This is a genomic window from Tessaracoccus lubricantis, from assembly GCF_039544535.1.
GTDB classification, from domain to species: Bacteria; Actinomycetota; Actinomycetes; order Propionibacteriales; family Propionibacteriaceae; genus Arachnia; species Arachnia lubricantis.
Genome location: NZ_BAABLV010000041.1, coordinates 114,207 through 170,463 on the forward strand (window position 1 = coordinate 114,207; position 56,257 = coordinate 170,463).

Here is a 56,257-nt window from a genome sequence, read left to right on the forward strand (position 1 = left end):
GCCCCTGGCCTGGCGGCCGGGGCGCCGGGCTTCGGCGCGGCCGACGGAAGCTTGGGGCCGGGCGTCGGACGCGGTGCGGCCTGGGGACGTGCGGGCGCGGGCGGCGCATCGGTCACCGCGGGTGCCGACGGGTCGGGCGCGCCGGGGGTGGCGACGGGGACGTCGGGGTGCGACTCGACGACGGGGGCCGGAGCCTCCGCCTTCGGTGCGGGCTTGGACTGCTTGGCCGGGGCCGCATCTCCGCCCTTGGCGGAGAACGCCTCCCGGACGCGGCGCACTACGGGCGCTTCCAACGTCGAGGACGGGCCGCGAACGTATTCACCGTTCTCGCCCAGCCAGGTCAGCAGTTCCTTGCTGGTCTTTCCAATTTCCTTGGCGATCTCGTGGACGCGAGGCTTTGCCACTACTCTCCTTCAGCGGCCCGACCTCCAAGGCGCGGACCTAGTTGTGTTTGGTCATCGTTGGGTACTCATCGAGTGGTCATCAGCTTCCAGCCCACCTTCTGGTTGTCGCCCTTCCGGGCGTGGAACGATGTGGCCGCGCACTGCGCAGGCCGCCCACCATCATAACGCGCCTGCCCCGCCGCTTCCACTTCGGGCGATGGCCTCACGCGCGGCCGGGTCGAGCTCGGCCCCCGGACCGAACGTCCGGCGGATGGCGTGGCGGCGTTCTGCCAACTCGAGGCACCGGGCATGCAGGTAGGCGCCCCGGCCCGGCAGGCGCGGCGCGGTGCCGTCGAGCACGGTGGTGTCTCGGCGCACGAGCCGGACGAGTGCATCCTGGTCGTCGACGGCGCGGCACCCGATGCAGGTGCGTTGGGGGGTCACGGCGCCCAGCCTAGTGCCACTTCGCAGCGCTCCCCCAGCCGGCGCACAGCCGCACCACAGCCGCGCGCGGGAGCGTGGGGGCAGCGGGCAACAGCGCCCGCCGCCACCACGAAGGGATCACCCATGAACAAGACCATCGCCGCAGTGTCCGCGGCAGCCATGGCGGCCGGCTTCGGCCTGGGCGCCGCCACGCTCGCCAACGCCGAGACGCCCACCCCCACCGCGTCGCCAACGGCCTCCGCCGACGACACGGCAGCCCCCTCACAACAGGATGACACCGGGCGCGGACGGGCCTGGGACGAGCGCGGCCCCGGCGGCCACCACCGCGGTGGCATGCACGGCATGGGCGGCTTGGGGGGCATGGACCTCTCGGCACTGGCGGAGAAGCTGGGGGTCGAGGAGGCCGCGCTGGCCGACGCGCTGGACGAGGCCATGGACGCCGTCCGCGACGGCGACTCCGGCACCCCCGAGGAACGCCAGGAAGCGCTTGCCGAGGCGCTGGCGTCGGAGCTCGGCATCGACCGGGCCACGGTCGACGACGCACTCGACGAGTTGCGCACGCAGTTCGAGGCCGAACGCGCCGCCGACGCACAGGAGGTGCTCGACCAGGCCGTCACCGACGGCACCCTGACGCAGACCGAGGCCGACGCCGTGCAGAAGGCCATCGAGGCAGGCATCGTCGGGGTCCGCGGCGGACACCGCTGAGGGCACCGCACCGCGCGCCGGGGGGTCATTCCCCCGGCGCGTACCAGCGTTCCGCGTCGAGGTACCAGCCCACCGCGATCTCGCGCCGACTCTCCATCCAGTCCTCGTCGGCCTCCTCCACGATGTCGTTGCGCTCGAACGGGTCCACGCTCACGTCGAAGACCTCGTCGCGGCGGTCGCCGAAGTGGTGGATCAGCTTGCGGTCGCCGTCGAGCACCGCCGTGCACCGACCGCGCACCCAGCAGCTCACCACGACCGGCCCCTGGGGTTCGCCGCTGTACAGCGACGGTCGGTAGTCGACGTCCGTGGCGAGGTCGAAGCCCAGTGCGTCGACCGCCGTGGGGAGGAGCGCCAACTGGTTCGCCGGCCCCTCGATGAGCTCGGGTCCCCGCTGCGGGTCGTGGATCATCATCGGGATCCGGATGCCCTCTTCGTAGATCGTGTTGTCGTGCTGGTAGAGCTGGTGCTCGCCGAAGCCCTCCCCGTGGTCGCCGGTGATCACGAACACGGTGTCCTCGTAGAGGCCCAGTTCCTTGAACATCTCGATGACGTTGCCGACGAACCGGTCCTGCACGTGCACGCTGTTGAGGTACTTGTTCAGCAGCGGCTGGTCGACGAAGTCGATGGGTTCGTAGCCCTGCAACTTGTAGTCGTGGTGGGCCGTGACCGTCAGCATGCTGAGCAGGAACGGCCCGTCCTGGGTGCTGAGCCAGCGACGCGCTGGCTCGAGCATGATGTCGTCCTCGTAGCCGAAGTAGTTGGCCTTGTTGAAGCCCGTCTTGTCCATCCGGTCCACCGGCGTGAACTTGTGGAAGCCGAGGTTGGCCACGGTGTCGCGGCGCCGCTCGAAGTGCTCCGTGGCCGACTGGAAGAAGGCAGTGTCGTAGCCCTGCTCGGCCAGCAGTTCGGGGATGCAGCGCTGCGGCAGCCCGTCCTCGCTCGCCTCGCTGTTGTCGCTGTCCGGGGGCGGCGCCATGCCGCAGTGGATCGACACCAGGGACTTCGACGTGTGCGGCAGCACTGTGTAGCCCCGCTCGGGCCGCACGCTCTGCTCGGCCAGGGCGTCGAGCACCGGCGTCACGGGCTGCCTGGTCTCCGGGAGCGTGGACGTGGCGCGCTGCGACTCGAGCGTGATGATCACCAGGTTGCGCGGCTCCACGCCGGCGCGTGGCACGAGGCGCGTGCGGTCCGGGTCGGGCAGCGGGCCCTCGGACGCCAGGGCCTCGGGATAGGCCGCCGCCTCGCGCAGCGGCGAGACGGCCAGCTGCACCGCGGGCGCCAGGGAGAAGGCGGCGGACGCCGTCGGGGCGGTCCACGTGGCCGCCAGGAGGAGGATGACCACCCCGGCCAGCCCCAGTCGTCGCACGGCCGGGCCCGCCTCACGCCTGAAGAGTCGCTCGAACGGCCGCCCCAGCAGGAACGGGGCCACCAGCGCCCAGGCGACGACGCCGCTCAGCAACGCGATGAACGACGGCGTGACCTGCGAGCCGAGCAGGCCCGACATCGCCTCGGCCTCGCGCACCGCGAGGGAGATCTGCGAGAGCGTCAGGGGGTTGCCGGTGCGCATCGCGTAGGCGTGGTTGAGCACCATGAAGGCACCGACGACAGCGGTGGCGAGTTGGGCCAGCAGGACGACGACCGTTCGTCGCCGGGACTTGCGCACGTACAGCAGCACGACCGCCCACAGGAGGCACCAGAACAGGCCGAACGCGATGTCGGAGGAGGTCTTGGCAGCCGTCTCGGCGAGGCCGGCACGGGGGAAGAACCGGTCGATGCGGACAATCTTGAGCCAGACGCCGAGCACGGCGAAGGGAACCACGAGGACGGCCAGCCGTCCCCATGGCTTCCGTTCGCCTGATGAACGGGACGTGAACGCACGGTGAACAGTCATAGGTTCCGCCATGCTACTTCCCGCCGCCCCCTGCCCCAAAGGCCCGTTACCGGAGCGTGACGGGGCAGAGCCTCAGTAGCGGAAGATGGCCCGCACCGCCGGGGCTGCCTCGTCCGCGGTGACGGCGAGGGCGCCGGAGTTGCGCAGGGTGTGCACGATGACGGCGTCCACCTCGTCGGTCACCAGGCGCGGCTGTCCGTCCGGTGCCGTCGTCGGCCGACGCAGCAGGAGGGTGTCGACGCGCCCCTCCTCCGCGGCCCTGGCGATGTAGGCCACGTCATCGGAGGCCTTGCCGGTGCCGACGAGCTCGTTGTAGCGGTCCGTCAGCGCGGCGTCGTCCTTGCGCAGGGCCTGCTCGGCGATGGGCCAGGCCCTCTCGTGCAGTTCCTCGGCGCTCAGGTGCTCGACGTTGCCGGTGACCATGTCGTCGACGATGTTCTTGCGCGTGCTGATCGCGCGGAACGTCGCCCCGTGCTCGGCGACCCCGGCCAGCACCAACGGCCTGTCGGCTCCCCTGCCCAGCACGTCGTCGACGCCGATGGCCACGCCACGGAACAGCCGCTCGAGCTCTGCCGCCGCGACGTCACGGTCGCCGCCGTGGCCGTGGAAGTTCGCGAAGTCGCCGCCGCGGCTCTGGGCCGAGCTCTGCAACTGGGTCTCGTGGCCATGGGTGGGCACCTCGTCGACGCCCGTCGGGGTGTCGTCGCGGAAGGCCAGTTCGCCGATCGAGTTGCGGGTGCCCTCGAACAGCCGCACGCTGTTGGCCGCGAGCGCCAGGAGGTCGAACGAGCCGCCGACTGCCGACAACGCGCCGGCGAGCGGGGCGAGGCGCGGATGGTCGGCGACACACGCCTCCTCGGGCAGCGACATGGGCAGCCGGAAGGTGCGCAGCAGGCCGGGAGCGGCGTACACCGCCAGGCCGTCTGACTGGCTCAGCCAGAAGGTGCGGTCCTCGACCAGTCGGTGCAGGGCCGCCAGCACCTCCTCGGCCCCTCCCCTGCGCTGGAGTTCGGACTCGGCGAGCTTGACGAGGTTCTGGTACTGGGAGCGCGCGGCGAGCGTCTCCCGACCGGTGCGCTGGGTGGGCAACAGGATGGTCACCCATGGCCCCTGGTTGGTGGTCGCCTGGGCGAGGAAGTCCTCGTCGACGATGTCGAGGTTGGGCAGTTTCCGTTCGGTCATGGGCCTTGCCTTTCGTTGGGGTCCGGTTTCCGTGGAACCTCCACACTACTCAGCAGGCAAGGCGATGGGGAGGGCCATGGCCCCACTGCCTGGACGGGTCAGGGCTTGCAGCCCCACGGCTGGAGGCCGCGCTGGTCGTACAGCCGGTTGGCAACCGTGATCTGCTCCTCGCGGGTGGCCTGGTGCGGGTACGCGGCGAAGTCGGTGCCGCCGACGCTGCGCCAGGTCTGCAGGTTGAACTGGAGGCCGCCGTAGTAGCCGTTGCCGGTGTTGATGTTCCAGCGGTTGGTGGACTCGCATCGGGCGATGCGGTCCCACATCGAGGCACGGCGCAGGTCCAGGCCCTCACCGGAGGACGAGGACGTGGCCACCGGCACCACCTTGGTACCGACGGTGGTGACCTGCGTGACGGGCTCCTTGACCACCTCCGTGGAGGCGAGCTGGGAGGACTTCAGCACGCCGTCCTCGTAGACGTTGGTGTAGGTCTCGAGGTTCTCCCCGGGCACGCCCTTGGTGGTGACCTTCTCGTCGCCCTTCAGCATGTCGTCGGACTTGACCGTGGTCTTGTCGAAAGCCACCGCGACGGTCTTCGTCGAGGGCTTCACGTCGACCCGGACGAAGACGATCTCCATGCCGTCCTCGAGTTGGGTCTCGGCAGCAGGGCTCAGCTTGTCATCGGCATCCGGCGTGATGCCCGCCTCGGCGAGCGCGTCGGCGACGGTGCCGGCCAGGCGCTTCGGGGTGGTCGCCCCGCCCGCCGTGAGCGTGTAGTCCTTGGCGGTGACGATGTCGAGCGAGAGCCCCTCGCGGCTGATGGCGGCCGAGCGCGATGCCGACAGCTTGGAGTCGGCCGCGTCGAGGCGCAGCATCTTCAACGCGTCGCCCACGTTCTTCGCCGTGGTCCACAGCTCGCGCTCCTCGCCGTCGATCGACACGTTGAGCGGGCGGGCGTAGGCCACGCTGATCTCGAGGCCGTCGACCACCGGGGTGTCGGCGGCGGGCAGCACGACGTCGTGCGGGCCGGGCTCGATGCCCTCGAGTTCGAGCACCTGCGCGACGGTGTTCTCACGCACTGCGATGGTGCGGGAGACGCCGTCGACGACCATGGTGACATCGCTCTTGTCCAGCGCGCTGGCCACTCCCACGCCACCAACCAGCGCCAATGCGCTGACGCCTGCGATGACCGGGGTCCAGATCTTCTTCGCCATCTGCTCGAACAGTCCTCTGATCGGGGTGCGCTGGGATTCCAGCGAGAACAGACTAACCCCCGCCTGAGAAGATTCCAAAAGAATTCTAAGAATCTCTCAGTCGGGGGCGACCTGGGATGGCTGGCGGAGCGGCCGCCTACGCCGTCACGTCGGGCTGGATGTCGATGCGCCACCCGGTCAGGCGCGCGGCCAGCCGGGCGTTCTGTCCCTCGCGGCCGATCGCCAGCGAGAGCTGGTAGTCCGGCACGATCGCGCGGCACGCGCGCGCCTGCTCGTCGACCACCGTCACCGACAGCACCTTGGCCGGCGACAGCGCGGCGGCCACGAACTCCGTGGGGTCGTCGGAGTAGTCGACGATGTCGATCTTCTCCTCCCCCAGCTCGTTGGTCACGGCGCGCACGCGCTGGCCCATGGGGCCGATGAACGCACCCTTGGCCGACACGTTCGGGTCCAGCGAGCGCACCGCGATCTTCGTGCGGTGGCCCGCCTCGCGCGCCACCTCACAGATCTCGACGACCCCCTGGCCGATCTCCGGCACCTCGAGGGCGAACAGCTTGCGCACCAGGTTGGGGTGCGTGCGCGACACGATCACCTGCGGGCCGCGCAGCTCGCGGCGGACGCTGACCACGTAGACGCGCAGCCGTCGGCCGTGGCCGTAGTCCTCGCCGGGCACCTGCTCGGCCAGCGGCATGAGCGCCTCGAACTTGTCCTGGTCCCCCTTGCTGATCAGCACGCGCACGGCCTTGGAGTCGCGGTCCTGCTGCACCACGCCGACGATGACGTCGCCCTCGGTGGCGGCGAAGTGGCCGAACTTCTGGTCGTCCTCCGCCTCCCGGATCCGCTGGAAGATGACCTGGCGGGCGGTGGCGGCGGCGATGCGGCCGAAGTCCTCCGGAGTGTCGTCGAAGTAGCCGATGATCTCGTCGTCGTCGTTGAACTCCGGGGCGAGCACCGCGGCCTTGCCGGTCTTGCGGTTGATCTCCACCTTGACGCCGCGCAGGGCGTTGGGGGTCTTGTTGTACGCGTTGAGGAGCGCGTCCTCGAGCGTCTTGAGCAGGTACTCGCGGTCGATGCCACGCTCGCGCTCGATCAGCGTCAGTGATGCCAGGTCGACATCCATGTCAGTTCTCCTCGTCCTCGTCGCCGTCCACCGGGCGGTTCATCTCCACCTGGACGACGGCCTTGTTGATGTCCGCGAACGGCACCGTGCGCTCCGCGCCGTCGACGTCGACGGTGACCCCGTCGTCGTCGGCGTCCGTGATGCGGCCGGTGAGTTCGGCGTCCGCCAGCCACAGCTTCACCAGGCGGGTGGCGTTGCGGCGGAAGTGCTTGGGTTCGGTCAGCGGCTTGCCCACGCCCCGGGAGCTCACCTCGAGCGTGTACGGGTGGTCACCGACAGCCGGGTCCTCGTCGAGCGCGGCGGACACCGCCGACGAGGCGGCGGCGATGTCGTCGAGCAGCGGGCCGCGACCCTGCGGGCCGTCACCGTCGACGGTGAGCCGGAGCACGGAACGCTTCCCCATGCGGGTGACATCGAGGCTGTCGAGTTCCAACCCGTGCTGGGCCAGGATTGGCTCGATGACAGCCACCAACTTGGCTTCTTGCATGTGCGTCTCCGTATCCGGTTGTGAGCCTGATTGTGAGGCCCAGCATACCCACCCACTACGCTGGCCGCATGCCCATCAGCCGCCGCACCGCCCTGGCCCTGCTCGCGCTCTCGGCGACCGGCTGCACGGCGAGCCCGGTGGTCACGGGTGGCCCTGAGGGCCGTGCCCCCCTTCCCGAGCCGGAGCCCGAGCCCACGCGCTCGGCCACGGCCAGCGCGGCGCACCAGGCGACGGCGGGCCTCCGTGCGCTGGTCGCCTCGCTCGTCGACTCCCCGCAATGGGAGGCCCAGCCCTGGGCCGTGGCGGCGCTGGCACAGTGCGACGCCCACGTGGCGAGGCTGGCGGTACCCGACCCGCTGTCCGACTCCGAGCAGGACGTGTTCGAGGTCACGGTCGGCGTGGTCGCGACCCCCAGCGACGCCGTGGCCGCCGCCAACCGCCTCGACGCCGCCATCGCCGACACCGCCCGGGCCCTCATGGCGGCGGCAGGAGACGCCGAGCACGGCGACCTCCGGCTCTGTTACACCTCGATCGCGACGGCGGTGCGGGGGCTCACGGAGCGCTCGGTGGCACCGGTCCCGGGCGATGCCGCCCCACGCCGCCTCCAGCCCACCACGCTGGACGCCTCGCTGCCGATCCTGCTGGGGCATGTGTGGGCGCTGATCTACGGGCTGGGCGTCGGCCTCGGCCGGCTCAGCGGCGACGACGCCCTGCACCCGGTCGGCCTGGCGCGGCTCAACGCGGCCCGCGAGCTGCGCAACGAGCTGCGCGCCCGGCTCGGCGACCAGGTGCCGGAGCAGCCGGCCGCCTTCGAGCTGCCGACACCCATGGACAGCCGCGCCACCATCCGCGAGGCCTGGGGGCACCTGGAGCTGCAGGTGCTGGAGGGCTTCGCCCGGCTGGTGGCCGCTGACCCCGACCCTGCATGGGCCGACGGCATGGCCGCCCAGGTGGCGCCGGTGCAGGAGACCGGCACGGCGCTCACCTGGTGGCCGGGCTGGGTGGCCTAGACGAGGGCGAGCACCTCGTCGACGATGCTGTCCACCGCCACCTCGCGCTTCTCGCCGGTGGCACGGATCCGCAGCTCGACGAGTCCGTTGGCCAGACCGCGGCCCACCACCACGATGATCGGCATGCCGAGCACCTCGGAGTCGGCGAACTTGACGCCGGGGCTGGCCTTGCGGTCGTCGTAGAGGACGTCGAGGCCCCTGCCGTCGAGTTCGCCCGCGATGCGCTCCGCCTCCTCGAACACTTCGGCCTCCTTGCCCGTGGCGATCACGTGCACCTGGAACGGCGCGAGGGCGAGCGGCCAGTTGAGGCCCTTGTCGTCACTGGTGGCCTCGGCGACGGCGGCCACCGCACGCGAGACCCCCACGCCGTAGGAGCCCATGGTGACGGTGACGAGCTTGCCGCTGTGGTCCAGCACCTTCAGGCCCAACGCCTCGGCGTACTTGCGGCCGAGCTGGAAGATGTGGCCCATCTCGATGCCGCGGGCCAGCGTGAGGGGGCCCGAGCCGTCCGGCGCCGGGTCGCCCTCCCGCACGTCACCGACGTCGAGGATGCCGTCGGCGGTGAAGTCGCGGCCGGCCGTGACGCCGGTGAGGTGCTGGTCCTTGACGTTGGCACCGGTGACCCAGTGCGTGCCGGTGACCACGCGCGGGTCCACCAGGTACTCGATCTTCGTCGAGGATTCCTTGCCGAGCACGCGGGTGCCGTCGAGCGACACCGGGGACATGAAGCCCACCACCAGCTGCGGGTACTGCTTGAAGTCCTCCTCGGAGAACGGCTCCGCGACCGAGGGCTCCAGCGCAGCCTCAAGGCGCTTGGCGTCCACCTCGCGGTCGCCCGGGAGGCCGACGGCCAGCGGCCGCTTCCCGCCCTCGGGGTCGGTCACCATGAACAGGACGTTCTTGAGGGTGTCGGCACCGCTCCAGGTGCGGCCCGGCAGGTCGCGGTTGAGCAGTTCGACCACGGCGCCGATGCTGCCCGCACCGGGCGTGTCGAACACGGCCATCGCGGGCGCCTCGTCGACGGGCAGCTCCGCCGGGGCGGCGAAGCGCACGGCCTCGACGTTGGCCGCGTAACCGCCCGGTGAGCGGACGAAGGTGTCCTCACCGTTGGCGGCCACCGCCAGGAACTCCTCGGAGCGCGAGCCGCCCATGGCGCCGGCCATCGCGGAGACGATCACGTACTCGAGGCCGAGGCGCTCGAAGATGCGCTGGTACGCGGTGCGGTGCAGTTGGTAGCTGGCCTCGAGCCCCTCGTCGTCGACGTCGAAGGAGTAGGAGTCCTTCATGATGAACTCGCGGCCGCGCAGCAGCCCGGCGCGGGGCCGCGCCTCGTCGCGGTACTTCGTCTGGATCTGGTACAGCGACAGCGGCAGGTCCTTGTACGAGCTGTACAGGTCCTTGACCATCAGCGTGAACATCTCCTCGTGCGTGGGGCCGAGCAGCATGTCGGTGCCCTTGCGGTCGGAGACGCGGAAGAGGTTGTCCCCGTAGTCGGTCCAGCGGCCGGTGGCCTCGTAGGGCTCACGGGGCAGCAGCGCAGGGAAGCGCACCTCCTGCGCACCGATGGCGTCCATCTCCTCGCGGATGATGGCCTCGACCTTCTCCAGCACCTTCAGGCCCAGCGGCAGCCACGAGTAGATGCCTGGCGCCGCCCGGCGGATGTAGCCGGCGCGGACCAGCCAGCGGTGGCTGGGCACCTCGGCATCCGCGGGGTCGTCGCGGAGCGTGCGGACGAACAGGGAGGAGAGCTTGGAAATCACGGGCCGAGTCTACCCATCGACGCGGACCTGCGGATTCCAGCCCGGGATGACTCCGTGACCGGGCACGATGTCCCCGTGAGCACGCTTTCCGCAGGACCCCGCAGCACCGTCACCCGCCTGGTCGTGGGCAGCGCCCTCATGCTGTTCATGGAACTGGCGCTCATCCGCTGGCTGGGCTCGAACGTGGTGCACCTCTCGTACTTCTCGAACTTCGTCCTGCTCGGCTCGTTCCTGGGCATCGGCGCGGGATTCCTCATCTCGCGCAAGGAGTGGTCGATCGTGCCGTGGACGCCGCCCCTGCTCGCGGTCCTGGTGTTCGTGGTGTGGGCCTTCCCCGTGACGATCGACCGCACCGGTGACGGGATCATCTACTTCACCTCGCTGTCGGCCCAGGGGCCGCCGGCGTGGCTCGCCCTCCCGGTGATCTTCCTGCTGGTGGCGGCGATCCTCGCGGGCCCCGGCGAGGTCGTGGGGCGCTGCTTCGCTGAACTGGAGAACCTCAACGCCTACCGGTGGGACCTCGTCGGCTCGATCCTCGGCATCTCGCTGTTCACGCTGCTGTCCTTCCTGCGCGCGCCGTCGGTGGTGTGGGGCGTGCTGGTGGCGGTGGCGCTGGTCTGGCTGGCGTGGGGCCGACACCGGCTGGTGGCCGTGGTGGCGGGCGTCGCCATCGTCGGGTCGCTGCTGGCGGAGACGGTCACGCCGGGCGTGACGTGGTCGCCGTACTACAAGGTCACGCAGCGCGACGTGGGCCGCTCCTCGGACGGCAACCCGCTGCACCTGATCACCGTCAACGGCATCCCCCACCAGTTGATGGGGTCGGCCGAGTACAAGCTCAACGAGGCCGAGCTGCTCTACCGCACGCCCTACGAGCGGATGGCCGCGCCCACGCCCGGGCGGGTGCTGATCATCGGTGCCGGCTCCGGCTCCGACGTGGCGATCGCGCTGCAGCAGGGCGCCGAGAGCGTCGACGCCGTCGACATCGACCCGCGCATATGGAGATCGGCGCCGAGCTGAACCCAGACCAGCCGTACTCCGATCCCAAGGTCCGCCGGATCGTCAACGACGGGCGCGCATTCCTGGAGAGCACTGACGAGAAGTACGACCTCATCCTGTTCGCGCTGCCCGACAGCCTCGCGCTCGTCAGCGGCGCCTCCCAGATCCGGCTCGAGTCGTTCCTGTTCACCGAGGAGGCCCTGGCCTCGGCGCGCGAGCGCCTGACCGACGACGGCGTGTTCTCGATGTACAACTACTACCGCGAGGACTGGCTGATCGACCGGCTGGGCGGGATCGCACAGGAGGCCTTCGGCCACGCGCCCTGCGTCGACCTGCTCGGCGGCGGGCAGGCCGTCGTCACCGTCGCGAAGGACCCCTCGGCGCAGGCCTGCGGGACCGACAACCACGTCGTGCCGGCAGACCGCATCGAGCCGCCCACGGACAACGCGCCGTTCCTCTACTACCGGGGCGACGGCATCCCCGCCACGTACCTGTGGGTCCTCGCCGGGATCCTGCTGGCCTCCGCCCTCACCGTGCGCGCGCTCGGTGGGCCGCTACGCCAGATGCGTCCCTACGCCGACCTCTTCTGCATGGGCGTGGCGTTCATGCTGCTGGAGACCAAGTACATCGCCACGTTCGCCCTGCTGTTCGGCACCACCTGGCTGGTCAACGCGCTCGTGTTCGGCGGCGTGCTGCTGATCGTGCTCGCCGCAGTGGAGGTGACCCGACGGTGGCGCACCCCACCCATCACCTGGCTGTTCGCCGGCATCGGGCTGTCGATCGCACTCGCCTACGTCGTCCAGCCCGCGTGGCTGCTCGCGCTGCCGTACGTGCCGCGGCTGATCGTGGCCGTCGCCCTCGCCTTCGTCCCCATCTTCCTGGCCAACGTGGCCTTCGCGAAGCGTTTCGCCGCAGCGGACAACGCACGGGCCGCGTTCGGGCTGAACCTGCTCGGCGCGCTGGTGGGCGGCTGCCTGGAGTACGCAGCGCTGCTCACCGGTTACGGCAACCTGCTGATCCTGGTGCTGCTCATCTACCTGCTGGCGTTCGTGCTGGCGCCCCGGCGCGGCGGCCACATCGTGGCTCAGTAGTGCACGGTGGCCAGCGCGCCCACCTCGACGAAGCCCAGGTGCTCGTAGGAGCGGATCGCCGCGGTGTTGAAGTCGTTGACGTAGAGGCTGATCAGCGGGTAGCGCTCCATCACGAGGTGGAACATCCCCGCCATCGCCGGCACGCTGAGGCCACGGCCACGCAGGTGCGGGGCCACCCACACGCCCTGCAACTGGGCCTGGTCCCCCAGCTTCGGGCCGAGGTCGGCCTTGAAGATCACGGTGCCCTTGTCGTCGACGATGCCGTAGGCGTCGCCCTGCTTGAGCCGGTCCTTCACGAACCCCTCGTAGCCGCCGCCGTACTTGAAGGGTGAGCTGCCGATCTCGTCGGTGTACATGTGCACCGAGGCGTCGAGGTAGCTCGGGTAGTCGTCGAGCGTGAGCTGGCGCACCCGGCGGTCGGGTGGCACCTCCGGCAGGTGGTCGAGCAACATCAGCGGCTGGCGCTTGCGGATGTTGGAGATGCCTCCCCACGCGCCGCGGTAGCGCTCCGCGAGGCCCACGAAGAGGCCCAGGACGGAGATGGCGGGTCCGAGGATAGACGTGCACCGACGGATGGGCCCCAGCCGGTCGACGTACGCGGGCAGGGCCTCGGGGTCGAAGCCGGCAATGAACAGCGTGCCGCCGTCGAGCAGGACCGAGGTGAGTTCGCCATCGCGCTCGTACCCGTAGACCTGGCCCAGCCGCCTGCGGTCCAGGCCGTGCGTGGCCAGGCGGGAGGCCAGGAAGAGGTTCTCCACCGAGCTCCTGGCCAGGAAGTGGGCGACCCGTTCGCGGTCGCCCGCCCCCATCGTCGTCAGCCCTGAATTCATGGGCGAAACTCTAGGGCCATCGGGGAGCCCGCAGAGCGGAGGTCAGGAAACGGAGACCTCGGGGGCGCCGACCTCACCCATCTCGGCGGCGATGCGGCGCGCCTCGAACAGGAGGGTCTCGACGATCTCCTCCTCGGGGACGGTCTTGATGACCTCGCCCTTGACGAAGATCTGGCCCTTGCCGTTGCCGGAGGCCACGCCGAGGTCCGCCTCTCGGGCCTCGCCGGGGCCATTGACGATGCAGCCCATGACGGCGACGCGCAGCGGGGCCTGCATCCCCTCGAGGCCCTTGGTGACCTGCTCGGCGAGCGTGTAGACGTCCACCTGCGCGCGGCCGCACGAGGGGCAGGAGACGATGTCGAGCTTGCGGGGCCGCAGGTTGAGCGACTCCAGGATCTTGAGGCCGACCTTGACCTCCTCCGCGGGCGGGGCCGACAGGGACACGCGGATGGTGTCGCCGATGCCCTGGCTGAGCAGCGCGCCGAACGCGACGGAACTCTTGATCGTGCCCTGGAACGCAGGGCCGGCCTCGGTGACGCCCAGGTGCAGCGGGTACTGGCACTTCTCCGACAGCAGCTCGTAGGCGCGCACCATCACGACGGGGTCGTTGTGCTTGACCGAGATCTTGAAGTCGTGGAAGCCCACCTCCTCGAACAGCGACGCCTCCCACAGGGCGGACTCGACGAGCGCCTCGGCGGTGGGCGCGCCGTACTTGGCGAGCAACCGCTTGTCCAGCGAGCCGGCGTTGACGCCGATGCGCAGGCTCACGCCCGCGTCGGAGGCCGCCTTGGCGATCTCGGCCACCTTGTCGTCGAACTGCTTGATGTTGCCGGGGTTGACGCGCACCGCGGCGCAGCCGGCGTCGATTGCCGCGAAGACGTAGCGCGGCTGGAAGTGGATGTCGGCGATCACGGGGATCTGCGACTTCATGGCGATGATCGGCAGCGCGTCGGCGTCGTCCTGGCTGGGGACGGCGACGCGGACGATGTCGCAGCCGGTGGCGGTCAGTTCCGCGATCTGCTGCAGGGTGGCGTTGATGTCCGTCGTCTTGGTGGTGGTCATCGACTGCACGCTGATGGGGGCGTCGCCGCCGACGAAGACCTTCCCGACCCGGATCTTGCGGGTGGGGCGACGGGGTGCGAGCACCGGCGCGGGCGCTGCGGGCATACCAAGGTTCACGGACATGTGCGACAGCCTACTCTGCTCGTCAGAAAAGTCGGATCGGGGAGATGACGTCGGCGGCGATGAGCACGAGGCCGCCGAGGAGGAGGAACCCGCCCACGAAGTACGTGATCGGCAGGCCCTTCGCGGTGTCGACGGGACCCGGGTCCGGCCTTCCCGCACCGCGCGCGACCAGGCGGCGGAGCCACTCGTAGATGGCCCCGGCGATGTGGCCGCCGTCGAGCGGCAGCAGCGGGACGAGGTTCAGCAGTGCGACGAACAGGTTCACCGCACCCAGCAGCGACAGGTACGACGCCACCTTGTCGGCGGTGCCCAGCTGGTCCGTGGTGGTGATCTCCCCCGCCACCCGGGAGGCGCCCAGGATCGACACCGGCGAGTTGACGTCCCGGGGCTGGCCGGTCACCAGGTCGACCGCGACGTTCCAGATGCGCGCCGGGAAGCTCACCAGTGCCACGGCCGACTGCCTGGTCATCTCCCACATCTGGCCCACGGTGGCCACGGGCCCCGCCTTGGTCAGCTGCTGCGTCGGCGACACGCCGAAGAAGCCGGCCTCGACGACCTTCGTCGGGTCCAGCCGGTCGGGCACGTGGTTGAGCACGGTGTTGACCGTCGGCAGCGTCACCCGGCTGCCGTCGCGTTCGACGACCAGGGTGGCCGGCCCGTCGGCGTTGGCGCGCACGAGGTCGCCCATCTGGCCCCAGCTGGTCAGGGTCACGCCGTTGAAGGACACGAGGGTGTCGCCCACCCGCACGCCCGCCTCGACGGCGGGGGTGGCCGGGTCGGCGTCGGTGCAGGTGCGGTCCTGGCGCTCGGCCGAGACCACGCACTGCCACATCTGCCCGACGGTGAGCGTGGGCTGGTAGGTGCCGTGGAACACGTTGATGCCGAGGAAGATGAGGAAGGCCAGCAGCACGTTCATCGCCGGGCCGCCCAGCATGATGATGATCTTCTGCCACGTCTTCTTCTGGAAGAAGAGCTTGCCGTCGTCCTCGGGGCGGATCTGGTCCCATTCGAAGACGCGGGCCTGGTCTGCCAGGCGGGTGAGCCAAGTCTGCCTGGCGCCGATGCGCTTCGGCGGGTACATGCCCACGAGCCGGACGTAACCGCCCAACGGGAAGGCCTTGACGCCGTACTGGGTCTCCCCGCGGCGGGTGGACCACAGCGTCTTGCCGAAGCCCACGAAGTACTGCGTGACCTTGACGCCGAACAGCTTGGCCGGCACGAGGTGCCCGACCTCGTGCAGCGCGATCGAGACCATGATCAGCGCGAAGAACAGCACCCCGAAGAGCACCGACAGGACCACGCTCATGCGGCGGCCCCGGCCAGTTCGGTGGCGCGGGCCCGGCCCCACCGGTCCGCGGCGAGCACGGCGTCGAGCGTCAACTCGGCATCGGCGACGTGCCCGTCGGCCAGGTGTTCGTCGAGGCACTCCCCCACGATGCGGGTGATGTCGAGGAAGCCGATGCGCCCCTCCCAGAACGCCTCGACGCACGCCTCGTTGGCGGCGTTGTAGACGGCCGGCGCGGTGCCGGCGGCGCGTCCGGCGCGGCGGGCGAGCTGCACCGCGGGGAAGGTGTCGTCGTCGAGGGGTTCGAACGTCCAGGTGCTGGCGGTGGTCCAGTCGCAGGGGCGGGCGGCGCCCTCGAGCCGCTGGGGCCACGTCAGCGCGATGCCGATCGGCATCCGCATGTCGGGCGGCGAGGCCTGCGCGATGGTGGAGCCGTCGTGGAACTCGACCATGGAATGCACCATCGACTGCGGGTGCACGGTGACGGTGATGTCGTCGTAGTCGACGTCGTACAGCAGGGCCGCCTCGATGAGCTCGAGGCCCTTGTTGACGAGCGTGGCCGAGTTGATGGTGATCACGCGGCCCATGTCCCAGGTGGGATGCGCCATCGCCTGCTGCGGCGTGACGTCGACGAGTTCCTCGCGCGTGCGGCCACGGAACGGCCCGCCGGAGGCGGTGAGGATGAGGCGGCGCACCTCGTCGGCACGGCCGGAACGCAGCGCCTGCGCGAAGGCGGAGTGTTCGGAGTCGACGGGCACGATCTGGCCGGGCCGGGCCGCCTCGGTCACCAGGTGGCCGCCGATGACCAGCGACTCCTTGTTGGCCAGCGCCAGCGTGCTGCCCGCAGCCAGCGCGGCCAACGTGGGCTCAAGCCCGGCGGCCCCGGTGATCGCGTTGAGCACCACGTCGGCGCCCACGCCGGCCAGCTGCGTGGATGCCTGGGGGCCCAGCAGCAGCCGCGGGAGGTGGTACTCGCCCTGCGCCCAGCCGCGTTCGTTCGCGGCGGCGTACAGCGCGCGCTGGAGGTCACGCGCCGCGCTGGCCCTGGCCAGCGCCACCGTCTCGGGTTCGAAGTCGATGACCTGCTGGGCGAGCAGGTCGACGTTGCCCCCCGAGGCCGAGAGCCCGACGACCCGGAACTGGTCACGCCGGGAGGCGATCACGTCGAGTGTCTGGGTACCGATCGAGCCGGTGCTGCCGAGGAGAACGATGCTGCGCACCCCACGAGTATCCCACTGTCGACAACAGCCACCGCCGCATAGGATCGGCTCCATGTCTGTGGTCCCAGTCCCCCCGCCCGGCACCCCCGTCCCGTTCGCGATCACGAAATGGGCGGCCGTGAACAAGCGCCGCGTCGATGCACTGGTGTGGCAGGGCCGGCACGGCAGCATCACGGCCCGCCTCGTCGCCGACGACGTCAAGCCGTTGTACGCGAAGTGGAGTCCCCATGACCTCGAGCCGGAGGCGGAGCGGCTGAGCTGGCTGTCGAGCCGCTTCCCCAGCCCCCGCATGGCCGACTACGAGGAGCTCGATGACGGCTGGCTCATCGTCACCGTCGGGCTGCCCGGACGCTCCGCCGTCGAGTGGCCGGAGCGTCCCGAACTGGCCGCGCACGGGCTGGCGGAAGCACTGGCGCAGCTGCATTCGCTGGACGCCACCGACACCCTGTTCGACGAGCCGGCGTGGGTGGGCGACCAGCGCGACGTCCACGACCTGTCGATCGTCCACGGCGCCGCGACCGTGCCCAACGTGCTGGTCTCCGACGACGGCGGCTTCGTCGGCATGGTCGGCGTGGGGCAGCTGGGCGTGGCGGACCGCTGGGCCGACCTCGCCGTCGCCTCGCGGTCGCTGGAGCACCACTTCGGCCCGGGCGCCGCGGACGAGTTCTGGGCCGCGTACGGCGAAGCGCCGGACCCCGAGCGGATCCGGCGCTATCGCGACGCGTACCTCGCGGCGTGAGTCAGGCGTCGAGCCCTGCGACGATCAGACCGCACCCGGCACCGACGACCCCGATGACCAGGCTCGCCACGCCCAGCCACAGGAGGACGATCATCCGGCTCGGCTTCTGCGGATCCTTGCCCAGCACCGAGAGGAAGAAGCCGGCCGACATGAGCACTGCGGCGTAGAGCACGCCGTCGCCGAGCGCCCTGGACCAGGCGGGCACGCGGTCGTCTGCCAGCAACAACCGGATCACGAGCCCGAGGATGATGAGGACGCCCGCATGCGCGTGACCCGCGCGGAAGAACGACTTCTGCAGCCCGTTGGCCGGCACGCCGCCGCTGAACACGCGCAGGAGGAAGGTGCCGCCGAAGGCGACCGTGACCACGATGAGAAGGATGACTCCGGAACTGACGAGGGTGGACGATGACATGGTTCTCCTTCGGGAGTGTGGGTCTCAGTGCTCGACGGTTGGTCCGACGAGCATGCGAAGCGCCGATTCGGCGACGACGAGCGGGTCCTCGGACTCGCTGAGGAAGCCCGTCTGGACAAGCCCGCCGCTGCGCAACAGTGCCGCGAGGCCATGTGCCATCGCCCAACCGGCCAAGGCCGTTGCGTCCCCCTCCCCGTTGTGGCGTGAGGCACCGGTGCGCAGCAACTCGAGGGACCGGCTGGCCGCCTGTGCCAACTGGGGGTCCTCCGTGTCGAGCAGCGTGGGGGTGAACATGACCTCGAACGCCGCCGGTTGCGCAGCGGCGAACGCGACGTAGGCCAGGCCCGCGCCCAGGAACCCGTCGTCTCGCGCCTGCTCGATGCGGTCGGCCAGTTCCGTGAAGCCATCGGCCGCGATGGCCGTGATGAGGGCCTTCTTCGAGCTGAAATGGTGCCGCGGCGCGGCATGGGACACGTTGAGTTCGGCTGCGACCGCGCGGAGGCTGAGCGCCTCGACGCCCTGCTCCGTGATGATGGCGGTGGCCCGCTCCAGGATCGCGCGGCGCAGGTTTCCGTGGTGGTAGGTGTCTGACACACCCCTATCTTTACACCGGCAAGTTGTCAGTGGCAAGTTTGCTCGCGCAAAACAACGGGGGCCGGTCGGAACCGGCCCCCGTCGAGGGTCTGCTGGGTGGATCAGACCAGGCCGAAGGCCTGCATCGCCTTGGCGACCTTCTCGAAGCCCGCGATGTTGGCGCCCACGACGTAGTCGCCGGGGGCGTCGTAGGAGTCGGCGGTCTCCGCGCAGATCTCGTGGATGTTCTGCATGATCGCGGTGAGGCGCTCCTCGGTGTACTCGAAGTCCCACGAGTCACGCGAGGCGTTCTGCTGCATCTCCAGCGCGGAGGTGGCCACGCCACCGGCGTTGGCCGCCTTGCCGGGGGCGTAGAGCACGCCGGCATCCTGCAGCGCGTGGATCGCGTCGGGCGTGGTGGGCATGTTGGCGCCCTCGGCCACGACCTTGACCCCGTTCTTGATCAGGCACGCGGCCTGCTCCAGGTTGAGCTCGTTCTGCGTGGCGCACGGCAGGGCCACGTCGACGGGCACGTCCCAGATGCAGCCGCCGGCGTTGCCGAGCTTCGCCGAAGGGCGACGGTCGACGTAGTCGGAGACGCGGCCCCGCTCGATCTCCTTGACCTGCTTCAGCAGGTCGAGGTCAACGCCGGCCTCGTCGACGACGAAGCCGCTGGAGTCGGAGAAGCCCACGACGGTGGCACCGAGCTGCGCGGCCTTCTCTGCCGCGTAGATGGCCACGTTGCCCGAGCCGGAGACGACGACGCGCTTGCCGTCGAAGCTCTCGCCCTTGGTCTTGAGCATCTCGTTGGCGAACACGACGGTGCCGTAGCCGGTGGCCTCGGTGCGCACGAGCGAGCCGCCCCACGCGATGCCCTTGCCGGTCAGCACGCCGGACTCGTAGCGGTTGGTGATGCGCTTGTACTGGCCGAACATGAAGCCGATCTCGCGGCCACCCACACCGATGTCGCCGGCGGGCACGTCGGTGTACTCGCCCAGGTGGCGGTACAGCTCCGTCATGAAGGACTGGCAGAACCGCATGACCTCGCCCTCGGACTTGCCGCGGGGGTCGAAGTCGGAGCCGCCCTTGCCGCCGCCGATGGGCAGGCCGGTCAGCGAGTTCTTGAAGATCTGCTCGAAGCCGAGGAACTTGATGACGCCGAGGTAGACGCTGGGGTGGAACCGCAGGCCACCCTTGTAGGGGCCGAGTGCGGAGTTGAACTCGACGCGGAAGCCGCGGTTGACCTGGACCTCGCCGTTGTCGTCCTGCCACGGCACGCGGAAGATGATCTGCCGCTCGGGCTCACAGATGCGCTCGAGCATCTTGGACTCGACGTACTCCGGATGCCGCTTGACCACTGGCTCCAGGGACTCGAAGACCTCCCGCACTGCCTGGTGGAATTCAGCCTCCCCAGGGTTGCGCGCCACGACGCTCTGGAAGATGCCCTCCAGCTTCGATTCCATCGGTTCTCCTTTTGCCTGTTTCGGACACTGGCGCGTCGATACTACGACCACATGCCCTGAGTTGCGTCATCGGACCATCTGACGATCACGCCGGGTGGTCGCTCACTGGTTGGCGGCTGCCAGCTGGCCGCAGGCGCCGTCGATCTCCTGTCCGCGGGTGTCGCGGAGCGTGACGGGGACGCCGCGCCTCTCCAGCGTGTCGATGAAGGCCTTCTCGTCGGCCTTCCGCGAGGCCGTCCACTTCGACCCCGGGGTCGGGTTGAGGGGGATGAGGTTGACGTGCACCCATCCCCAGTCGCCGCGCTTCTTGAGCACCTTCGCCAGCAACTCCGCCCGCTCGACCTGGTCGTTGATGTCGCGCATCATGGCGTACTCGATCGAGACGCGCCGCTTGGTCACCCGCGCGTACTCCCACGCGGCGTCGACGACCTCCGCCACCTTCCACCGCGTGTTGATCGGCACGATCTCGTCGCGCAGTTCATCGTCGGGGGCGTGCAGCGACACCGCCAGCGTCAGGGGCAGGCCCTCGTCGGTGAGCTTCTGGATGGCCGGCACCAAGCCGACGGTGGACACGGTGATGCCACGGGCGCTCATGCCGAACCCGTTGGGCCCCGGTGCCAGGAACGTGCGGATCGAACCCATCACGGCCTTGTAGTTGGCCAGCGGCTCACCCATGCCCATGAACACGATGTTGTTGAGCCTGCCGGTGGTGCCGGGCACCAGCCCGGCGGCCAACTGCTGGTCGGCGGCGAGGACCTGGGCGGTGATCTCCGCTTGGGAGAGGTTGCGCTTCAGGCCGCCCTGCCCGGTCGCGCAGAACGGACAGGCCATGCCGCACCCTGCCTGCGACGAGATGCACAGCGTGGTGCGCTGCGGGTAGCGCATGAGCACCGACTCGAGCAGCGATCCGTCGTGCAGCCGCCACAGGGTCTTGACGGTGGCGCCATCGTCGGTGCTGCGGCGGGTCACCTCCGTCAACAGCTGGGGGAACAGCTGCTCCCCCAGCTCCTGGCGGATGCCCGCCGGGATGTCGGAGAACTGGTTGACGTCGGTCTCGAGCCGGTCGAACACGTGCCGCGAGATCTGGTCTGCCCGGAACCTGGGCAGGCCCAGCTTCTGGGTGGCCTCGACACGCTCCTCGGGCGAGAGGTCGAACCAGTGCGTGGGCGGCTTGCCCCTGCGGGGGGCTTCGAACACGAGCGGCAGGGTCTTGACGGTCATGGATGCCTTCCTGGGGCTGGACGGGGGGCGGCGCTCAGGCGCCGAGGGCGAGGTGCAGCACGAGCCAGCCCACCGGCACGGCCACGAGCATGGAATCGAGACGATCCATGATGCCACCGTGGCCCGGCAGGAAGTTGGACATGTCCTTGATGCCGGCATCGCGCTTGATGAGCGACTCGACGAGGTCACCGGTGGTGGCGGCCATGGAGCCGAGCACGCCCAGGAGGACGCCCACCCACCAGGGGGCACCCAGGAGGTAGACCGCGCAGGCCACGCCCACGGCCGCGGCGAACACCACGCCACCGCCGGTGCCCTCCCACGTCTTGCTGGGGCTGATGGCCGGCGCCATCTTGTGCCGGCCGAACAACACCCCGGTGGCATAGGCCCCGGTGTCCGATGCCACGACGACGGCGATGACGCTCAGCATGCGCAGGTTGCCGTCGGAGGCACCCATCAGCAGTGGGATGAACACTCCCAACAGCGGCACGTAGGCGATCAGCAGTGCGCTGGCCGCGACGTCACGGATGAAGCCCTCGGCGCCCCGCACCAGTCGGCCCACCAGGGCCGCGATGGTCATGGAGCCCAGGCAGATCACCACGAAGGTGGTGGGCTCGATGCCCACGTCCCGCGTCGACACGAGGTATCCGCCCAGCACGCTGATCACGGTGCCGATGGCCACGGGCAGCCACACGGCCCGCATGCCCTTGCGGCTCAGGGCCCGCTTGATCTCGACGACGCCCAGCCCCAGGGCCGTGGCCGCGATGGCGATGAACAGCCACGGCAGCCAGATGAGGCCGACGGCGATGCCGGCGAACAGGGCCACGCCGACGCCGATGGCGGCCGGGAGGTCCCGGCCCGCCCTCGACTGCTTCTTCGGCTCGGCCTCGGTTGCCATCAGACCTCGAGGAGCTCGGCTTCCTTGTTCTTCAGGAGTTCGTCGATGCTGTCGACGAACTTCTTCGTGGTGGCGTCGAGGGCCTTCTCGGCGCGGGACAGGTCGTCCTCGCCGATCTCGCCGTCCTTCTCGAGCTTCTTCAGCGCGTCGATGGAGTGACGACGCAGGTTGCGCACCGCGATGCGGGCCTCCTCCGCCTTGTGCTTGGCCATCTTGATGTACTCCTTGCGCCGCTCCTCCGTGAGGTGCGGCATCACGACGCGCACGGCGTTGCCGTCGTTGCTCGGGTTGACGCCGAGGTCCGCGTCACGGATGGCCTTCTCGATGGCGCCCAGCGCGCTGCGGTCGAACGGGGCGATCAGCATCGAGCGGGGGTCGGGCGAGGTGAACGTCGCCAGCTGCTGCAGCGGGGTGGGGGCGCCGTAGTAGTCCGCCAGGAGCTTGTTGAACATGGCGGGGTGCGCGCGGCCGGTACGGATGGTCGAGAGGTCCTCGCGGGCGAAGTCCACCGCCTGCTGCATCTTCGTTGAGGCCTCTTGCTGGATCTCGGCGATCATGTCTTGCTCCTTTGCTGTGGATTGGGGGGTTAGCGCGACACCAGGGTGCCGATGTGGTCACCGGCGACGGCGCGGGCGATGTTGCCCTTGGTGGAGAGGTTGAAGAACACCATGTCGAGCCCGTTGTCGCGGGCCAGCGAGATGGCGGTGGCGTCTGCCACCTTCAGGTTCTTGGTCAGGAAGTCGTCGTAGGTCAGGCTCTCGAACTTGGTGGCGTCCGGGTTGGTCTTGGGGTCCGAGTCGTAGACGCCGTCGACGCCCTGCTTGCCCATCAGGAGCACCTCCGCGCCGATCTCCAGTGCCCGCTGCGCGGCGACGGTGTCGGTGGAGAAGTACGGCATGCCGGAGCCGGCGCCGAAGATCACCAGGCGGCCCTTCTCGAGGTGCCGCTCCGCCCGGCGCGGGATGTAGGGTTCGGCGACCTGGGCCATGCTGATGGCGGACTGGACGCGCGTCTCGATGCCGGCCTTCTCGCAGAAGTCCTGCAGCGCGATGGAGTTCATCACGGTGCCGAGCATGCCCATGTAGTCGGCCCGGTCGCGCGCCATGCCGTTGTGCGACAACTCGGCACCCCGGAAGTAGTTGCCTCCCCCCACGACGACCGCGACCTGCGTGCCGGAGCGCACCACGTCGGCGATCTCACGGGCGATGTCCGCCACCACCGTGACGTCGACGCCGAGTTTGCCTCCGCCGAACACCTCACCGGACAGCTTCAGCAATACTCGCGAATATCCCACTTGTTACTCCTGGGGTGTTGGGGGCTGGACATGCGACGTGCGCCGCGACCACTGGGGTCGCGGCGCACGTAACTCTACTTCACTGGGGGCAGGCAGGTGCGCTCAGGCACCCACTGCGAAGCGGGCGAAACGCACGATGGTGGTGTTGCCCTCCTGCAGCGCGGCGCCCACGGACTTCTTGTCCTCCCACACGGCGGCCTGGTCGACGAGGACGACGTCCTTGAAGAAGCCGTTGACACGGCCTTCGACGATCTTCGGCAGGGCACCCTCGGGCTTGCCCTCCTCGCGCGCGGTCGCCTCGGCGATGCGGCGCTCGTTCTCGACCAGGTCTGCCGGCACCTCGTCGCGCGAAGCCCAACGGGGGTTCATCGCGGCGACCTGCAGTGCCGCCTGGTGGGCCAGTGCCTTGTCACCGGTGTACTCGACGAGCACGCCGACCTGCGGGGGCAGGTCAGCGGCGCGACGGTGGAGGTAGACGTGGCTGTCACCGGAGTACTGCGCGACGTTGGCCAGCGAGATGTTCTCGCCGATCTTGGCGCCCAGCTCCTGGACGGCGTCGGCGACCTTCGCGCCCGAGGCGAGCTCGGCGGCGTTGGCGGCCTCCACGTCGGTGGCACCGGTCTTGATGACGGCGTCGAGGATCTGGTCTGCCAGCTCGACGAACTCGGCGTTCTTGGCGACGAAGTCGGTCTCGGCGGCGAACTGGATCAGTGCGCCGTCGCGGCCGGCGACGATGCCGTTGGTGGCTTCGCGGTCAGCACGCTTGGCCTGCTTGGCGAGGCCGTGGATGCGGAGGGCCTCGACGGCCTTCTCGAAGTCGCCGTCAGTCTCGGTGAGGGCCTTCTTCGCGTCCATCATGCCCGCGCCCGTGGCGTCGCGGAGCTTCTTCACATCAGCGGCAGTGATTGCCATGTGTGGGGTTTCCCGTCTACTCGATCGATTGGAATCAGTTGGCGTCGGTGGTGTCGGCCTCGGCGGCCGGGGTGGCCTCCTCGGCGGCCTCTTCCGCGACAGGAGCGGCGTCGGCGGCAGCCTCGTCGGCAGCCGGGGCCTCGGCCTGCTCGGCCCCGAGGAGCTCGCGCTCCCAGTCGGGCATGGGCTCGGCCTCGGTCTCACCCTCGCCGGAACGGCCGGAGGAGCGCTCGATGAGGCCCTCGGCGACGGCGTCGGCGATGATGCGGGTCAGCAGGGCGACGGAGCGGATCGCGTCGTCGTTGCCGGGGACGGCGTAGTCGACCTCGTCGGGGTCACAGTTGGTGTCGAGGATGCCGACGATCGGGATGTTCAGCTTGCGGGCCTCGTCGACGGCGAGGTGCTCCTTCTTGGTGTCGACGATCCACACGGCCTGCGGGGTGCGGACCATGTCACGGATGCCGCCGAGGGTCTTGTCGAGCTTGGTGCGCTCGCGGTCGAGCTGCAGGAGCTCCTTCTTGGTGAGGCCCGAGCCGACGGTGTCGGTCAGGTCCATGCCCTCGAGCTCCTTGAGGCGCGAGATGCGCTTCGAGACGGTGCCGAAGTTGGTCAGCATGCCGCCGAGCCAACGCTGGTTGACGAACGGCATGCCGACGCGGGTGGCCTGCTCGGCGATGGCCTCCTGGGCCTGCTTCTTGGTGCCGACGAACAGCACCTGGCCGCCGCGGGCGACGGTGGACTTGACGAACTTGTACGCCTTGTCGATGTAGCTCAGCGACAGCTGGAGGTCGATGATGTAGATGCCGTTGCGCTCGGTGAAGATGAACCGCTTCATCTTGGGGTTCCAACGACGGGTCTGGTGACCGAAGTGAACGCCCGACTCGAGCAACTGACGGGTAGTGACGACTGCCATGGTCGTACCTTTCTGCGGCAGGGCGCTGCCCCACCTGAATCTGGTGGGCGCGGGGCCCACGGGTGGTTGAGGTGACCTCCGGGGAGGCCTTGTCCTGATGCGCCCGGTGCCCGCACCCCCGTCTGCGACGGAGGACCACGCGACCACCGGCGGTTTCCCCGCTCAGCGCATGCGATGTCAACCCATGAGGGTTGCGGGGCCAATGTTAGCCAGCGGCGTGGCCCGGTGCCAAACAGGCGTGGTTGTCCACAGCCCCCGCAACCCGTGGTGATCCGTGGCGTCGGGTGGCCACAGTGTTGGCGTGCGAACCGTAGCTGCCCTCATCCTCTCCCTGCTCCTCGCCGTGCCATCCCCCACGGCGCTGGCCGACGACCTCATCCTCACCGCCCCGGTGGAGGGCCGCGTGCTGCGCGGCTTCGACGACGTGGGCCGCTACGCCGCCGGCCACCGCGGGGTCGACCTGGCCGGCGGCGACGGCGCGGCGGTCCTGGCGGCTGCGGCGGGCACCGTCCGCTTCGCCGGGTCCGTCGCCGGGCGCCCCACGGTCTCGGTCGACCACGGCAACGGCTGGCGCACCACCTACCAACCCGTCCGCGCCGCGGTGGGCACGGGTGACCTCGTGGGGGCGGGCGAGCGGATCGGCAGCCTCGTGGCCGGACACTGCGACGCGGGGCCCTGCCTGCACTGGGGCCTGACCGACGGTGAACGCTACGCCGATCCCACCGCCTTCATGGCGGTCCCGGTGGTGCGGCTGCTCCCGCGCGGCTCGGTACCGCTCAGCCCGCCGTCGATCGGCGCCGCGCCGGCGGCGGGCCGGCTGGGCGGCCCACCGGTCGCCGGCCAGGTGACCTCCCGCTACGGGATGCGCCGACACCCCGTGACGGGCGTGTACAAGCTGCACGACGGCGTCGACTTCGGCGCGGCCTGCGGCACCCCCGTCACCCTCCCGCGGGGTGGCACCGTGACGTCGGCGGGGTACCACGGCGGCTACGGGTACCGGGTGATCGTGGACCACGGCGGTGGCCTGGTGACCGCCTACGCCCACCTCCCCCGGGTCGGCGTGAGCGTCGGGCAACGGCTCAGCGCAGGCCAGGTCGTCGGCGTCGTGGGCTCCAGCGGGCTCTCCACCGGGTGCCACCTCCACTGGATGGCCTGGCAGGGCGGGCGGCTCCTTGACCCCCTCACCCTCCTGGAGGGCTCCTGACCGCTACCGTGGGCACCATGACGCAGCAGCTCCTGCCCGATTGGGTCCGTTTCTACCAGCCGGGCGTACCTGCCCACATCGAACTGCCCACCGAGTCGCTCACCGACATGTGCGAACGATCCTGCCGCGAGGCGGGTGACAAGGTGGCCACCGAGTTCTTCGGCGGCCGGATGACCTACCGCCAGTTGGGTGAGCGCATCGAGCACGCCGCGGAGGGGCTGCGACGCCTCGGGGTGGGTGCCGGCGACCGCGTGGCCATCCTGCTGCCGAACTGCCCGCAGCACCTGGTGGCGTTCTACGCCGTCCTGCGGCTGGGCGCGGTGGTGTGCGAGCACAACCCGCTCTCGACGGAGCGCGAACTCGAGGAGGTCTTCGTCGACCACGGCGCGAAGGTGGCCATCGCGCTCGACAGGCTGCTGCCGAAGCTGCGCACCCTGTCCACCGCGCCCACCGTCGTCACGGTCAACCTGCTCGACGAGTTCCCCACCGCCAAGCGGCTCCTCCTGGGGCTGCCGATGCCGGCCCTGCGGGCCAAGCGCGCACAACTCACCGACGGCGCCACCGGGGACGTGACCTGGAAGCAGCTGCTGGCCGGGCCGAAGCTGGACCCGACACACCCGCGCCCCACCGTCGACGACCTGGGCGCCATCCAGTACACCTCAGGCACCACCGGCGTGCCGAAGGGCGTGATGCTGACGCACCTCAACATGTACGCCAACGCGCTCATGGGGGTGGCCTGGATGCACGGGGCCCAGACCGGGCGCGAGGTCAGCTACGCGATGCTGCCGATGTTCCACGCCTTCGGGATGGTCCTCTACGTCACGTTCGGCGTCTACAAGCAGGCCCGCCAGGTGCTGTTCCCCCGCCCGGACGTCGACATGGCGCTGGCGGAGATGCGGAAGAACCCGCCGTCGATCTACTGTGCCGTGCCGCCCATCTACGAGAAGACCGCCAGGGGCGCCAAGGAGAAGGGCATCGACCTGTCCGGGGCGAAGTGGTGCATCTCGGGCGCCATGACGTTGCCCGACGAGACCGTGGCCCTGTGGGAATCTGTCTCCGGCGGGCTGCTGGTGGAGGGCTACGGCCTCACGGAGTGTGCACCCATCGCCATGGGCAACCCCTTCAACGAGACCCGCAAGACCGGCACGATCGGCATCCCGTTCCCCTCGACGCTGCGACGCGTGGTGGACGAGGACGGCCGCGACGTCGGCGTGGGCGAACCCGGCGAACTGTGGATCAAGGGGCCGCAGGTGTTCCAGGGCTACTGGAACAGGCCCGAGGCCACCGCCGAGGCCAAGACGCCAGACGGCTGGCTGCGCACCGGCGACGTCGTGACGTTGGACGAGGACGGGTTCGCCACGATCGTCGACCGGCTCAAGGAGATCATCATCACGGGCGGCTTCAACGTGTCGCCGAGCGAGGTCGAGCGGGTGCTGCGTGAGCACCCGGCGATCGAGGACGTGGCCGTGGTGGGCATCAGGCAGGACCGCGGTGACGAGCAGGTCACCGCTGCCGTGGTCGCCAACGCACCACTCGACGAGGCCGAGGTCCGGGCGTGGGCGAAGGAGCGCCTGTCCGGCTACAAGGTGCCCCGCCGTGTGGTGGTGGTCGACGAACTGCCCACCTCGATGATCGGGAAGGTGCTGCGCGGCAAGGTCCGCGAGCAGATCGCCCCGCTCCTCTGACGGCCCGGCGCGCCGGGCGGCGGTTCAGGCCCTGGGATGGGCCTGCCGGAAGGCCTCGCGCAGGCGTTCCGAGGTGACGTGCGTGTAGACCTGCGTGGTGGCCACCGAGGCATGGCCCAGCATCTCCTGCACGCTGCGCAGGTCCGCGCCGCCCTCCAGCAGGTGCGTGGCCATGGCGTGGCGCAGCCCGTGCGGGCTGGTCTCGGCACCGGGGCCGGCTGCGGCGGTCGCGTCGTGCACGACGCGGCGGGCCACCCGCGGGTCGAGCGCCCCGCCGCGGGCGCCCAGGAACACCGTGTCCGGGCTCGACGGCGTGCTCACCGCGCCCCGCACCCGCAGCCAGTCCTCCAACGCCCTCAGCGCGGGCACGCCGAGCGGCACGGTGCGTTGCTTGCCGCCCTTGCCGAGCACGCTCACCGAGCGCCGGTCGCGGTCGACGTCGCGCAACTGCAGCGAGCACGCCTCGGAGACCCGCAGCCCGCTGGAGTACAGCACCTCGACCAGCGCGAGGTCGCGCAGCGCGATGGGGTCGCCCTCCTCCCCCGCCCGGGACTCGGCTGCGGCAAGCGTCTCCGCCACCGCGCCAGCGGGCAGCACCTTCGGCAGCCGCCGTTGGCGCTTGGGTGCCTTGAGCCGCACGGCCGGGTCCGACGCGACGAGTCCCTCACGCGCCGCCCATGCGAAGAAGCCGCGCACGCACGCCACCCGCCGCTGCACCGTCGAGGCGGCGGCACCCTCGTCGCGCATGGCCCCCAGCCAGGAACGCAGCGTCGACAGCGTGACCCGTCCCGGCGCGATGCCGCAGGACGCGGCGAGCTCCCTCAGGTCGGTGCCGTAGGCGCGCACGGTGTGGGCGCTCAGACCGCGCTCCGCGGCGAGGTGCGCGGCGTAGTCCTCCAGCAGCGCCAGCCAGCCCTGGGGAAGTTCCATGCCTGCCATCCTCCCCGAAGAAGCAGGCGCGCGGCAGCGACACCCCGTGCGGCATACTTGTGCGTCGAACCCGATCCGAAGGAGCACCATGGCTGAGGCCGATCTCACCCAGGGCGGCAAGGTCCTGCCCATCACCCGTTGGGGAACGCCGGTGATGCACGCGCAGACCGAACCCGTGACCGAGTTCGGCGAGGAACTGCACGGGTTGATCCGCAACATGTGGGCAACCATGCGTGCCGCAGAGGGTGTGGGCCTGGCCGCCACTCAGGTGGGCGTCGGAGTGTCGGTGTTCGTCTACGAGTGCCCCGATGCCGATGACCGCATCCAGCGCGGCGTGGTCTGCAACCCCGTCGTGACCCTGCCCGAGGGCAAGGACCGCAACCTGGACGCGGCCGAGGAGGGCTGCCTGTCCTACCCCGGCGGCTACCAGAGCGTCGCCCGCCCAGATCTGGCCACCTGCACCGGCCAGGACGCCTACGGCAACGAGATCACCGTCAAGGGCACCGGGCTGCTGGCCCGCTGCCTGCAGCACGAGACCGACCACCTGGGCGGCACGGTCTTCGGCGACCGCCTCTCCGCCAGGGCTCGGCGCCAGCTCGACAAGAAGGTCGAAGAACTCGCGTGGCGCTACCCCGACGACTGGCCCGTGTCGCCGAAGCGTTCCGCCGCCCCCACCCCGCAGGAAGAGGACTGAGCTCAGCCCCCGGAGGGGCCGTCGTCGATCCGGTCGGGCAGCTCGGAGCAGAGCACCACGACGGTGTCGAGTGCCTTCCAGTCGGCGGCCCGCAGCTGCTCGCGCAGCGCATCGAGTTCTAGGAGGCCCGGGTGGTTCTCCCGCCGGGGCACCACGAAGACCTCCGAGTGGAAGACGTGCCCCATGTCACGCACCCGCACGGCCGCCTCGTCGACCCACGGCTGGGCCAGGGCCGTCGAGCGCATCGCGTGGATGACGGGGTGTGCCTCCTGTGACGCGATGGGAGTGGCCCGCGCGTCCAGCAGTGCGTTCATGGCCCCCCGCAGGTTGGTCACGCCGTCCTTGACGATGCTGGCCGACACGAGGATGGCCGCCGCCGAGTCCGCCCACCACCAGCCCATGCCGATGCCGGCGACGCCCGCGACCGTCGCCACGGCGGTGGACCAGTCGGCCTTCAGCATGTCGGCGTCGGCCGACAGCAACTGGTCGTGCAGTTCCTCGGCCAGCTTCATCTTCATGCGGCCGAGGATCATGGCCGGGGCCACGGTCATCAGCATCACGGCCATCATCGCCCAGCCCGACCAGAACGTGTACCCACCCAGCGTCATGACGCCCACCGGGGGCTTCTCCACCAGCACGAGGGCACTGACGCCGTTGTAGAGCAACGAGAGTCCGAACACCAGCAACGCGACGGCGGCCACCAGGTGCCCGGCCGACATCGCGCGGTGGTGGCCGTAGGGGTGCTTGGCCGAGCGGCTCTTGCTCGCGCGCCACACCCCGATGAGGAACGCGATGGGCGGCAGCTGCGCCAGCAGGTCCTCGATGAAGGCGGTGCGCATCGCCTGCGACTGGCCGGCCACCAGGCCGACGGCGGTGATGAGCACCGACATCACGACCAGCGAGACCCACTGCAGGCGGACGGCCTTGTGCAGCGCCTCCGACTTCTCGGGCGGCAGCGCGGAGTAGCCCCGGCCCCTCACGGCTTGAGGCCTTCCTCGATGAAGTACCGCTCCACGCTCGACAGCAGCGCGTTCTCGCCCATGCGGGTGGCGAGGACGAGCTTGACCTGCTTGCCGTCAGGACCGGTCGTGGTGCCGTAGGGCCGCGTGAGCGCCGCGTGCGTGGTCCACGGCACCGTGGCGGCCAACCCTCCGACGACCATGTCCAGCTCGCCGAGCTTGATCTTCTCCATGAGTTCGCTCTCCGCGCCCTCGACCCATTCGACCTCGGCCCCGATCGACTCGGCCCAACCGGTGACGATGTCGGCCTCGGGCCCGGTGACCTCGCCTTCGTCGGAGACCTCGACGTGCGGCGGGTGGGCCGACACGCCGACGGTGAGCCCACCGTCGATGGCACGCACCAGCGTGTCCTCGGGGTCGCGCGGGTACTCCGGCTCGCTGCAGCCGGCCACGAGCACCACCAGCCCTGCCGAAACCAGTCTGAGAACCACGTTCATGCCGGTGAGTCTGCCAGCCCCACGGGTTCGCCGGACATACCCCAGGGGTTGGGCCAGCTGAGGAGGTTCACGCCCCATTGACGTGGGGTTGGCCTGCAGTTCACCCGCGGTGCCTAGGTTCGAGCCCGACTCCCGTACCGAAAGGACCAGAGGTGAACAAGACCATGGCTGCCCTGGCCATCGCCGGCCTGCTCGCCGTGGGGACCGCAGTCCCCGCGCAGGCCGACACCCGCGCCCCGGAACCCGGCTTCCGCGTGCTCCCCTACCTGCAGGCACCCGCCGCCACGACCATGACGTTCAACTGGATCAGCGAACTCGACACCCCCGGCACGCTGACGGTCACCGGCCCCGGCGTCGACGCCGCCCAGCACACCAGCACGCCGGTGTACCTCCCACTGATGGAGTACAGCCAGAGGGAACTCGACCAGGAGATCCCCGGCCTGGCGAAGGGTTCGTGGCTGAAGTCCAACAGCAACTACAAGCACTCCGTCACGGTCACCGGCCTGCAGCCGGGCGCCAAGTACGACTACACCGTCGTCCAGGACGGTCGCGAGCACGCCCAGAGCTTCCGCACGGCGCCGACCGCCGACGCGTGGGACAAGATCACCATCGCGGCGTTCTCGGACAGCGAGACCGAGCCCTACGGCCGGGTCGAGCACCGCGAGTGGGAGCAGAGCTTCACCAACCGCTACACCGACGGCTCGGAGGAACGCCCGGGTGAGGGCTCACTGTGGCACCAGAAGTTCGGCTCCACCACGCGCTACGGCGAGTTCACGCTGCGCTACCCCCTCAACCAGGACCAGGCCATGCAGTACAACCTGGCCGAGATCGCCAAGTACGACCCCGACCTGTTCATCATCGCCGGCGACCTCACCCAGGGCTCGGGCTACCAGCCCGCCTGGGACGAGTTCTTCGGCTACGTCGCGGGCGAGCACGGCACCATCGCCGGCCGCACGCCACTGCTGACGGCGCTGGGCAACTGGGAGACCTACGCCGCGCTCAACGGCGGTTACGGCTCCGACGCCGACCGCACCCCCGCGGTCATCTCCCGCAACCGCTACCTGCAGTACTTCGACCAGCCCGGCAACCCGGAGGATCCGGCGGCGAAGGGCTCCTACTACCGCACCGACCACGGCCCGGTCACCGTGCTCACGCTCGATTCCACCAACGGCCGCCCCGACGAGAACACGAGGACCGGCACGCTGTCGGGCCAGCCGTTCACCGGCGACGACCGCGGCCTGAACGCCGAGACCATGTCGACCGACACCCAAGGGGAGTTCACCTACGAGTCCTACGTCGACGGCTACCTCAGCCTGTTCCCCGGCTCGACGGAGGCCGACGTCGACCTGCCGAACTTCGACCCCGCGTCCCGGCAGTGGGCCTGGGCCGAGGAACAACTGGCCGACGCGCGCGCCAAGGGGCAGATCATCATCGTGCAGTTCCACCACGCCGCCTACTCGATCGGCGTCCATGGCGTGCCGCCGAACTTCACCCCCGCCGACAACCAGTCGGGCGTCGCCATGCGCCAGTACACCCCGATGTTCGAGGAGTACGGGGTCTCGATGGTGCTGTCCGGCCACGACGAGATGTTCGAGCGCTCGTGGGTCGACGAGGACGGCGACGGGAAGGGCTTCCACTCCTACGACATCGGCGTGGCTGCCGACGGCCTGCGCGGTGAGCTGATGAAGCGCGACGACGAGGGCAACCTCGTGCCCGTGTCCTTCAACACCCACACGCAGTGGAGCGCCATCCGCAACGCGCCCGAGACGTGGGAGAGCGACGCCAACGGCGTGCCGCAGCTCGTCGACGGCGGCCTGCACTACGGCCACCTGCTCATCGAGGTCGTCAACCTCGGCGGCGGCAAGGCGCAGGTCACCGGCACCCCGGTGTACCTGTTCCCCGTGTTCGACTCGGAGTACCAGCTCCAGCGCGTGGAGCGACGCGTCTACGACGACGTCATCTCGTTCGAGGTCGACGTGCCCGCCGCCGAGGAGCCGGAGCAGCCCGGCGCAGCACCCGCCAAGCCGGGGCAGTTCGTCCGCTCCGCCCCGTACACCCTGGCCGGCGAGCACGCGCTCAACGGCCGTCAGTGGCGCACCACCTGCGAGCCGTACTCCCAGACTGAGCGTTGCCGCACCGAGATCCTCGCGACCACCGTCGCCATCGAGGGTGGGGCCTTCGTACGCCGCACCGGCTGGGCGTTCAACAACCTGACGTACCTGCCGTCCATGACCCGCGCGGCGTGGGGTGCCAACCCCCTGGCCAACGCCGGCGAGTGGACCGCGGAGACCGACGGTCGTCGGTGGCGCACCGAGTGCGACACCCCCGCCACCGGCGGTGACGGCTGCCGCACCTACGCCGAGGCGACGATCTACACGGCCACGCCCAGGCCGGCCGGTGGCTACGTCTTCTCGCAGGACGACGAGTTCGTCTTCAACAACATCGTGATGTTCCAGCCGAACCAGTAGCCCGAGCCTCCCGTCAGCCCCGCTGGCGGAGGCTGTGGGCGAGGATCGCCGCAGCAGTGGCCACGTTGAGCGAATCGACCCGGTCGGTCATCGGGATGCGCACGTGGGCCCCTGCTGCGGCGAGCCATTCCCGGCTCAGGCCCGCGCCCTCCGTCCCCAGGAGCAGCGCGACCTTCTCCGGCGCCTCGAAGGCGTCCACGTCCACGGCGCGGGGCGAGATGGTCGAGGCCACGACGGTGAAGCCGGCCTCCCGGAGCCGCGCAAGGTCCGCGGCGCCCCCCATGCGGCGCCACGGCAGTTCGAGCGAGGCCCCCATGGAGGACTTGATCGCCCGGCGGTAGAGCGGGTCGGCGCTGCCCGGCGAGACGAGCACGCCGTCCCAGCCCAGGCCGGCCGCGACCCGCATGATCGCGCCGATGTTGGCGTGGTCGACGATCTCCTCGCAGACGAGCAGCCGGCGCGCGCCCAGCAGGGCCTCCCACGTCGCCTCAGCGGGGCGGTCGAACGAGCCGAGCGCCCCGCGGTGGACGTGGAAGCCGCTGACCTCCTCGATCATCGCCTCGGTGCCGACGTAGACGGGGACGTCGGGAAACCGGGTCAGCAGCGGCAGCACGCCGTCGAGCCAGCGGGGCTGCAGCAGGAGGGACCGAGGTGGGGCGCCTGCGGCGAACGCGCGTTCGATGATCTTGAGGCCCTCGGCGATGAAGCGATCCTCGGAGCGCCGCAGCTGCGCGTCCCTCAGGCCGACGAAGTCGGCGAGGCGCGGGTCTGCGGGGTCGCTCACGTCGATGATCACCGGCCAAGGCTATAGCCTTGCTCATCATGGACCCGTTCGTGCTGCTCGATGACGCCCATGCCGGGCGTGCGCGGCTGCTGACGGGCCTCGCAGCGGTCGACACGGTGACGCTGGGCACCATCGACGACGTCCTCGACGCCGGCTGGGCCGCCGGGCTGCACGCCTTCGCCTGGCTGCCCTACGACCTGGGAGAGGCGGAACTGGGGATCGCCCCCGCCGCGCCGGGCGCGCTGTTCTGGTTCCGGGAGCGCATCGTCGTCGACCCCGACGACTTCCTCCCGGACACCCACGGCTGGCTCACGGACGTGCGCCACGACCTGGACCCGGCGAGCTTCGCTGAGCGCATCGACGCGGTCCGGGAGGCCATCGCCGCCGGGGAGACCTACCAGGTCAACCACACCCACCGCGTGCTGTCGCGCGTGGTCGGCGACCCGCGCGCCGTGTACCGCCGACTACGGCGCCGCCAGCCCGTCGCCTACGGCCTGCTGGCGTACCTGCCGGCCCCGGCCGCGCCGTGGACCCTCAGCCTGTCCCCCGAGCTGTTCCTCGCCGTCGACGACGGGTTCGCGGTGACCAAGCCGATGAAGGGCACCGCCCCCGTCACCCACGACCCGCTGGCCCTCAGCCAGGACCCGAAGAACCGGGCCGAGAACCTGATGATCGTCGACCTGCTGCGCAACGACCTCAGCCGGGTGGCCGTGCCGGGCAGCGTCGACGTGCCCAAGCTCTTCGAGGTCGAGCGGGTGGGCCGGCTGTGGCAGATGACCAGTACCGTGCGGGCGGAGCTGGCGCGCGGCACCACGCCCGGACAGCTGCTGGCCGCCACGTTCCCCTGCGGCTCGATCACCGGTGCCCCCAAGATCGCCTCGATGCGCCTCATCCGCTCCCTCGAGCGCGACCGCCGCGGCCTCTACACCGGCAGCCTCGGCGTCATCGAGCCCGACGACGGCCCGCTGGGCTGGCGCATGACGCTCAGCATCGCCATCCGCACCCTGGAGGTCGACGGCGACACCGCCCGGTTGGGCATCGGTTCGGGCGTCGTCGCCGACAGCACCGCAGCGGCCGAATGGGCGGAATGCGGGGCGAAGGCCGCCTTCGCCAGCGGGCTCGGCCCCACCGTCCACCTGCGGGAGGCCATCCGCGTGGTCGACGGCGTGGCCCCGCTCTCCGAGCGCCACCAGGCGCGCCTGTCACGCTCGGCGGCGGCACTGGGCTTCCCGCCCGTGGACGGCGTGGTGGAGCGCGCCGTGCGGGACGTGCCCGGCAGCGGGAGCTGGCGGCTCGGCATCGACGTGGCGCCGGACGGCACCGTCGACGTCACCCGGGCGGAGCTGGAGCCCACCCGTGAGCCGGTCCGGCTCATCCTGGCGGGCGAGCCATGGGATCCGTCGGCGCTGGCCCGCCACAAGACCACCGACCGCGCGCACTTCGACCGCGCGGCCCAGGAGGCAGCGGCAGAGGGGGCCTTCGACGCCATCGGCCACGACGCCTCGGGCCGCGTCCTGGAGGGGGCCCGCACCAGCGTGTTCGCGCTGCTCGACGGCCGGTGGGTCACTCCCCCGCTGCACCTGGGCATCCTCGACGGCGTGCAGCGCGCGGCGGTCCTGGCCGAGCCCGCGCTGCTGGGCGCCGAACGGGTCGACGAGGAGGAGTTCACCGTCGAGAAACTGCGCGGTGCCAGCCGCATCGTCGTGACCAACGCCCTGCGGGGCGTCCTCGAAGCCACCCTGGAGACCACCCGATGAAGTTGAAGCTCGACCTGACGATGATCGCCATCCTGGGCAGCCTGGCTCTCGGCCTGCTGCTGCCCCTGGACGGCGGGGCCGCAGAGGTGCTCGACGTCGTGACGAAGGTGGCCATCTTCCTGCTGTTCTTCGGCTACGGCGCCCGCCTCTCGACGGAGGAGACGCTCGCCGGCGTGCGGCACTGGAAGCTGCACCTGACGATCCTGGCCATCACGTTCGTGATGTACCCGCTGTTGGCGTTGCCGCTCCTCGGCGTGCCGGAGGGCTGGATGTCGGAGTCGATCAGGATCGGCCTGCTCTTCCTGTGCCTGGTGCCCTCGACGGTGCAGTCGTCGATCGCCTTCACCTCGCTGGCCGGTGGCAACATCCCGGCGGCCATGGTCTCCGCGACCGCCTCCAACGTGCTGGGCGTGGTGCTCACGCCGCTGCTGACCATGCTGTTCATCCGGTCCTCGGGCGGCGGGTCGATCGGGATGCAACAGATCTACGACGTCATGATCCAGTTGCTGCTGCCGTTCGTGCTGGGCCAGTTGTCCCGCTTCTTCACCGCCGGGTTCATGGGCCGCCACCGCAAGGGCCTCAAGTACGTGGACCAGGGCGTGATCGTGCTCATCGTCTACGGCGCGTTCTCGGACCTGCGGGCCTCGGGCGTGTGGCGCACGCTCGACTGGGTGGACGTCGCCTGGGTGGTGCCGGTGACCATGGCGCTGTTGGCCTTCACGTTCTGGTTCACGTGGCGGCTGCCCCACTGGCTGGGCTTCAACCGGCCCGACAGCATCGCGGTGATGTTCTGCGGCACGAAGAAGTCCCTAGCCACCGGCGTGCCGATGGCCATGGTGCTGTTCCCCGCCACCACCGTCGGCGTCATCGTGATCCCGCTGATGCTCTACCACCAGGTGCAGCTGCTCGTCAGCTCCGTCCTGGCCAACCGCCTCGCGGAGGGCCGCGACCATGCGTGACCTCGCAGCTCTCGGCGACGACGAGGTATTCGTCGAGGAGACCCTCACCGGGGCGCTCGGCAGCACGGCGCTGAAGGCCATGGAGTTCGACGGCTGCACGTTCACCGGCGCGTCCATGCACCAGGGGCGGCTGTTCGGCGCGAGCTTCACCGAGTGCCGGTTCGTCGACTGCGACCTGTCCCTGGCGGACCTGACCAACACCTCGTTCGTGTCCTGCACCTTCGAGCGCAGCAAGTTCGTCGGCGTCGCCTGGGGCAAGCTCGGCCCGTCAGGCTTGGGCCAGCCGTACTTCACCGAATGCAAGCTCGACCTCGGCAGCTTCCAGCTGGCCACCGCCGAGCGCTGGGTGTTCGAGCGGTGCTCGCTGGCCGACGTCGACTTCACCTCGTGCAAGCTGGGCCGCAGCCGGTTCACCGACTGCGACCTCACGGGCGCCCGCTTCGCCGACGCCGACCTGCGCGACGCGAACCTGAAGGGCAGCCACGGCTACCACATCGACTTGGGCACGTGCCGCACCAAGGGGCTGCGCCTGACGCCGGACGACGACGCGCTCGCCCTCCTGCGCCAGTTCGGCGTGCAGTTCGACTGACCCGACCGCCCCAGGTCAGCCGGCGGTGTGCAGGATGCGCCCCGCGCCCACCACCAGTTCCCGGCGCGGCACGCGCACCAGCGCGTCCATCTCGTGCTCGGCGTCCACCAGCACGACATCAGCCGGCGCGCCGACCACCAGGTCGTGCACCTCGCGGCCGACGAACCGAGCGGCGCTTCGGGTGGCCAGGTCCATGACCCGTTGGAGGTCCTCGTCGCGGACGATGGACGCCGACCGGGCGTACTGCCAGGCGATCCCGAGGGTGTCGCCGGTGCCGTAGGGCGACCACAGGTCCCGGATGCCGTCGGTGCCGAAGGCGAACGGCACCCCGGCATCGTCGAACTCATGCAGTGGCAGCTGCGGCAGCCGCAGCGGCGCGACGGTGGTGAACGTCATGCCCAGTTCGCCCATGGCCTGGAGCAGGTCGCGGCGGCGGGACTCCCCCACCTGGGCGATCGCGAAGCCGTGTGCGAAGTTCATCCTGCCGTGCAGGCCGAGCCGGTCGGCGCGCTCGATGACCAGGTCCATCTGGAAGGCACCCAACTCAGCGCTGTCGTGGAGGTGCATGTCGATGCCGCACCCCTCGTCGGCGGCGATGCCCAGCAGCACGTCGACCTGCCCGACGGGGTCGCGGTCGATGCCGGCCGGGTCCAGCCCGCCCACGTGCTCGGCGCCCGCCCGCACCGCCTGCCGCAAGAGGTCAGCGACGCCGTCTCGGCGCAGCACGCCGTCCTGCGGGAACGCGACGATCTCCGCGTGGAGCGCGCCCTCCCATTCGGCCACCGCCTCGCGGACCGCCTCGATGCCACGCAGCCCGACGCCGAGGTCGACGTCGACGTGCGTGCGCAGCGCGGTGGTGCCGTACTCGACGAACGCCTGCAGCACCTCGCGGGTGCGTTCGACGCTGGGGATGCCCAACTCGTCGCGGCGGGCCCGCTCGTGCCGGATGCGCCCGTCGGTGCCACCCTCGCCGCCGTAGGACTGCCACTCGAGGCCCAACCAGGACTTGTCGACGTGAGCGTGCGCGTTGACCACCGTCGGCATCGCCAGCAGGCCGTGGCCGTCGACCTCCTCGGCGCCGGGTGCGTCGAGGTCTGCCGCGGGTTCGACGGCGGTGATCAGCCCACCGTCGAAGATGAGGTCCACCGCACGAGTCGCGAGGCCCTCGCCGCGCACCCGCACGTTGCGCAGGGCGGTGATGTGTCGCATCAGGGCTGCTCCATCTCCTGGGGATCGCCCAGCGGGAGGCTCTCGTCTGCCACCGGCTCAGGCGACTGCGGCAGCTCGGGCCTCCCGGCCTGCCGCTTCGCCAGCTTGTTCTGCTCCAGCGCCTTGGCGTCGGCGATGGCCTTCTCCACGGTCTCGTCGGAGCGCTTGCGGTCCTTCGCGGCCTGCTCCTCGATCTCGGCGTGCACGTCGACCTTCTCGGGGCGCTGGAAGTGGCTGGTGGCCTTCGAGACGTACTCGCGCACGTCCTGCGCCTCGCCGCCGGCGATCTGGCCCAGGCCCTTCAGCGCGTCGTTGAGTTCGCTGGGCACGATCCACATCTTGTTGGCGTCGCCGTTGGCGAGCTTCGGCAGCATCTGCATGTACTGGTACGCCAGCAGCGCCTGGTCGGGCTGGCCGGCGTGGATGGCCTCGAAGACGCTGGTGATGGCCTGTGCCTCGCCCTCGGCGCGCAGCATGGCGGCCTGCCGGTCCGCCTGGGCCCGCAGCACCTGTGCCTCCCGGTCGCCTTGGGCGCGGAGGATGGCGGCCTCGCGGTCGCCGCCGGCGGACAGGATCTGGGACTGGCGCTGGCCCTCGGCCAGCAGGATCTGGGCCCGCTTGTCGCGCTCGGCCCGGGCGCCCTTCTCCATCGCGTCACGGATGGTGGGCGGCGGCTCGATGGCGCGCAGCTCCACGCGGTTGACCTTGATGCCCCACTTGCCGGTGGCCTCGTCGAGAACGGCACGCAGCCGCTGGTTGATCTCCTCGCGCGAAGTCAGCGCGGCCTCGAGGTCCATGCCACCGATGATGTTGCGCAGCGTGGTCATGGTGAGTTGCTCGATGGCGGCGCGATAGTTCTGCGCCTCGTACGCCGCACGCACGGGGTCGACGATCTGGAAGTAGATGACCGAGTCGATCGACACCATCAGGTTGTCCTCCGTGATCACGCCCTGCGGCGGGAACGGCACCACCTGTTCACGCATGTCGAGCGTGTAGCGGATCTGGTCGAAGAACGGCACGACGAGGTGCGGCCCCGGCTCCAGCGCCTTGCGGAACTTGCCCAGCCGCTCGACGAGGGCCACCTGCTGCTGGCGGATGATTTTCAGGGTGGCGGCCAGGAGCAGCACGACGACCACCGCCGCGCCGATGAGGATGAACAGTGACGGATCAGGCATCGCGTTTCCTTGACTTGTTACTGGGTGAGTGGGCGGTTGGTGGGATAGACGCTGAGGGTGACGCCGTCGAGGGAGAAGACCTCGATCTCCTCGCCCTCCTCGATGGTGATCGTCGGGTCGAAGGAGCGGGCCTCCCAGACCTGCCCCTCGACCTTCACCTCGCCGGAGTGGCCGGTGATCATGGCGGTGGCCCGGCCCTTGGAGCCGACGATGCTGTCGAGGCTCGAGCGGTAGCCCTTGGAGGCGCGGACCTTGGCCAGCAGCGTGGGGCGCAGCAGGAACAGGGTGGCGACGGCGGTGATCAGCGCCACCGTGATCTGGAGCCAGACGAGGCCGGGGAGGACCAGGGCCACCACGCCGCCGGTGAGCGCTCCAGCCGCCAGCATCAGCAGGGTCAGGTCGAGCGTGAGCAGTTCCGCGGCCGCCAGCGCCATCGCGAGCAGGCCCCAGCCGGCCCAGAGGTTGTCGCGGAACCAGTCCATGAGGTCGTTCATCGTCGGCTCCGGGCGCCCCAGCGGCCGTCGCGGTGGCTGACGGCCAGCGGCATGTCGAACGTGGCGCTGAGGTTCTCGTCGGTGAGGGTGGTCTCGACCGGCCCGGCGGCGACGACGAGGCCCTGCCGCAGCAGCAGCGCGTGCGTGATGCCCTCGGGGATCTCCTCCAGGTGGTGGGTGACCAGTACGGTGGCCGGCGAGTCCTCGTCGAGGCAGATCTCGGACAGCGTGTCCACCAGCGCCTCCCGCCCGGCGATGTCGAGGCCGCTGGCGGGCTCGTCGAGCAGCAGCATCTCCGGGTCCGTCATCAGCGCACGGGCGATCTGGACGCGCTTGCGCTCCCCCTCACTGAGGGTGCCGAACGTGCGCGACGACAGCCGGTCGACGCGCAGCGAGCCGAGGAGGTCGTCTGCCCGGGCCTCGTCGTAGACGTCGTACTCCTCGCGCCAACGCCCGATCACGCCGTAGGCAGCCGACAGCACGACGTCGCGCACCTTCTCCCGCGGCGGGATGCGCTCGGCCAGCGCCAGCGAAGTCAGGCCGATGCGGGGCCGCAGCTCGAACACGTCGACGGCGCCGACGACCTCACCGAGCAGCCCGACGACGCCGTCGCTGGGATACATCTGCGCGGAGAGCACCTGCAGCAGCGTGGTCTTGCCGGCGCCGTTGGGGCCGACGACCACCCAGCGCTCATCCTCATGGATGATCAGCGAGATGCGGTCAAGGAGCACGTTGTTGCCGCGCTTGATCGTCACGCCTGCCAGTTCTGCCACCGTTGCCATGGCCACAACCCTACCGGCTCGCGCGGGGTCACTGAGCGTGGCACGTCCGAGCGCGCGCGGGCCGTCTCACGACGATGGGGCCGTCAGGCTCCCGTCGAGTGCAGGCCGCCGTCGACGTGCACCATCTCGCCCGTCGTTGCGGGGAACCAGTCGCTGAGCAGCGCCACGACGGCCTTGGCCGACGGCACGGCATCCGAGGCGTCCCACGACAGCGGGGCGCGCTCGGCCCAGATGTCGTTGAACGACGAGGCGCCGGGGATGGCCTTCTTCGCCACCGTGTCGACGGGGCCGGCGGCCACCAGGTTCACCCTGATGCCGTCCGGGCCGAGGTAGCGGGCCAGGTAGCGCGACGTCGACTCCAGCGCGGCCTTCGCCACGCCCATCCAGTCGTAGGCCGGCCAGGAGTAGCGCGCGTCGAACGTGAGGCCGACGACGCCGGCGCCGCGGTTGAGCATGGGCTTGGCGGCCATCGTGAGCGACTGCAGCGAGTACGCCGAGATGTGCATCGCGTTGCCGACGGTGTCCCAGTCGGTGCTGAGGAACGCCCCGCCGAGCGCCTTCTCGGGGTCGGCGTAGGCGATGGAGTGCACGATGCCGTCCAGTCCGCCGTCGAAGTGCTCCCCCAGCATGCTGGGCAGCGCGTCGAGGTGCTCGCGGTTGGTGATGTCGACCTCGATCAGCGGCGGGACCGTGTCGAGCTTGCCGATGGCGCGCTGTGCCGGCGCGACGGCGCGGCCGGCCGCCGACACCACGACGTTGGCACCCTCGCGCTGGGCGATGTCGACCACCGCGTACGCGATGGAGGTGCGCATGGTCACGCCGGTGACCAGGATGTTCTTTCCTTCGAGCAGACCCATGGTTGTCGTCCTTCCTCAGTGGCCCATGCCGAGGCCGCCGTCGACGGGCAGCACGGCTCCGGAGATGTAACCCGCGCCGTCGGAGGCGAGGAACAGCGCGGCCCGCGCCACGTCGTCGACGCTGCCGAGGCGGCCCGCGGGGATGCGCTTGTTGTAGTCGGCGATGAGGTCGTCCCCCAGCACCGCGGTCATGTCGGTCTCGATGAACCCGGGCGCGACCACGTTGGCGGTGATGTTGCGGGTGCCGAGCTCACGGGTGAGGCTGCGGGCCATGCCCACCAGCGCCGCCTTCGACGACGAGTAGTTGATCTGGCCGGGCGAGCCGAGCAGGGCGACCACCGACGAGATGAGGATCACGCGGCCGAAGCGGGCCCGAGTCATCTTCTTCGAGGCGCGGCGCACGACGCGGAAGGTGCCGGTGAGGTTGGTGTCGATGACGGCGTTCCAGTCGTCGTCGGACATGCGCATGAGCAGCGTGTCCTTGGTGACGCCGGCGTTGGCGACGACGACCTCCACGGGGCCGAGCTCGGCCTCGACCTGGTCGAACGCCTGGTCGACCTGGCCCTGGTCGGTGATGTCGCACGTGACGCCCAGCACGCCGTCAGGCACCCCGCCGGAGCGGTACGTCGCGGCGACGCGGTACCCGGCGTCGCGGAAGGCCTCGGCCATCGCCCGGCCGATGCCCTTGGAGCCACCGGTGATCAGTACTACGCGTCCCTGTTCTTCAACCACGGAGAGCAACTTACCCGAACGTGAGTTGCGCCTGCGAGCACTGCAGCCGGTGTCGAGACGACGACTAGACTGAACCCCATGGCCAGGACGAACGACGCAGCGCTGATCACCAGCGCCGGCCGCAGTCGCAGCCTCGACCTGGAGGAGCGGCAGAAGCGCTACCTCATCACGATGGGCGTGCGCACCGCGCTGTTCGTCGCGTTCCTCGTCGTGCCGGGCTGGTGGAAGGTCGTCACGCTCGCCCTGGCCTGTGTGCTCGCCCTGGCGGCAGTGCTGTTGGCCAACCAGGTCGACCACCATCCGCCGCCGGCCGCCCCGCACGATCCGGCCGTCGACCCCCGTGCACTCACCACCGGCGACGTGGTGCAGGGCACGCTCGAGGAGGACGATTCGTGACCCGGAAGCAGGTCCTGCGCTACGTCGCGATCGCCGTCATCGGTGTTCTGCTGGCCTTCACCTTCGTGCAGCTGGGCCGCTGGCAACTCGACCGCCTCGACCAGCGCCGCGAGCGCAACGCCACCGTCGTGGCGCACGAATCGGAGGCGGTGCGGCCCTACACCGAGGTGATGACCGGGGAGATCGGTGACGACGACCAGTGGTTCCGCGTCACGGCCACGGGCCGGTACCTGCCGCAGCAGTACCAGGTGCGCTACCGCTCGCTCGACGGGGCCTACGGCTCGGAGTTCCTCGCCGTGCTGGAGACCGAACAGGGGCACCACCTGCTGGTCAACCGCGGCTTCGCGCCCCGGCAAGGTGCTGCCCCCGCCGCGGAGCTGCCCGCGTTGCCCACCGGCACCGTCGAGGTCACCGGGTTCGTGCAGCGCAACCAGCGCGGCGACGAGAACGCCATGACCCCGCACGACGGCCAACTGCGCCTCATCAACTCCGACGTGCTGGGCCGCGCGACGGGGCTGGACCTCATTGACGGGTACGTGTCGCTGATCGAGTCGTCCCCCGCCGACGACGGCGGCCTCACGCCGCTCGGGCCCCCCGCGCTGGACGAGGGCAACCACTTCTCCTACGCGCTGCAGTGGTTCGCCTTCACCGTCATCGGCGTCATCGGCCTCGTGGTCCTGATCCGCGGCGACGTCCGCGAGCGCCGGAAGGCGCGTCGCCGGCCGGTTGCGCCCGCGAGCCCGCTGGTTGAGCCCGCGAGCCCTGCCAGCACGCTGGTTGAGCCCGCGAGCCCTGCCAGCACGCTGGTTGAGCCCGCGAGCCCTGCGAGCGGTGTCGAAACCCCCCGCGCCGACGAGCGGACCCGATGACGGACCCGTTCAACTGGTTGGCCTGCCCGCACTGCACGAGCCCGCTGTCCCGGGAGGGCGGCACGCTGCATTGCGCAACAGGGCACAGCTTCGACGTGGCGCGGCAGGGGTACGTGAACCTGCTCGGCCACACTGCACCGAAGAACGCCGACACCCCTGCCATGCTCGATGCGCGCGCCCGGGTGCTGGCCTCCGGGCTGTTCGACCCCGTCGCCGACGCCGTGGCCGCTGCCGCCTCCACCGCCACCCGCATCCTCGAGGTGGGCGCCGGCACCGGCTTCTACCTGGCACGCGCCCTCGACGCCCTGCCGCAGGCCGCCGGCCTGGCCACCGACGTCTCGGTTGCCGCGGCCAAGCGCGCCGCGCGGGCACATCCGAGGGCCGCCTCGGTGGTTGCCGACACCTGGGCGGGCCTCCCCGTCGCCGAGCACGCCGTCGACGCCCTCCTGTGCGTGTTCGCCCCGCGCAACCCCGCCGAGTTCTCCCGCGTCCTGGCGCCGGGAGGCAGCCTCGTCGTCGTGGTGCCGCTCCCCTCGCACCTGCAGGAGATCCGGGCCCGGCACGGCCTGCTCGACGTCCCCGACGACAAGGCCGGGGCCGTCGCCGCCGCCTTCCCGGGCTGGCCGGTGTCGGCCACGGCGGTGGAGCGCACCGTCGACCTCTCTGCCGAGCAGGCCCGCGACCTGATCGCCATGGGCCCCAACGCCTTCCACGCCGCGCCCGAGCAGGTCGACGGAGGCACCTGCACGGTCGCGGTGACCGTACTGCGTCTGACCCAGCCGGGTTCACGGCACGTCGGATAGGCTCTCGAGAGAGAGAGAGAGAGAAGTACTTGGGGGTTTTTCCGGATGAGTTCCACCGGCACGCGCCACGACGAGCGCAACTGCGCCCGCACGTAGCAACGGGTCCACACGTGTACCCGATTCCGCGGGGCGGGTGCCCGATCCGTGGCCCACGTCCATCACTAGGGTGTGCCGCATGACGTTGGCCTCGATGGCACGCAATCGCTGGGGATTCGGCCTGGGCACGCTGGGTCGCGACATGGTCGCGGCCCTGGTGTCGATGTACCTCATGTTCTACCTGACCGACGTCCTCGACGTCAGTGGCAGGCAGTTGGCAGTGGTGACGGTCATCCTCGTGGTGATGCGGGTCTTCGACGCGGTCAACGACCCCATCATGGGCGTGATCGTCGACAACACCCACACGCGGTGGGGCAAGTTCAAGCCCTGGATCTTCTGGGGCGGCCTGCTGTGGGGCATCGGCACGTTGCTGATGTTCTTCGACACGGGGGTCGACGGTTGGGGCTACGTGATCCTGTTCGCGGTGCTCTACCTCGTGTGGGAGATCGCCTTCACCATCAACGACATCGCCTACTGGTCCATGCTGCCGTCCCTGACGCTGGACCAGAAGGAACGCGAGCGCATCGGGGTGGTCGCGCGCATCTGCGCCAACGTCGGCCTGTTCTCCGTGGCCGTGGGCCTCGTGCCCCTGACCGGCTGGTTGACGGCGGTCCTGGGCTCCGAGCGCACCGCCTGGTTCGTGTTGGCGTTGGGGCTGGTGCTCATCATGCTGGCCTTCCAGTCGCTCAACCTCGTCCTCACCAGGGAACGCGTCACCGCACCGCCGCAGGCGACCCCGCTGCGCGAGCTGTTCTCCGTGATCTTCCGCAACGACCAGCTGCTCTGGGTGACGGTGGCGATGGTGGCCTACATGGGCGGCTACATCACCACCACGTCGTTCGGGTTGTACTACTTCAAGTACATCTTCGGCGACGAGGGCGCCTACTCGCTGTTCGCCGCCGTCCTGGGCGTGACGCAGGTGGCCGCGCTCGCCGCGTTCCCGCTCGTGTCCAAGGTGCTGCGCCGCAGGCAGATCCACCTGCTCGCCACCGTCCTGTGCCTGGCGGGCTACGCGGTGTTCCTCTTCTCCGGCACCTCGCTGGCGATGGTGGCCGTCGCCGGCGTGCTGTTGTTCAGCGGCCAGGGTGCGGTGCAACTCCTGATGGTGATGTTCATCGCCGACTCCGTCGAGTACGGCGAGTGGAAGCTCGGGCGCCGCAACGAATCCGTGACCTTCTCGCTCCAGCCGTTCATCTACAAGTTCAGCAACGCGGTGGCCAGCGGCATCGTGGGCGCCACGCTCATCATCTCGGGCATCGACGAGGCCACCAGTGCAGCGGACGTCTCCGACGACGGCAGGCTGACGCTGCGGCTGTCGATGCTGGTGCTGCCGGCGATTCTCATGGCCGGCAGCTACCTGATCCTGCGCGCGCGGTACAAACTTGACGAAGAGTTCTACGCCCGCATCGTCCGCGAAGTGAAGGAGCGCCATGTCGTACAAGCTGGTGACCAAGCGCAGCACGATCAATGACCTGTACCGCAACCCGGTCGGCCGCGACATCATCGACAAGCTGTTCCTGCAGACCGGGTACCCGCGGCGCCTGATCTACCTCTTCGCAGGGCTGCCCATCTGGGTGGTGGAGAAGGTCACCGAGCCCGTCACTGGGCCCGGCATGGTCGACATGATCCTCAACCTGGTCAACAGCGAGACCGAGCGACCGCTGAAGGGGCGCGCGCCGGACCCGACGCCGTGGTGGCGCGAGGCCGTCATCTACCAGGTCTATCCCCGCTCGTTCGCCGACTCCAACGGCGACGGCGTCGGCGACATCCGCGGCATCATCGGCAAGCTCGACTACCTCCAGCACCTCGGCGTCGACTGCCTGTGGCTCTCGCCCATCTTCGACTCCCCCAACGAGGACATGGGCTACGACGTGCGCGACTATCGGGCCGTGATGGAGGAGATGGGCACCCTCGACGACGTGGACGAACTCATCGCCGAATGCCACGCGCGGGGCATGCGGATCATCCTCGACCTGGTGGTCAACCACACCTCCGCCCAGCACGAGTGGTTCCAGAAGGCCATCGCCGATCCCGACGGCAAGTACGGCGGGTACTACTTCCTGCGAAAGGGCTCCCCCGACACACCGCCCAACAACTGGCGCTCGTTCTTCTCCGGCCCTGCATGGCGCTGGATCCCGGAGGCCGAGCGCTGGGCGCTGCGCCTGTTCGCGGAGGGGCAGGTGGACCTCAACTGGGACAACGAGGACGTGCGCGCGGAGGTCGCCGACATCGTGACCTGGTGGATGAAGCGCGGCATCGACGGCTTCCGGCTCGACGTCATCAACTACATCTCGAAGGCACCGGGCCTGCCCGACGGCCACCCGTTCATCGGCGACCTCCTCGAGTTCGTCGGCGTCGAACACTATTTCTACGGGCCGCGCCTGCACGAATTCCTCCGGGGTCTCCGCCGCGAGGGCTTCACCCGCCGCGAGGCGCCCGCCTCCACCCCCCGTCGCCGCCTCCCCGACGGCACCCTCGGGGATCCGCTGCCGCCCGACATGATCGGCCTCATGGTGGGCGAGACGCCGGGCATCGGCATGGAACTGGGGCGGCTGCTCAGCGGCTACGGCCGCGGCGAGATGGACCTCATCTTCAACTTCGACGTGCTCGACAACCCCGGCACCACGCGCTGGCACACCTATGACTACAAGCTCTGGTACCTCAAGCGCTTCTACCGCGCCTATGACCGGCACCTGTCACCCAACGACTGGATCGCGGTGTTCCTCGACAACCACGACAATCCGCGCATGCTGTCGAAGTTCGGCGGCGGCAGGGAGTCCGACCCGGCGGTGCGCACGGCGATCGGCAAGATGCTGGCCACCATCCAGCTGACGATGCGCGGCACCCCGTTCCTCTTCCAGGGCCAGGAACTCGCCGCGACGAACCACGCGTTCGAGGACGTCGAGCAGTTGCGCGACGTAGAGTCCATCAACCGGCACGCAGACCTGCTCACGGCAGGCATCAGCCCGTCGGACGCGTGGCGCGAGATCCTCGCGGGCACCCGCGACCACGCCCGCGTGCCCCTCCGCTGGGACCCCGACGGCGGCTTCAGCGAGGCGCCCGCCTGGCTGGCCGGCACGGACACGACGCCGGGCTTCTCGGCCGCCGAACAGATGGAGGACCCGGACTCGGTGTTCGCGTGGCACCGGGCGTTGATCGCGCTGCGCCGCAAGTTCCGGGCCCTCACGCTCGGCGACCTCCGCTGGGTGCACCGGCAGAAGAAGTACTACTTCGGCTACCAGCGCACACTGGGCAGGCAGCGTTTCCTCATCGAATGCAACACCTCGGACCGGCCGCGGAAGCGCCCGCACGTCCGGGGCACCATCGTGCCGGTCCTGGGAGGCCCCCGCGGCCCCGTGATGGAGCCGTGGGAGGCGATCGTCAGCCGGATCTACTGAGCCGCAGGCCTCACAGACCGAGGAACGCGCGCATCTCCGCGCACGCCGCCTCGGCACGCTCCTGGGTGGGCAGCTCACAGAAGATGCGCAGCAGCGGCTCGGTGCCGGAGAAGCGCGCGATGATCCAGCCGTCCTCGAAGTAGACCTTGGCGCCGTCGCGATACGACACGTCGACGACCTTCTCGGTGAACTCGGGCAGCTTCTTCTCCACCATGAGGGTGTTGAGGATCTCCGGCTTGCGCTCCGGCGGGAACGAGAAGTCGGTCTCGGCCATGTAGTGGGGGTCGAACTGTCCGGTGATCTCCTCGTAGATCTGGCTCATCGGCTTGCCCACCACCGCGATCATCTCGACCAGCAGTGCGGCGGCGTAGATGCCGTCCTTGCCGGAGATGTGGCCGCGAACCGTCAGGCCACCAGAGGACTCGCCGCCGATGATGGCGTCGGTCTCGAGCATCTTGCCCGAGATCCACTTGAAGCCCACCGGCACCTCGTAGGACTCCTCACCGAACCGCTTGGCCACGTCGTCGAGCAGCGACGTGGTGGCCACGTTGCGCACGACGGCACCCTTCCAGCCCTTGTACTTGAGGAGGTAGTAGTAGAGGATCACCAGCAACTGGTTGGGGTGGAGGAAGTTGCCCTTGTCGTCGATGACGCCGATGCGGTCGGCGTCACCGTCGGTGGCGATGCCCAGGTCGCACTTGTTGTCCACCACATAGCGCTTCAGCGATTCGAGCGTGGCGCTGGTCGGCGACGGCATCCGCCCGCCGAACAGCGTGTCGTGCCGATCGTGGATGACCTCGACGTCGGCGCGGGCGGTCATGAGGATGGTCTGCAGCGACGTCTTGGACACGCCGAACATCGGGTCGAGCGCGATCTTGAGGTTGGCGTCCTTGATGGCCTGCATGTCGACCTGGTCGATGATCGAGTCGATGTACCCGTTGAACGGGTTGATCTCGGTGATCTTGCCGGCGGCCAACGCCTTGGCGTAGTCGATGTGGCCGATCTCGTCCTCGCCTGCTCCCTCGAGCTGCGTCATGCGGCGCTCGACGTCGTGCGTGATCTCCTCGTCGGCGTCCTTGCCCCCGGCGGTGAACACCTTGATGCCGTTGTAGAGCGCGGGGTTGTGCGACGCGGTGATGGCCATGCCGTAGGGCAGGCCCTGGTCCTTGACGGTCCACATGATCATCGGCGTGGGCGCCTGCGCGACCTTGATGACCTGGGTGCGGATGCCCTCGCCTGCGAACACCTCGGCGGCCCAGTGCGCGGCCACGTCGGAGAGGAAGCGCCGGTCGTAGCCGATCACGATGCCCGGATCCTGGGCCCCTTCTGACTTGATGCGCTGCGCGAGCGCCCCGCACAGCAGTCGAACGTTGCTGCGGATGAATTCGTCGCCGATGATCGCGCGCCATCCGCCGGTACCAAAGTTGATTCTCGCCACGTCCCTCACCCTAGACCCGCCTGCCCGTGCAGTGCGCGGAGGTGTCCCCGAAGCGAGCGAATGCGCACGAAATGTGAACGTTCTACGCGAGATCGATCAGTTCGGCGTAGTCATCCGACCAGAGGTCCTCGACGCCGTCGGGAAGGATCAGCACCCGGTCGGGTTGCAGGGCCTCCACCGCCCCGGGGTCATGGGTCACCAGCACGACGGCGCCGGCGTAGGTCTTGATCGCGCTGAGCACCTCGGCCCGCGACGCCGGGTCGAGGTTGTTGGTGGGCTCGTCGAGCAGCAGCACGTTGGCGGCCGAGACCACCAGCATGGCCAGCGCGAGCCGCGTCTTCTCACCGCCGGAGAGCACCTTGGCGGGCTTGTCCACGTCGTCGCCGGTGAACAGGAACGACCCGAGCACCTTCCGTACCTCGGTGTCGCCCAGGTTGGGGGACGCCGAGACCATGTTGCTCAGCACGCTGCGGTTCACGTCGAGCGTCTCGTGCTCCTGCGCGTAGTAGCCGATGCGTGCGCCGTGGCCCAGCTCGACCCGCCCGGCGGACGGCTCCTCGATGCCGCTCAGCAGCCGCAGCATCGTGGTCTTGCCCGCACCGTTGAGCCCCAGGATGACCACCTTCGAGCCCTTGTCGATGGCCAGGTCGACCGCGGTGAACACCTCGAGCGAGCCGTAGGACTTGCTGAGGTCGAAGCCGCGCAGCGGCGTCTTGCCGCACGGCGCGGGCTCCGGGAACCGGATCTTGGCGACGGCGTCGACCTGCCGCTCCCCCTCGACGGAGGCCAACAGCTTCTCGGCCCGCCTGGCCATGTTCTGTGCGGCCACGGCCTTGGTGGCCTTGGCGCGCATCTTGTCGGCCTGTTGCATCAGCTGGCTGGCCTTGCGCTCCGCGTTGGCCAGCTCTCGCTTGCGGCGCCGCTCGTCGGTCTCGCGCTGCAGGAGGTAGCGCTTCCAGTTCATGGAGTAGATGTCGAGTTCCGAGCGGTTGGCGTCGAGGTGGAAGACCTTGTTGACCACGGCGTCGAGCAGTTCGGTGTCGTGCGAGATGACGATGAGGCCGCCCGAGAAGCCCTGCAGGTAGCTGCGCAGCCACACGATCGAGTCGGCGTCGAGGTGGTTGGTGGGCTCGTCGAGCAGGAGGGTGTCGGCGTCGGAGAACAGGATGCGCGCCAGCTCGATGCGGCGACGCTGGCCGCCCGAGAGCGTCTTCAGCGGCTGCGCGAGGATGCGGTCCGGCAGGCCGAGGTTGGCCGCGATGCGCGCGGCCTCCGACTCCGCCGCATACCCGCCCGCCGCGACGAACGCGGCCTCCGCCCGGGAGTAGGCCGCCATGGCGTCCTCCCGGACGCGCCCCTCGGCCGTGGCCATGGTCTCCTCGGCCTTGCGCATGCGGGCCACCACGGTGTCGAGGCCCCGCGCGCCGAGCACGCGGTCGCGGGCGAGTTGTTCGGGGTCGCCGGAGCGCGGGTCCTGCGGCAGGTAGCCCAACTGGCCCGCGCGCGTCACGGCGCCGGCTGCGGGCTGGCCCTCGCCGGCGAGGATGCGCGTGAGGGTGGTCTTGCCCGCACCGTTGCGGCCGACGAGGCCGATGCGGTCGCCGTTGATGACCTGGAAGCTGACCGGGGACAGCAGCAGGCGCGCTCCCGCGCGTACTTCGATGTCCTTGACCTGCAGCACCGGTCCAGTCTTCCTCCCCGCGCCCCGATCGGCAAACCGGACACCGTCGACGAGCGACACCGGAGCCTGCGCGCCGGTGGTTTGGCCCGCAGTTGCAGCGCAGTGTTGAATGACATCGTTCCCTTCCCGTCCTCACCCCAGGGGCCGCCCCGTGCGCAGGCAGATCCGTCGTCTCATCCCGCCCCTGGCCCTGGGCGTGGTCGCCCTGCTGGTGGGCACCTCGGTGCCCGCCCTCGGTGACCCGACGGTGCCGCCGACGCCCCCGGAGCAGGGCGTCTCGGCGCGCTTCCCCGGCACCCCGAAGTGGTTCGTCGAACTGACCTCCGAGCCCACGACGACCGGCGGCAACCGTTCCACGATCCAACGCCAGCAGCGCGACGTGCGCGAGACCATCCGTCGGGCCAGCCCGGGAGCGGCGATCGGGCGCACCTACCAGAGCCTGTTCAACGGGTTCTCGGTGGAGGCCGACGCCGCCGAGATCTCGCGGATCGAGGACCTGACCGGGATCAAGGCGATCTACCCGGTGTTCCCCGTCTCCGTCCCCGAGACCCGTCAGACCACCACGCCCAGCGCCGTCCCGCCGCTGGAGGTGACCGGCGCCTCCATCGCGCAGGGCACGCTGGGACTCTCCGGCCGGGGCGTGAAGGTGGGCATCATCGACACAGGCATCGACCTCGACCACCCCGACCTGGGCGGCGACGGCACACCCGGCGGCACGGCCTTCCCCTCGGCGCGGGTGGCCTACGGCTACGACTTCGTCGGCGACGCCTACGGCGTGGGCTCCGACGGCCCGGTGCCCGACCCGCGGCCCGACGACTGCCAGGGCCACGGCACGCACGTCGCCGGCATCGTCGGGGCCAACGGCCAGGTGACGGGCGTCGCGCCGGAGGCCACCTTGGGCGCCTACCGCGTCTTCGGGTGCGACGGCGGCACGGAGACCGACGTCATCCTCGCGGCCATGGAGCGCGCCCAGGCCGACGGCATGGACGTGGTGAACCTGAGCCTCGGCGCCTCCTTCGAGGCGTGGGCCGAGTACCCGACCGCGCAAGCAGCCGACCGGCTGGCCGCCTCCGGGGTGGTCGTCGTGGCTGCGGTCGGCAACGACGGGGAGTACCTCGGTCAGTCGCTGGGCGCGCCAGCCACCGGCCACGACGTCATCGCCGTGGCGGCCTTCGAGAGCGAGACGACGCCGACCCCGGCCGGGTTCTCGTCCTGGGGGCTGGCCGCCGACCTCACCCTGAAGCCCGACGTGGGTGCGCCCGGCGTCGGCATCTGGTCCACCATGCCGCTCGAGAAGACGTCGCGCCACGGCGGGATGTCGGGCACCTCCATGGCCTCGCCCCACGTGGCCGGCGCGGTCGCGCTGCTGCTGGAGGCCCACCCCGGGCTGACGCCGGCCGAGGCGCTGGCGAGGCTGCAGAACACGGCGAGGGCCGCCGACCGGAAGCCGACTGCTCAGCAGGGCGCGGGGCTGATCCGTGTCGACAGGGCGGCCACGACGGCGGCGCTGGTGACGCCGTCGAAGATCTCGGCGGGCGAGTCGGCCGACGGTCCTCGCACCACCACCCTGACCATCAGCAACCCGTCGACGACGGCGGTCACCTGGACGCCGACGCACCAGCCCGTCGACACCAGCCGCCCTGCGCCCGGGGGCGGCCTCACCCAGAACACGCTCACGCTGGGCGCCGAGCAGGCCCGCGTGACGTTCAGCCGCGCGTCGGTCACGGTGCCGCCCGGCCGCACCGCGGAGCTGACCGTGACCATCGACGCCCCGGCGGCCGCCGTGACCGGCACCGTGTACGGCGGCTTCGTCGTGCTCACCCCCGACGTCGGTGAGCCCCGCCGCGTGCCGTTCGCGGGCATGGCGGGCGACTACGGCAGCGTCGAGCTGCTGCCGTCGATGAACAAGGGGCTCACCACGCTGGCCAACGCCAGCTGCAGCGCCAGCTGGGGCCCGATCTGCTTCGACGAGAACCCCGCGTGGAGCGCTGCCGACCAGGGCGCCGGCTTCGGCCCGTCGCGGCTCCCCAGCGTCGCCCTGCACCTGGCGTACCCGGCGCGCAGCCTCCAGTTCGCGGTGTTCCGGGCAGACTCGAAGGGCCTCCCCGTGGCGTCCAGCCGTGAGGGCCTGCTGCGGTGGGACAGGATGGGGCGCTCGCCCGGGGTGCTGCTGCTCACCTGGGACGGCCTGCAGCAGACCGCGGACGGGTTGAAGCCCGCCCCTGACGGCAGGTACGTGCTGGGACTCGCGGTCGAGGCGCCCGACGGCGACGGCCGCATCCAGCAGTGGTACTCGCGCGCCTTCAGCTATGGGCAGGTCGCCTCGTCCCCTACACCGACACCCACCACCAGCCCGACGCCGACCGGCAACCCGACGCCCACCCGCACCCCGACGCCGACGGCGAGCCCCTCACCCTCGTCGACCCCGGCCCCGAGCAGCCCGTCGAGCCCGACGCCGACCCGGACCGCGACCGCCACCCCCGGCCCGACGAAGCCGCCGGCCAAGCAGTTCCAGCGCACCGCGCCCTACACGCTCGCCGGGACGCACAGCTACAACGGCCGCCAGTGGTTCACGCAGTGTGAGCCGTACTCCGCCACGGAGCGGTGCCGCACCGACATCTGGGCCACGGTGGTGGTCATCGAGGACGGCCAGTTCGTGCGCCGCAACGGCTGGGCGTTCAACAACCTCACGTACCTGCCGCTGATGACCCGCAGCGCGTGGGGCGCCAACCCCCTGGCCCACCATGACATGGACGGGTTCACCTCCGGCGGCCGCCAGTGGCGCACGGAGTGCGACACCGCGCAGACCGGCAGGGGCGCCTGTCGCTCCTACACGCTCACCACCGTCTACTCGGCGACTCCGTCGGCCTCGGGCGGTTACCGCTTCGGCCAGGCCAACGCCTGGGTGTTCAACAACATCGTGATGTTCAGCTGACGGGCTCCACGAGCTGGGGCCCCTCGGTGCCCACCTTGTTCACCTCGCGCGACACCTTGCGGTGCCCCAGGTCCAGCGGGGCGGTCAGCATCGCGACGGCGGCGTCACCGTCGGTCAGGTGCGGGTCCAGCCAGTCGTCCCAACTGTCGCGCGGCACCACCATGGGCATGCGGTCGTGCACCCAGCCGTACTCGTCGGTGGCCTCGGTGGTGATGATGGTCGTGGTCGACAGCCAGCCGTCGGGCCCCTTCCAGAACTCGTACAGCCCGGCCATCACCATGAGGCCCGACGGCGGGGTGAGGAAGTACGGCTGCTTGACGGGCTTCTTCGCGCCGGCCAGTTCCTCCTCGCGCCACTCGTAATAGCCCAGCGCCGGTAGCAGGCAGCGCCGCGCTGCGGCCGCTCGCCGGAAGGAGGGCTTCTTCGTCACCGTCTCCATGCGTGCGTTGATCAGTCGGGCTCCCCCGCTGGCCGACTTCGACCAGCTGGGCACCAGGCCCCACGTGAGCGGCACGAGCTTCCGGGTGACCTCGCCGTCCTTCTCGCGCTCGACCACGGCGGGCACGACGTCGGTGGGTGCGATGTTGAAGCGGGGGGTGGCCACCTCCGCCATCTCGTCGTCGATGAAGGAGATCTCGAACTCCTCCACCAGCTCGCTGGGGTTGGCCGTCGCGGCATACCGTCCACACATGACATCAAGGCTAGTAGGGTGCTTCCATGAGTCTCTTGCGATTCGTAGCCCGAAGCCTGTTCGCCAGCTACTACATCTCCGAAGGTGTCAAGGCGGTGACCAAGCCCGCAGACACCGCGCCGGACGCCGAGGCGTTCACCCACAAGGTGGCCCCGCTCATCCAGCGCGTGGTGCCCGCAGACCTTGCGTCATACGTCCCCGAGAAGGCAGAGACCTGGGTGCGGATCTCGGGCGTGGCCCAGATCGTGGGCGGCGCCATGTTCGCCACCGGCCTCGGCCGCCGCATCGGTGCGCTGCTGCTGGCGAAGGCCAGCGTGCTGAACCTGGCCGTCTCGATGCCCGGCAAGCACGCCACCCAGGAGGCCAAGGAGCACGCCCGCCCGGAGATTCTGCGCAACGCGGCGCTGCTCGGAGCGGCCGTGCTCGCAACGCAGGACCTCCAGGGCCGGCCCAGCCTCGCATGGCGTTCCGCACACGCTGCCAAGGTGACGGAGAAGAAGGTCTCCGCCATCAGCAGCGACGTCAGCCGGAAGGCCCGCAAGCAGGCCAAGAAGCTCAGCAAGAAGATCGAGGCCGTTACTCCTTGACCAGCCAGCCCCTCCCCTCCGCCTCCTCCCCCGTCGTGGGGGAACTGACTGTCCCGGGCTCCAAGTCGGAGACCAACCGCGCGCTGGTGCTCGCCGCGCTCGCCGACGGGCCCAGCACGCTGCGCGGTGTCCTCGACTCGCGCGATTCACGGTTGATGATCGAGGCGCTGCGCGCGCTCGGTGTCTCGCTCGAGCCGGACGGGGAGGCGCTGCGCGTCATCCCGCCGGTACGGTTCCGCGGCGCCGCCGACATCGACTGCGGCCTCGCCGGCACCGTCATGCGATTCGTGCCGCCCATCGCGCTGCTTGCTGACGGGCCCAGCTCGTTCATCGGTGACCCGCACGCCTCCGAGCGTCCCATGGCCCCCA

At 70.1% G+C, this 56,257-nt stretch carries 54 protein-coding genes (2 of these 54 only partly in view); 20 read left to right on the plus strand and 34 right to left on the minus strand.

Going from position 1 to position 56,257, the window contains the following annotated elements:
* Both infB and ABEA30_RS14090 read right to left on the minus strand, forming a co-directional pair.
* Positions 1–404 carry the 5' portion of a translation initiation factor IF-2 gene (gene infB / locus ABEA30_RS14085; protein ID WP_345583927.1) on the minus strand. It extends 2,434 nt beyond the left edge of the window, so the window shows 404 of its 2,838 coding nt (coding positions 1–404); its start codon is at positions 402–404; the stop codon falls past the left edge of the window.
* A 159-nt stretch (positions 405–563) separates the two neighbouring features.
* Positions 564–827 (minus strand): YlxR family protein, encoded by a 264-nt coding sequence (locus tag ABEA30_RS14090; protein WP_345583929.1) that lies wholly within the window; start codon positions 825–827, stop codon positions 564–566.
* A gap of 123 nt (positions 828–950) precedes the next feature.
* Here ABEA30_RS14090 and ABEA30_RS14095 point away from each other — a divergent pair, with 123 nt between their 5' ends.
* The gene (locus tag ABEA30_RS14095) at positions 951–1,532 is read left to right on the plus strand and encodes a hypothetical protein (RefSeq protein ID WP_345583931.1); all 582 of its coding nucleotides are present in this window, start codon (positions 951–953) and stop codon (positions 1,530–1,532) included.
* 25 nt (positions 1,533–1,557) lie between these two features.
* Here the strand turns inward: ABEA30_RS14095 and ABEA30_RS14100 are convergent, their stop codons facing one another.
* From ABEA30_RS14100 to rimP, 5 genes are all read right to left on the minus strand, one after another.
* Complete coding sequence (locus ABEA30_RS14100) at positions 1,558–3,351, minus strand: LTA synthase family protein (RefSeq protein ID WP_345583933.1); 1,794 nt, start codon at positions 3,349–3,351, stop codon at positions 1,558–1,560.
* A 144-nt stretch (positions 3,352–3,495) separates the two neighbouring features.
* Positions 3,496–4,605 carry a baeRF3 domain-containing protein gene (locus ABEA30_RS14105; RefSeq protein WP_345583935.1) on the minus strand — a complete coding sequence of 370 codons (1,110 nt, stop codon included), beginning with the start codon at positions 4,603–4,605 and terminating at the stop codon, positions 3,496–3,498.
* A 98-nt stretch (positions 4,606–4,703) separates the two neighbouring features.
* Positions 4,704–5,813: a transglycosylase family protein gene (locus tag ABEA30_RS14110; RefSeq protein WP_345583937.1), complete on the minus strand. Its 1,110-nt coding sequence runs from the start codon at positions 5,811–5,813 to the stop codon at positions 4,704–4,706.
* Between the two features lie 136 nt (positions 5,814–5,949).
* Complete coding sequence (gene nusA, locus ABEA30_RS14115) at positions 5,950–6,933, minus strand: transcription termination factor NusA (RefSeq protein WP_345583939.1); 984 nt, start codon at positions 6,931–6,933, stop codon at positions 5,950–5,952.
* 1 nt (position 6,934) lies between these two features.
* The gene (gene rimP, locus ABEA30_RS14120) at positions 6,935–7,420 is read right to left on the minus strand and encodes a ribosome maturation factor RimP (RefSeq protein ID WP_345583941.1); all 486 of its coding nucleotides are present in this window, start codon (positions 7,418–7,420) and stop codon (positions 6,935–6,937) included.
* Positions 7,421–7,488: 68 nt separating this feature from the next.
* On the opposite strand from rimP, the gene ABEA30_RS14125 reads away from it, so the two are divergent.
* Positions 7,489–8,430 carry a hypothetical protein gene (locus ABEA30_RS14125; RefSeq protein WP_345583943.1) on the plus strand — a complete coding sequence of 314 codons (942 nt, stop codon included), beginning with the start codon at positions 7,489–7,491 and terminating at the stop codon, positions 8,428–8,430.
* Here ABEA30_RS14125 and ABEA30_RS14130 read toward each other — a convergent pair.
* Positions 8,427–10,190, minus strand: a complete 1,764-nt coding sequence (locus tag ABEA30_RS14130; protein ID WP_345583945.1) for a proline--tRNA ligase — start codon at positions 10,188–10,190, stop codon at positions 8,427–8,429. The genes ABEA30_RS14125 and ABEA30_RS14130 overlap by 4 nt on opposite strands.
* A gap of 75 nt (positions 10,191–10,265) precedes the next feature.
* Here ABEA30_RS14130 and ABEA30_RS14135 point away from each other — a divergent pair, with 75 nt between their 5' ends.
* Positions 10,266–11,207: a spermidine synthase family protein gene (locus tag ABEA30_RS14135; RefSeq protein WP_345583947.1), complete on the plus strand. Its 942-nt coding sequence runs from the start codon at positions 10,266–10,268 to the stop codon at positions 11,205–11,207.
* Positions 11,186–12,277, plus strand: coding sequence for a polyamine aminopropyltransferase (locus tag ABEA30_RS14140; RefSeq protein WP_345583949.1), 1,092 nt, complete (start codon positions 11,186–11,188; stop codon positions 12,275–12,277). Before ABEA30_RS14135 ends, ABEA30_RS14140 begins: the two co-directional genes overlap by 22 nt.
* On the opposite strand, the gene ABEA30_RS14145 is transcribed toward ABEA30_RS14140, so the two are convergent.
* From ABEA30_RS14145 to dxr, 4 genes are read right to left on the minus strand one after another with little or no spacing between them, the layout of a single operon-like run.
* Complete coding sequence (locus ABEA30_RS14145) at positions 12,271–13,107, minus strand: GNAT family N-acetyltransferase (protein WP_345583951.1); 837 nt, start codon at positions 13,105–13,107, stop codon at positions 12,271–12,273. The two genes, ABEA30_RS14140 and ABEA30_RS14145, sit on opposite strands and share 7 nt — an antisense overlap.
* A gap of 42 nt (positions 13,108–13,149) precedes the next feature.
* Complete coding sequence (gene ispG, locus ABEA30_RS14150; protein ID WP_345583953.1) at positions 13,150–14,292, minus strand: flavodoxin-dependent (E)-4-hydroxy-3-methylbut-2-enyl-diphosphate synthase; 1,143 nt, start codon at positions 14,290–14,292, stop codon at positions 13,150–13,152.
* Between the two features lie 22 nt (positions 14,293–14,314).
* On the minus strand, positions 14,315–15,598 hold the full coding sequence (locus ABEA30_RS14155) for a M50 family metallopeptidase (protein ID WP_345583955.1): 1,284 nt from the start codon (positions 15,596–15,598) through the stop codon (positions 14,315–14,317).
* Positions 15,595–16,797, minus strand: coding sequence for a 1-deoxy-D-xylulose-5-phosphate reductoisomerase (dxr, locus tag ABEA30_RS14160; RefSeq protein WP_345583957.1), 1,203 nt, complete (start codon positions 16,795–16,797; stop codon positions 15,595–15,597). Before dxr ends, ABEA30_RS14155 begins: the two co-directional genes overlap by 4 nt.
* 52 nt (positions 16,798–16,849) lie before the next feature.
* On the opposite strand from dxr, the gene ABEA30_RS14165 reads away from it, so the two are divergent.
* Positions 16,850–17,536, plus strand: coding sequence for a phosphotransferase (locus ABEA30_RS14165; protein ID WP_345583959.1), 687 nt, complete (start codon positions 16,850–16,852; stop codon positions 17,534–17,536).
* 1 nt (position 17,537) lies between these two features.
* Here ABEA30_RS14165 and ABEA30_RS14170 read toward each other — a convergent pair whose 3' ends face one another.
* The 9 genes from ABEA30_RS14170 to rpsB all read right to left on the minus strand — a co-directional run bounded on the left by ABEA30_RS14170 (position 17,538) and on the right by rpsB (position 25,219).
* The gene (locus ABEA30_RS14170; RefSeq protein WP_345583961.1) at positions 17,538–17,948 is read right to left on the minus strand and encodes a hypothetical protein; all 411 of its coding nucleotides are present in this window, start codon (positions 17,946–17,948) and stop codon (positions 17,538–17,540) included.
* A gap of 24 nt (positions 17,949–17,972) precedes the next feature.
* Positions 17,973–18,542: a TetR/AcrR family transcriptional regulator gene (locus tag ABEA30_RS14175; protein ID WP_345583963.1), complete on the minus strand. Its 570-nt coding sequence runs from the start codon at positions 18,540–18,542 to the stop codon at positions 17,973–17,975.
* A 101-nt stretch (positions 18,543–18,643) separates the two neighbouring features.
* Positions 18,644–19,984 carry an NADP-specific glutamate dehydrogenase gene (gene gdhA, locus ABEA30_RS14180; protein WP_345583965.1) on the minus strand — a complete coding sequence of 447 codons (1,341 nt, stop codon included), beginning with the start codon at positions 19,982–19,984 and terminating at the stop codon, positions 18,644–18,646.
* Positions 19,985–20,086: 102 nt separating this feature from the next.
* On the minus strand, positions 20,087–21,205 hold the full coding sequence (gene rlmN / locus ABEA30_RS14185; protein WP_345583967.1) for a dual-specificity RNA methyltransferase RlmN: 1,119 nt from the start codon (positions 21,203–21,205) through the stop codon (positions 20,087–20,089).
* A 34-nt stretch (positions 21,206–21,239) separates the two neighbouring features.
* Positions 21,240–22,100 (minus strand): phosphatidate cytidylyltransferase, encoded by an 861-nt coding sequence (locus ABEA30_RS14190; protein ID WP_345583969.1) that lies wholly within the window; start codon positions 22,098–22,100, stop codon positions 21,240–21,242.
* Positions 22,100–22,657: a ribosome recycling factor gene (gene frr, locus ABEA30_RS14195; RefSeq protein WP_386085867.1), complete on the minus strand. Its 558-nt coding sequence runs from the start codon at positions 22,655–22,657 to the stop codon at positions 22,100–22,102. Before frr ends, ABEA30_RS14190 begins: the two co-directional genes overlap by 1 nt.
* Before the next feature lie 29 nt (positions 22,658–22,686).
* Complete coding sequence (gene pyrH / locus ABEA30_RS14200; RefSeq protein ID WP_345583971.1) at positions 22,687–23,394, minus strand: UMP kinase; 708 nt, start codon at positions 23,392–23,394, stop codon at positions 22,687–22,689.
* Positions 23,395–23,496: 102 nt separating this feature from the next.
* Positions 23,497–24,306, minus strand: coding sequence for a translation elongation factor Ts (gene tsf, locus ABEA30_RS14205; protein WP_345583973.1), 810 nt, complete (start codon positions 24,304–24,306; stop codon positions 23,497–23,499).
* Positions 24,307–24,340: 34 nt separating this feature from the next.
* Positions 24,341–25,219: a 30S ribosomal protein S2 gene (gene rpsB / locus ABEA30_RS14210; RefSeq protein WP_345583975.1), complete on the minus strand. Its 879-nt coding sequence runs from the start codon at positions 25,217–25,219 to the stop codon at positions 24,341–24,343.
* A gap of 301 nt (positions 25,220–25,520) precedes the next feature.
* On the opposite strand from rpsB, the gene ABEA30_RS14215 reads away from it, so the two are divergent.
* Both ABEA30_RS14215 and ABEA30_RS14220 read left to right on the plus strand, forming a co-directional pair.
* Positions 25,521–26,423, plus strand: coding sequence for a M23 family metallopeptidase (locus ABEA30_RS14215; protein WP_345583977.1), 903 nt, complete (start codon positions 25,521–25,523; stop codon positions 26,421–26,423).
* 17 nt (positions 26,424–26,440) lie between these two features.
* Positions 26,441–28,108, plus strand: coding sequence for an AMP-binding protein (locus tag ABEA30_RS14220; RefSeq protein ID WP_345583979.1), 1,668 nt, complete (start codon positions 26,441–26,443; stop codon positions 28,106–28,108).
* 24 nt (positions 28,109–28,132) lie between these two features.
* Here ABEA30_RS14220 and ABEA30_RS14225 read toward each other — a convergent pair whose 3' ends face one another.
* Positions 28,133–29,038 carry a tyrosine recombinase XerC gene (locus ABEA30_RS14225; RefSeq protein WP_345583981.1) on the minus strand — a complete coding sequence of 302 codons (906 nt, stop codon included), beginning with the start codon at positions 29,036–29,038 and terminating at the stop codon, positions 28,133–28,135.
* Positions 29,039–29,126: 88 nt separating this feature from the next.
* Here ABEA30_RS14225 and def point away from each other — a divergent pair, with 88 nt between their 5' ends.
* Positions 29,127–29,732 (plus strand): peptide deformylase, encoded by a 606-nt coding sequence (def, locus tag ABEA30_RS14230; protein WP_345583983.1) that lies wholly within the window; start codon positions 29,127–29,129, stop codon positions 29,730–29,732.
* A gap of 2 nt (positions 29,733–29,734) precedes the next feature.
* Here the strand turns inward: def and ABEA30_RS14235 are convergent, their stop codons facing one another.
* Positions 29,735–30,712, minus strand: coding sequence for a cation diffusion facilitator family transporter (locus ABEA30_RS14235; protein WP_345583985.1), 978 nt, complete (start codon positions 30,710–30,712; stop codon positions 29,735–29,737).
* Positions 30,709–31,188 carry a transporter substrate-binding domain-containing protein gene (locus tag ABEA30_RS14240; RefSeq protein WP_345583987.1) on the minus strand — a complete coding sequence of 160 codons (480 nt, stop codon included), beginning with the start codon at positions 31,186–31,188 and terminating at the stop codon, positions 30,709–30,711. Before ABEA30_RS14240 ends, ABEA30_RS14235 begins: the two co-directional genes overlap by 4 nt.
* A 152-nt stretch (positions 31,189–31,340) precedes the next feature.
* Between ABEA30_RS14240 and ABEA30_RS14245 the strand changes: the two genes are divergently transcribed.
* On the plus strand, positions 31,341–33,656 hold the full coding sequence (locus tag ABEA30_RS14245; protein WP_345583989.1) for a metallophosphoesterase family protein: 2,316 nt from the start codon (positions 31,341–31,343) through the stop codon (positions 33,654–33,656).
* A 13-nt stretch (positions 33,657–33,669) separates the two neighbouring features.
* On the opposite strand, the gene ABEA30_RS14250 is transcribed toward ABEA30_RS14245, so the two are convergent.
* Entirely contained in the window at positions 33,670–34,452 is a 783-nt protein-coding gene (locus tag ABEA30_RS14250; protein ID WP_345583991.1) for a TrmH family RNA methyltransferase, read from the minus strand.
* A gap of 26 nt (positions 34,453–34,478) precedes the next feature.
* Between ABEA30_RS14250 and ABEA30_RS14255 the strand changes: the two genes are divergently transcribed.
* The 3 genes from ABEA30_RS14255 to ABEA30_RS14265 are packed head-to-tail and all read left to right on the plus strand — an operon-like array spanning position 34,479 to position 37,745.
* Positions 34,479–36,197: a chorismate-binding protein gene (locus ABEA30_RS14255; protein WP_345584066.1), complete on the plus strand. Its 1,719-nt coding sequence runs from the start codon at positions 34,479–34,481 to the stop codon at positions 36,195–36,197.
* A complete protein-coding gene (locus ABEA30_RS14260; RefSeq protein WP_345583993.1) occupies positions 36,194–37,156 on the plus strand; it encodes a bile acid:sodium symporter family protein in 963 nt (320 codons plus the stop codon). Before ABEA30_RS14255 ends, ABEA30_RS14260 begins: the two co-directional genes overlap by 4 nt.
* Entirely contained in the window at positions 37,149–37,745 is a 597-nt protein-coding gene (locus ABEA30_RS14265; RefSeq protein WP_345583995.1) for a pentapeptide repeat-containing protein, read from the plus strand. The genes ABEA30_RS14260 and ABEA30_RS14265 overlap by 8 nt, the downstream gene beginning before the upstream one ends.
* Before the next feature lie 15 nt (positions 37,746–37,760).
* Here ABEA30_RS14265 and ABEA30_RS14270 read toward each other — a convergent pair whose 3' ends face one another.
* The 6 genes from ABEA30_RS14270 to fabG all read right to left on the minus strand — a co-directional run bounded on the left by ABEA30_RS14270 (position 37,761) and on the right by fabG (position 42,994).
* Positions 37,761–38,954: an amidohydrolase family protein gene (locus ABEA30_RS14270; RefSeq protein WP_345583997.1), complete on the minus strand. Its 1,194-nt coding sequence runs from the start codon at positions 38,952–38,954 to the stop codon at positions 37,761–37,763.
* Positions 38,954–40,129, minus strand: a complete 1,176-nt coding sequence (locus ABEA30_RS14275) for an SPFH domain-containing protein (protein ID WP_345583999.1) — start codon at positions 40,127–40,129, stop codon at positions 38,954–38,956. The genes ABEA30_RS14270 and ABEA30_RS14275 overlap by 1 nt, the downstream gene beginning before the upstream one ends.
* Positions 40,130–40,146: 17 nt before the next feature.
* Entirely contained in the window at positions 40,147–40,623 is a 477-nt protein-coding gene (locus tag ABEA30_RS14280; RefSeq protein WP_345584001.1) for an NfeD family protein, read from the minus strand.
* Positions 40,620–41,405: an ABC transporter ATP-binding protein gene (locus ABEA30_RS14285; RefSeq protein ID WP_345584003.1), complete on the minus strand. Its 786-nt coding sequence runs from the start codon at positions 41,403–41,405 to the stop codon at positions 40,620–40,622. The genes ABEA30_RS14280 and ABEA30_RS14285 overlap by 4 nt, the downstream gene beginning before the upstream one ends.
* A gap of 83 nt (positions 41,406–41,488) precedes the next feature.
* Complete coding sequence (gene fabI / locus ABEA30_RS14290; protein WP_345584005.1) at positions 41,489–42,262, minus strand: enoyl-ACP reductase FabI; 774 nt, start codon at positions 42,260–42,262, stop codon at positions 41,489–41,491.
* A 15-nt stretch (positions 42,263–42,277) separates the two neighbouring features.
* Positions 42,278–42,994, minus strand: coding sequence for a 3-oxoacyl-ACP reductase FabG (gene fabG / locus ABEA30_RS14295; RefSeq protein WP_345584007.1), 717 nt, complete (start codon positions 42,992–42,994; stop codon positions 42,278–42,280).
* 78 nt (positions 42,995–43,072) lie between these two features.
* Between fabG and ABEA30_RS14300 the strand changes: the two genes are divergently transcribed.
* From ABEA30_RS14300 to ABEA30_RS14320, 5 genes are all read left to right on the plus strand, one after another.
* On the plus strand, positions 43,073–43,390 hold the full coding sequence (locus ABEA30_RS14300; RefSeq protein WP_345584009.1) for a DUF3099 domain-containing protein: 318 nt from the start codon (positions 43,073–43,075) through the stop codon (positions 43,388–43,390).
* Positions 43,387–44,259, plus strand: a complete 873-nt coding sequence (locus ABEA30_RS14305) for an SURF1 family cytochrome oxidase biogenesis protein (RefSeq protein ID WP_345584011.1) — start codon at positions 43,387–43,389, stop codon at positions 44,257–44,259. Before ABEA30_RS14300 ends, ABEA30_RS14305 begins: the two co-directional genes overlap by 4 nt.
* Positions 44,256–45,062: a putative RNA methyltransferase gene (locus ABEA30_RS14310; RefSeq protein WP_345584013.1), complete on the plus strand. Its 807-nt coding sequence runs from the start codon at positions 44,256–44,258 to the stop codon at positions 45,060–45,062. Before ABEA30_RS14305 ends, ABEA30_RS14310 begins: the two co-directional genes overlap by 4 nt.
* Positions 45,063–45,252: 190 nt before the next feature.
* Positions 45,253–46,629 carry a glycoside-pentoside-hexuronide (GPH):cation symporter gene (locus ABEA30_RS14315; protein WP_345584015.1) on the plus strand — a complete coding sequence of 459 codons (1,377 nt, stop codon included), beginning with the start codon at positions 45,253–45,255 and terminating at the stop codon, positions 46,627–46,629.
* Positions 46,589–48,556 carry an alpha-glucosidase gene (locus ABEA30_RS14320; protein WP_345584017.1) on the plus strand — a complete coding sequence of 656 codons (1,968 nt, stop codon included), beginning with the start codon at positions 46,589–46,591 and terminating at the stop codon, positions 48,554–48,556. Before ABEA30_RS14315 ends, ABEA30_RS14320 begins: the two co-directional genes overlap by 41 nt.
* A 10-nt stretch (positions 48,557–48,566) precedes the next feature.
* Here the strand turns inward: ABEA30_RS14320 and ABEA30_RS14325 are convergent, their stop codons facing one another.
* Both ABEA30_RS14325 and ABEA30_RS14330 read right to left on the minus strand, forming a co-directional pair.
* Positions 48,567–49,994, minus strand: a complete 1,428-nt coding sequence (locus ABEA30_RS14325; RefSeq protein ID WP_345584019.1) for a phosphoglucomutase/phosphomannomutase family protein — start codon at positions 49,992–49,994, stop codon at positions 48,567–48,569.
* 82 nt (positions 49,995–50,076) lie between these two features.
* The gene (locus tag ABEA30_RS14330) at positions 50,077–51,675 is read right to left on the minus strand and encodes an ABC-F family ATP-binding cassette domain-containing protein (protein WP_345584021.1); all 1,599 of its coding nucleotides are present in this window, start codon (positions 51,673–51,675) and stop codon (positions 50,077–50,079) included.
* A gap of 151 nt (positions 51,676–51,826) precedes the next feature.
* Between ABEA30_RS14330 and ABEA30_RS14335 the strand changes: the two genes are divergently transcribed.
* On the plus strand, positions 51,827–54,610 hold the full coding sequence (locus ABEA30_RS14335; RefSeq protein ID WP_345584023.1) for a S8 family serine peptidase: 2,784 nt from the start codon (positions 51,827–51,829) through the stop codon (positions 54,608–54,610).
* Here ABEA30_RS14335 and ABEA30_RS14340 read toward each other — a convergent pair.
* Complete coding sequence (locus tag ABEA30_RS14340) at positions 54,603–55,301, minus strand: SOS response-associated peptidase (RefSeq protein ID WP_345584025.1); 699 nt, start codon at positions 55,299–55,301, stop codon at positions 54,603–54,605. The genes ABEA30_RS14335 and ABEA30_RS14340 overlap by 8 nt on opposite strands.
* Before the next feature lie 26 nt (positions 55,302–55,327).
* On the opposite strand from ABEA30_RS14340, the gene ABEA30_RS14345 reads away from it, so the two are divergent.
* Positions 55,328–55,888: a DoxX family protein gene (locus ABEA30_RS14345; RefSeq protein ID WP_345584027.1), complete on the plus strand. Its 561-nt coding sequence runs from the start codon at positions 55,328–55,330 to the stop codon at positions 55,886–55,888.
* Positions 55,885–56,257, plus strand: the 5' end (the start) of a protein-coding gene (aroA, locus tag ABEA30_RS14350) for a 3-phosphoshikimate 1-carboxyvinyltransferase (RefSeq protein WP_345584029.1). The gene runs 884 nt beyond the window's last position; 373 of the gene's 1,257 nt are visible here — the first part of the coding sequence; it begins with the start codon at positions 55,885–55,887; the stop codon falls past the right edge of the window. Before ABEA30_RS14345 ends, aroA begins: the two co-directional genes overlap by 4 nt.

Bases quoted from the DNA above. Each gene is read 5' to 3' on its own strand.
- ABEA30_RS14095 (WP_345583931.1), top strand. From the start codon at position 951: ATGAACAAGACCATCGCCGCAGTGTCCGCGGCAGCCATGGCGGCCGGC.
- ABEA30_RS14275 (WP_345583999.1), bottom strand. From the start codon at position 40,129: ATGCCTGATCCGTCACTGTTCATCCTCATCGGCGCGGCGGTGGTCGTC.
- ABEA30_RS14345 (WP_345584027.1), top strand. From the start codon at position 55,328: ATGAGTCTCTTGCGATTCGTAGCCCGAAGCCTGTTCGCCAGCTACTAC.
- def (WP_345583983.1), top strand. From the start codon at position 29,127: ATGGCTGAGGCCGATCTCACCCAGGGCGGCAAGGTCCTGCCCATCACC.
- ABEA30_RS14170 (WP_345583961.1), bottom strand. From the start codon at position 17,948: ATGTCATCGTCCACCCTCGTCAGTTCCGGAGTCATCCTTCTCATCGTG.
- ABEA30_RS14105 (WP_345583935.1), bottom strand. From the start codon at position 4,605: ATGACCGAACGGAAACTGCCCAACCTCGACATCGTCGACGAGGACTTC.
- gdhA (WP_345583965.1), bottom strand. From the start codon at position 19,984: ATGGAATCGAAGCTGGAGGGCATCTTCCAGAGCGTCGTGGCGCGCAAC.
- ABEA30_RS14190 (WP_345583969.1), bottom strand. From the start codon at position 22,100: ATGGCAACCGAGGCCGAGCCGAAGAAGCAGTCGAGGGCGGGCCGGGAC.
- ABEA30_RS14240 (WP_345583987.1), bottom strand. From the start codon at position 31,188: ATGAACGTGGTTCTCAGACTGGTTTCGGCAGGGCTGGTGGTGCTCGTG.
- ABEA30_RS14265 (WP_345583995.1), top strand. From the start codon at position 37,149: ATGCGTGACCTCGCAGCTCTCGGCGACGACGAGGTATTCGTCGAGGAG.
- ABEA30_RS14285 (WP_345584003.1), bottom strand. From the start codon at position 41,405: ATGGCAACGGTGGCAGAACTGGCAGGCGTGACGATCAAGCGCGGCAAC.
- ABEA30_RS14140 (WP_345583949.1), top strand. From the start codon at position 11,186: ATGGAGATCGGCGCCGAGCTGAACCCAGACCAGCCGTACTCCGATCCC.
- ABEA30_RS14255 (WP_345584066.1), top strand. From the start codon at position 34,479: ATGGACCCGTTCGTGCTGCTCGATGACGCCCATGCCGGGCGTGCGCGG.
- ABEA30_RS14165 (WP_345583959.1), top strand. From the start codon at position 16,850: ATGTCTGTGGTCCCAGTCCCCCCGCCCGGCACCCCCGTCCCGTTCGCG.
- ABEA30_RS14320 (WP_345584017.1), top strand. From the start codon at position 46,589: ATGTCGTACAAGCTGGTGACCAAGCGCAGCACGATCAATGACCTGTAC.
- ABEA30_RS14155 (WP_345583955.1), bottom strand. From the start codon at position 15,598: ATGAGCGTGGTCCTGTCGGTGCTCTTCGGGGTGCTGTTCTTCGCGCTG.
- ispG (WP_345583953.1), bottom strand. From the start codon at position 14,292: ATGTCCGTGAACCTTGGTATGCCCGCAGCGCCCGCGCCGGTGCTCGCA.
- ABEA30_RS14145 (WP_345583951.1), bottom strand. From the start codon at position 13,107: ATGAATTCAGGGCTGACGACGATGGGGGCGGGCGACCGCGAACGGGTC.
- ABEA30_RS14125 (WP_345583943.1), top strand. From the start codon at position 7,489: ATGCCCATCAGCCGCCGCACCGCCCTGGCCCTGCTCGCGCTCTCGGCG.
- rlmN (WP_345583967.1), bottom strand. From the start codon at position 21,205: ATGACCGTCAAGACCCTGCCGCTCGTGTTCGAAGCCCCCCGCAGGGGC.
- ABEA30_RS14270 (WP_345583997.1), bottom strand. From the start codon at position 38,954: ATGCGACACATCACCGCCCTGCGCAACGTGCGGGTGCGCGGCGAGGGC.
- ABEA30_RS14340 (WP_345584025.1), bottom strand. From the start codon at position 55,301: ATGTGTGGACGGTATGCCGCGACGGCCAACCCCAGCGAGCTGGTGGAG.
- nusA (WP_345583939.1), bottom strand. From the start codon at position 6,933: ATGGATGTCGACCTGGCATCACTGACGCTGATCGAGCGCGAGCGTGGC.
- ABEA30_RS14110 (WP_345583937.1), bottom strand. From the start codon at position 5,813: ATGGCGAAGAAGATCTGGACCCCGGTCATCGCAGGCGTCAGCGCATTG.
- ABEA30_RS14220 (WP_345583979.1), top strand. From the start codon at position 26,441: ATGACGCAGCAGCTCCTGCCCGATTGGGTCCGTTTCTACCAGCCGGGC.
- ABEA30_RS14225 (WP_345583981.1), bottom strand. From the start codon at position 29,038: ATGGAACTTCCCCAGGGCTGGCTGGCGCTGCTGGAGGACTACGCCGCG.
- ABEA30_RS14310 (WP_345584013.1), top strand. From the start codon at position 44,256: ATGACGGACCCGTTCAACTGGTTGGCCTGCCCGCACTGCACGAGCCCG.
- fabI (WP_345584005.1), bottom strand. From the start codon at position 42,262: ATGGGTCTGCTCGAAGGAAAGAACATCCTGGTCACCGGCGTGACCATG.
- frr (WP_386085867.1), bottom strand. From the start codon at position 22,657: ATGATCGCCGAGATCCAGCAAGAGGCCTCAACGAAGATGCAGCAGGCG.
- rpsB (WP_345583975.1), bottom strand. From the start codon at position 25,219: ATGGCAGTCGTCACTACCCGTCAGTTGCTCGAGTCGGGCGTTCACTTC.
- ABEA30_RS14280 (WP_345584001.1), bottom strand. From the start codon at position 40,623: ATGAACGACCTCATGGACTGGTTCCGCGACAACCTCTGGGCCGGCTGG.
- ABEA30_RS14315 (WP_345584015.1), top strand. From the start codon at position 45,253: ATGGCACGCAATCGCTGGGGATTCGGCCTGGGCACGCTGGGTCGCGAC.
- ABEA30_RS14300 (WP_345584009.1), top strand. From the start codon at position 43,073: ATGGCCAGGACGAACGACGCAGCGCTGATCACCAGCGCCGGCCGCAGT.
- rimP (WP_345583941.1), bottom strand. From the start codon at position 7,420: ATGCAAGAAGCCAAGTTGGTGGCTGTCATCGAGCCAATCCTGGCCCAG.
- ABEA30_RS14260 (WP_345583993.1), top strand. From the start codon at position 36,194: ATGAAGTTGAAGCTCGACCTGACGATGATCGCCATCCTGGGCAGCCTG.
- tsf (WP_345583973.1), bottom strand. From the start codon at position 24,306: ATGGCAATCACTGCCGCTGATGTGAAGAAGCTCCGCGACGCCACGGGC.